The organism is Streptomyces sp. ADI95-17 (assembly GCF_003846175.1).
Taxonomy (GTDB): Bacteria; Actinomycetota; Actinomycetes; order Streptomycetales; family Streptomycetaceae; genus Streptomyces; species Streptomyces sanglieri.
Genome location: NZ_ML123044.1, coordinates 1,202,843 through 1,255,815 on the forward strand (window position 1 = coordinate 1,202,843; position 52,973 = coordinate 1,255,815).

The following is a 52,973-nucleotide window of genomic DNA, read 5'->3' on the forward strand; positions in this document are numbered from 1 at the left end:
CGGGCGCCGGCCACATCGGCGACCGCGGTCGCCATCGGCACCTGGATGCCGAAGACATTGCGCGTGGTGTGCGCGGCGCCGCCGCCGAAGCCGACGAGGACACCGGCCGCACCGGTACGCATCAGGTGCAGGGCGGCGGTGTACGTGGCGCAGCCGCCGACGATCACCGGGACGTCCAGCTCGTAGATGAACTGCTTGAGGTTGAGCGGCTCGGCCGCACCCGAGACGTGCTCGGCGGAGACCGTCGTACCGCGGATGACGAAGATGTCCACGCCCGCGTCCACGACGGCCTTGGAGAACTGCGCGGTGCGCTGCGGGGAGAGCGCGGCGGCGGTGACGACACCGGAGTCGCGCACCTCCTTGATGCGCTGCCCGATCAGCTCCTCCTGGATCGGCGCCGCGTAGATCTCCTGGAGGCGGCGGGTCGCCGACTCGACGGGCATCTCGGCGATCTCGTCGAGCAGCGGCTGCGGGTCGGCATGCCGGGTCCACAGCCCTTCCAGGTTGAGGACGCCCAGGCCGCCGAGCTCGCCGATCCGGATGGCGTGCTGCGGGGAGACCACGGAGTCCATGGGAGCGGCCAGGAACGGCAGCTCGAAACGGTAGGCGTCGATCTGCCAGGCGATCGAGACCTCCTTCGGGTCACGGGTACGGCGGCTCGGAACGACGGCGATGTCGTCGAATGCGTACGCCCGGCGGCCGCGCTTGCCGCGCCCGATCTCGATCTCAGTCACGTGTGTGGCCTTTCCCTCTGCGTTTCAGCGCCTTCCAGTATCCCCGACATATGCGCCAGGGGCGGCCCCGGGAGTCCCGGGACCGCCCCTGGCCCTGTCGGCGGCTACTTGCTGCGGCTGTAGTTCGGCGCCTCGACCGTCATCTGGATGTCGTGCGGGTGGCTCTCCTTGAGCCCCGCGGACGTGATGCGGACGAAGCGGCCCTTGGTCTCCATCTCGTCGATGGAGGCGGCACCCACGTAGCCCATGGTCTGCCGAAGACCGCCGACGAGTTGGTGCAGCACATTGCCCAGCGGGCCGCGGTAGGGCACCTGGCCCTCGATGCCCTCGGGCACGAGCTTGTCGTCCGAGGCCACGTCGGCCTGGAAGTAGCGGTCCTTGGAGTACGAGCGGCCCTGGCCGCGGGACTGCATCGCCCCGAGGGAACCCATGCCGCGGTACGACTTGAACTGCTTGCCGTTGATGAAGAGGAGCTCACCGGGAGACTCCTCGCAGCCCGCGAGGAGGCTGCCCAGCATCACCGTGTCGGCACCGGCGGCGAGCGCCTTGCCGATGTCGCCGGAGTACTGCAGACCGCCGTCCCCGATGACCGGGACACCGGCCGCGCGGGCGGCGAGGGCGGCCTCGTAGATCGCGGTGACCTGCGGGACGCCGATGCCGGCGACCACACGCGTGGTGCAGATGGAGCCGGGGCCCACACCGACCTTCACGCCGTCGACACCGGCGTCGATCAGGGCCTGCGCACCGTCACGTGTCGCGACGTTGCCGCCGATGACATCGACGCCGACGCTGGACTTGATCTTCGCCATCCAGTTCAGCGCGTTGCTGTTGTGTCCGTGCGAGGTGTCGACGATGAGGAAGTCCACGCCCGCGCCGGCCAGCGCCTGGGCGCGCTCCAGGGCCTCGGGGCTGGCGCCGACCGCCGCGCCGACGAGGAGCCGGCCCTCGGCGTCCTTCGCCGCGTTCGGGTACTGCTCGGCCTTCACGAAGTCCTTGACCGTGATGAGGCCCTTGAGGACACCCGCGTCGTCGACCAGCGGAAGCTTCTCGATCTTGTGGCGGCGCAGCAGCTCCATGGCGTCGACGCCGGAGATGCCGACCTTGCCGGTCACGAGCGGCATCGGCGTCATGACCTCGCGCACCTGACGGCTGCGGTCGGACTCGAACGCCATGTCGCGGTTGGTGACGATGCCCAGCAGCTTGCCCGCCGGGTCGGTCACCGGGACGCCACTGATGCGGAACTTGGCACACAGCGCGTCGGCCTCGGCCAGCGTCGCGTCCGGGTGCACGGTGATCGGATCGGTCACCATGCCGGACTCGGAGCGCTTCACCAGGTCGACCTGGTTGACCTGGTCCTCGATCGACAGGTTGCGGTGCAGCACACCGACGCCACCCTGCCGCGCCATGGCGATGGCCATGCGGGACTCGGTCACCTTGTCCATCGCTGCGGAGAGCAGCGGGATGTTCACGCGCACGTTGCGGGAGATACGGGACGAGGTGTCGACCGCGTTCGGCAGCACCTCGGATGCGCCGGGCAGCAGCAGCACGTCGTCGTATGTCAGCCCGAGCGTCGCGAATTTCTCGGGCACTCCGTCGACGTTTGCAGTCATGACACCTTCCCCAAATGGCCTTGATCGGTGCGGATGTCCATGCTAACGGCCTCCGGGGGTGTCTCATTCCACGAGCAAGATCACCCAGAGGTTCTGTAGCTTCGTACGGGAGCTTCGTGCTTCGTACGGAAGCTTCGTACGGAACCCCGCTCGCGGCCGCGACCGCGTCCGCTCACTGCTCCGCGAGGGCCCGCAACCTGCTCAGGGCCCGGTGCTGGGCGACCCGGACGGCGCCCGGCGACATGCCCAGCAGCTGTCCGGTCTCCTCGGCGGTGAGCCCGACGGCGACCCGCAGGACCAGCAGCTCGCGCTGGTTCTCCGGGAGGTTGGCGAGGAGCTTCTTCGCCCAGGCGGCATCGCTGCTGAGCAGGGCGCGCTCCTCGGGCCCGAGCGAATCGTCCGGCCGCTCGGGCATCTCGTCGGACGGCACGGCCGTCGATCCCGGGTGCCGCATGGCGGCGCGCTGGAGATCGGCGACCTTGTGGCCCGCAATGGCGAACACAAAGGCTTCGAAGGGCCTGCCCGTGTCCTTGTAGCGCGGCAGCGCCATCAGCACCGCGACACAGACCTCCTGCGCCAGGTCCTCCACGAAGTGGCGGGCATCACCCGGCAGCCGGTTCAGCCGGGACCTGCAGTAGCGCAGCGCGAGGGGGTGGACATGGGCCAGCAGATCATGGGTGGCCTGCGCGTCGCCCTCGACGGCACGGTGCACCAGGGCACCGATCGCCGTCGTCTCGTCGTCGCGCATCGGACCATGGTGCCTCGGAGCCGCGTCATCCGTGCTGCCGCGTCCGTAGTTGTGCACCGAAGCGTTATGAGCGGGTGCGCCGGAAGTCATGTCCTGCGCCCTCCCCTTCCGCTCGACCGAATCGTTCCCGAGGAACTCCACATCTCAAGGATGCGGCATCGGCCGGGAAGCGTCACATACCGTCGGCGCGACGGGCTCCGCCGGTGGAGCGGAGCCCGTACCGCGCATGTCGGTCACGTCGCCCCGTCCGCTGCTGCACGGACGGGGAATCGATCGACTGCCGGCCACTGCCGGCCCTCAGCGGACCAGGCCCCAGCGGAAGCCGAGCGCGACGGCGTGCGCCCGGTCCGAGGCTCCGAGTTTCTTGAACAGACGCCTGGCGTGCGTCTTCACCGTGTCCTCGGAGAGGAACAGCTCACGGCCGATCTCGGCGTTCGAACGACCGTGGCTCATTCCTTCGAGCACCTGGATCTCACGCGCGGTGAGCGTCGGCGCCGCACCCATCTCGGCCGACCGCAGCCGGCGCGGGGCGAGCCGCCACGTCGGATCGGCCAGCGCCTGGGTGACGGTGGCGCGCAACTCCGCGCGGGAGGCGTCCTTGTGCAGATAGCCGCGGGCGCCGGCGGCGACCGCGAGCGCGACACCGTCCAGGTCCTCGGCGACGGTCAGCATGATGATCCTGGCGCCGGGGTCGGCGGAGAGCAGCCGCCGGACCGTCTCCACCCCCCCGAGACCGGGCATGCGTACGTCCATCAGAATCAGATCCGAACGGTCGGCGCCCCAGCGGCGAAGGACTTCCTCGCCGTTGGCCGCCGTCGTCACCCGCTCCACGCCGGGCACGGTCGCGACCGCGCGACGAAGCGCTTCTCGGGCAAGCGGGGAGTCGTCGCAGACGAGGACGGATGTCATGACCGTCCTCCGAAGCCGATGCGCGTCACCTTGAGCCTCCAGGCTGTTACAAGTCGTCACCTGTGCGGTTGACACTCTCGGACACCTGCCCGATCGCTTTTTCCGTCAACCGCCTCCGCCCTCTCAACGACGGTCACTCGAAAGAGTTACGGGTCGGGGAACCGGGTTCGGCACTCTACGTGAGGGGGCGCACACGGAGGAGAACGACGCGGATCATCCAATCGTCAACCGAAACTTCACATGAAGGTATGCCCCATTTAGCGGGTTTTCTTCCCTTTTGCTGGTGTCTGTGGATAGATTCGCAATCAGTCATATTTACATCTACTTACACCGTAGATGTACGGTCGTGGGCACGGTCGATGACGGACGAAAACGACGTTTCCGACTCAGCATGGTTTCGAGGGGACAAGCAATGGCAGATTTCTCCCGCCTTCCCGGACCCAACGCCGATCTGTGGGACTGGCAACTGCTGGCGGCCTGCCGAGGGGTCGACAGCTCACTGTTCTTTCACCCGGAGGGTGAGCGCGGGGCAGCCCGGAGCGCCCGCGAGAACTCGGCGAAAGAGGTCTGCATGCGATGCCCGGTACGCGCCGAGTGCGCGGCACACGCCCTGGCGGTGCGCGAGCCCTACGGAGTGTGGGGCGGACTGACCGAGGACGAGCGCGAGGAGCTCATGGGACGGGCCCGCAGCCGGCTGATCGCGGCCGCGGCGCCGTCGGGTGTGCCGTCCCCGTCGGGGCACGGCTGATCCCGGCGCCACGTACACCAACAACAGAAACGTTTCCGCAGTGAAGGCGGTACGCACCCGGCCGCACCTGGGGACCGGGTCACAGGCAGGCCCTCAGCGGGCGGCTGCCAAGGACAGCCGGTCCAGGGTGGCCGCCACCGCCGGGACCTGGGCCAGGTCCGGCAGGGTCAGCGCGACGATCTCGCGCTCGATGGCCGGCTCCACCGTCACGGTGCGTGCCCCCTTGGGGCGCACCGACTCGATCGCCAGCTCCGGCAGCACGGCCACCCCGAGTCCGGCACCGACCAGGCCGACCACCGCCGGGTAGTCGTCGGTGGCGAAGTCGATCCGGGGGGTGAAGCCCGACGCCTCACAGACCTCCACGAGCTGGCGGCGGCAGCGCGGGCAGCCCGCGATCCAGGACTCCTCGGCCAGCTCGGCGATGCCCACCGCGGCGGAGTGGGACAGCCGGTGCCCCTCGGGGACCAGGCCGATCAGCCGGTCGGTGAGCAGCGGGCGTACCACCAGGTCGTCCCATTCGGTGCCGGAGGTGCCGTAACGGAACGCCAGCGCGATGTCGCAGTCGCCCTCGCGCAGCATCTCGACGGAGCGCGGCGGCTCGGCCTCCACCAGCGAGACCTGGGTGCCGGGGTGGGCCGCGCGCAGTGCGGCGAGGGCGCCGGGGACCAGCGTGGAGCTGCCGCTGGGGAACGAGACGAGCCGGACCCGGCCGGCCCGCAGCCCGGCGATGGCGGCGACCTCCTCCTCGGCGGCGGTCAGACCGGCGAGGATGCCGGAGGCGTGGCGGACCAGGGCCTCACCGGCCTGGGTGAGCCGCATCTCGCGTCCGGTGCGGATCAGCAGCGTGGTGCCCGCCGAAGCCTCCAGGGCCTTCATCTGCTGGCTGACCGCGGGCTGGGTGCAGCCCAGTTCGCGGGCGGCGGCGGAGAACGAGCCGGTGGCGGCCACGGCGCGCAGGACACGGAGATGACGGGCTTCGATCACCCTTCAACCATAAGCGACTCTTGGGTTGGTTGCGCATTATTGCCGCACATCTTTGAGGGCGGAGTGGTTAGCGTTCTCGATATGACGTCCATGGAACCGACCGGGCCGATGCGGCTGCTCACCGTGAACACGGGGCGCCCGAAGGCCGTCCCCCACACCGACGCCCCCGGGGGCGTGACCGGCATCGACAAGCGGCCTGCCGAGGGGCCGGTGCATGTCACCGATCCCGGGCCCAAGGGCGTCGGCGGCAGCGGTCTGGCCGGGGACTCGGTGTGCGATCTGCGCCATCACGGCGGCTCCGACCAGGCGGTGTACGCCTTCGCCCGCGAGGAGCTCGACGCGTGGGAGCGGGAGCTCGGCCGGCCGCTGGCCAATGGCACGTTCGGCGAGAACCTGACGACCCGTGGGGTCGACGTGAGCGGTGCGAGGATCGGTGAACGCTGGCGGATCGGCGACGGTCTGGTGCTGGAGGTGACGTCGGGCCGGATTCCGTGCCGTACGTTCGCCGGTCATGTCGGCGAGGAGCGCTGGGTCAGGAGGTTCACCCGTACGGCGGCTCCGGGCGCCTATCTGCGGGTGATCGAGCCGGGCACGGTCCGGGCCGGGAATCCGGTCGAGATCGTGTTCCGCCCGGACCACGACGTCACCGTGCGCAGGGAGTTCCTGGCCACCACCACGCGGCGGGATCTGCTGCCGGGGCTCCTCGCGGCCGGGGACGCGCTGCATCCCGAGACGCTGCGGGCCGCCCTGAAGTACGCCGGAAAGCCGGCGGCGGACGGCTGATCGCCGCGTGCCGGACAGGCACTAACGTGCCGCGTATGACGACTGCACTGATTACGGGCGCGACCGCGGGGATCGGTGCCGCCTTCGCGCGGCGGCTCGCGGCGGACGGGCACAACCTGGTGCTGGTGGCGCGCGACACCGAGCGGCTGCGCGAGCAGGCGACGGAGCTGCACGACCGGCACGGCATCGAGGCCGAGGTACTGAGGGCCGATCTCTCCGAGGACGAGGGGATCGCCTCGGTCGAGGACCGGTTGACGGACCGTCGGCATCCGGTGGACCTGCTGGTCAACAATGCCGGGTTCGGCAACAAGGGCCGCTATCTGGACGTGCCCATGGCCGACGAGCTGAAGATGCTGAAGGTGCACTGCGAGGCGGTGCTGCGGCTGACCTCGGCGGCGGCGGCCGGAATGCGGGAGCGCGGCCGGGGCGGTGTGGTCAACGTGGCCTCGGTGGCCGCGTTCGTGCCGCGCGGCACGTACGGCGCGTCCAAGGCATGGGTCGTGCAGTTCACCCAGGGCGCGGCGAAGGACATGGCCGGCACGGGTGTCCGGCTGATGGCGCTGTGCCCCGGCTTCGTACGGACGGAGTTCCACCAGCGGGCCGGGATGGGGACCGGCAACATTCCGGGCTGGATGTGGCTCGACGCGGACAAGCTGGTGGCCACGGCCCTGGCGGACCTGGCGCGCGGCAAGTCGGTCTCGGTCCCCGATCCCCGGTACAAGGCGCTGATGGGGGTCGTGAAGGTGACGCCGCGCGGCCTGCTCGGAGGGATGACCTCCAAGACAGGCCGCAAGTACGGTCCTCAGTGAGCGGTCGGTTACCGCACCCCGCGGCCCGCGTAGGCGCCGATGTTGGGGGCGCCGGGCCTGAGCCGGTTGCCGAAGTAGTCCTTGCCGCCGTTGTTGTCGATGACGGCTCCGGCGGCGAGGGCGGGCGAGCCGGCGCCGAGCCGGAAGTCGGCCCGGAGCTTCGGGTCCGCCGTGATGCCGCCGGGGTTCGGGCGGGTCATCTCGATGCCGTAGAAGGCGTTGTGGTCGAAGGAGAGCCCGGGGGTCGGGTTCTTGAAGGCGTAGCCGCCGGTGCCCTCACTCACGAATACGTTGTTGCGGATGGCCAGTTCGTGCTGGGTGGTGGCGGGGCTGCCGGCGTCGTCCTGGACGAGGTAGCCGGGGATCTGCTCCTTGTTGCGGAAGGTGTTGTTGTAGATCTCGGTGCCCAGGATCGGGCCCCAGCAGTTCTGGACGAGGCGGGCGCCGTCGTTGCTGCTGACGTTGTACCGGGCGACCGTGCCGATGGTCTTGGCGCCGCTGTACGGGCAGATCAGCAGGAAGCCGCCCTTGTTGTCGTGGCTGTAGTTGTACTGGAAGACGGTGTTCCGGGAGGCGCCGTCGGCGTCGAAGGACATTCCGTCGTGGGTGTTGCCGCCGCCGGAGACCTCGTTGTACTCGACGGTCGTGTCGTCGGTGTTGAAGGTCCAGATGCCCGCGTTGGCGGAGGGCGAGCGGAGCTGGAAGCCGTCGACCCGGTTGTGGTCGACCCGGGCGCCGCTGGTGGTGTCGAGCTTCATCCCGTCGCCGGCCAGGGACTTCAGCGTGTTGTGGTGGATGCGGACGCCGGTGCTGGGCGTCCACTCCCCCGGGTAGACGTTCGGGTCCTGCTGCTGGCCGACCAGATCGCGCTTGGAGAAGGTCGACTTGAAGTAGATGCCCTCTCGGTCGACGTCCTCGATGCGGTTGTTGCCGATGTCCAGGCCGTCGTACCAGCTGGCCTTCGCCGTGCCCTCGACGGCGATGTGGATCGCGCTGGAGCCGGACACCGTCTTGTAGTCGCCGCCGCGCACGTCGTGGATGTAGAGGCCGGAGATGTCGAAGCCGCGGGCCACGCCGTAGTCGGTGAGGCGGAGGCGGACGCCGTTGCGCTCGCTGCCGGGGTTGTCGGCGTTGGTGATCTCCAGCGCCTTGAGGTGCACGTACTGCGTGTTGGCGAGCAGGACCACGTCATGGGCGCCCGCGCCGTCGAGCCGGGCGCGGGCCGGGCCGTTGCCGTAGTCGGCGATGGTGAACGGGGCGCGGGCGGAGCCGGTGCCGGTGGGGGCGAGGGTGCCGGTGCAGGTGGCGCCGCGCTTGAACAGGAGCCGGTCGCCGGGACCGTAGGTGTGCGCGTTGGCCTCGGCGAGCGAGGTCCAGGGGTGCTGCTTGCTGCCGGTGGCGCCGGCCGGGTCCGCGGCGCAGTCGACGTGGAAGGTGCGGCCGGCCGGCGCGGCCTGCGCGGCGGTCTGGCTCGCGACGGTCAGGCCGCCTGCGGCGGTCAGGGCCGCGAGCGCCGCAGCGGTGACGCGATGTCTCACAATTCCTCCGTACGAACAGTCAGGATCGGGCGAACAGTCGGGGTCGGGACGGGGACGAGTCCGCATCGCCGGGAATCCTGGACTTGGATTGATCGAACGTCAATGGATTGCGTTTGAATGATCGAAACTCCCATCGTTCGATCACGTTGGTCTAGGGTCGGAAGAAGGGCCCCGGCGCCGGCCGGACCGGGGGCCGGCACACACACTGCGAGGGGACTGCTGCCGTGCGCGAAAGTGCTGCTGAACGTCATGACCGCCTGCTCGGGCTGGTACGGGAGCGGGGTTCGGCCCGGGTCTCGGACCTGGCCTCGCTGCTGGGGGTCTCGCCCGTCACGGCGCGCCGGGACGTGGAGGAGCTGGCCGGCCGCGGCCTGCTCGACCGGGTCCACGGTTCGGTGTCCTGGCCGCAGGACGCCGCCCCGGGCGCTGCCGCCGGTCCCGGGGCCGGTGGCGGCGGACTGGTCCTCGGCATGCTCGCGCCCTCGTCGACGTACTACTTCGCCGAGGTCATCCGCGGTGCCCACGAGGCCGCCGCGAAGGCCGGGGCCAGGCTGATACTGCGGATCTCCGACTACCGGCCGCAGGAGGACCACGCCCGCACCGAGGGCCTGCTCTCCGCGGGCGCCGAGGGGCTGCTGGTCGCGCCCGGCTGGCAGGACCCGGGCGACCCCGCCGCGTTCGGCGACTGGATCACCTCGCTGCCCGTGCCGACCGTCCTGCTGGAGCGCAGGCCCACCGCGGGCTCCCCGCTGGACGGCCTGGACCGGGTCTGCTCGGACCACGCGCACGGCGTGCTGCTGGCGGTGCGCCACCTGGTGGACCTCGAACACGGGGCGCCGCTGCTGATGGCCCGCGCGGACTCCCCGACCGCCGTCGCGGTGCGGTCCGGGTACCAGGAGGCGCTGTCCGTGCTCGGGCTGCGCGCGCCGCAGGACGTGATCGATTCCGTACCGGCCGAACTCGCCCCGGACGCCTTCGAGGAGGCCGTTCAGGCGCTGCGCGAGGCGGTCCTTTCGGGGGTGGCGACGGCGGCGCTGATCCACAACGACGTGGACGCGATCCAGGTGGTGCAGCGCCTGGCCGAACTGGGCGTGCGGGTGCCGCAGGACCTGGCCCTGATCGCCTACGACGACGAGGTGGCGGCCCTCGCGGACACCCCGCTCACCGCGGTGGCGCCGCCCAAGCGCGAGGTGGGCAGGCACGCCACGGAACTGCTGGTGGAACGGCTGGGGCAGAGCGAGGGCGCTCCCCGGCGCCATCTGACGCTGCTGCCGCAGCTGAGGGTCAGGGAATCGTGCGGGGCACGCCTCCCGTAGGCGATCGCGCCCTCCCGTAGGCGATCGCGCCCTCCCGTAGGCGATCGCGCCCTCCCGTAGGCGTTCGGGCGCCTCCCGCAGGCGGTTCGGGCGGCTTCCGTGCCCGATTCCGCAGGGTATCCCACGTACGTCCATAGATAACTTATCTGATCTTTTTTCGATCAATCGATCTTTCGCTCTTGACTTCGGTCACGACTGGTCCAAGGATCACGGCCAACGCCAATGTCGCCGCCAGTTCAGGAGCCTCGCTGTGAGCCGCAGTCCGAGCAGAACGTCCCTCGCCGTTGTCGGCACCGCCACCGCCCTCGCCCTTCTCACGGCCTGTGGCGGCAGCGGCGACGACGACTCCGCAGCCACCGGAACCGACGGCAAGCCCGTCAGCATCACCTTCTGGGGCTGGGCCAAGGGGTCCAAGGAGGTCGTTGACGCGTTCAACGCCTCGCACAAGAACATCAAGGTGGTGTACGAGGAGATCCCGTCCGGCAACGCGGGCGGCTACGCCAAGATCTCCAACGCGGTCAAGGCCGGCAACGCGCCCGACCTGGTCTCCATCGAGTACCCGCAGCTTCCGGAGTACGTCAGTCAGGGCGCGCTCCAGGACATCGGCCAGTACTTCACCGAGGACATCCGCAAGAAGCTGCTGCCGCAGGCGGTCGAACTGACGACGCTCGGCGGCAAGAACTGGGCCGTTCCGTTCGACGCCTCGCCGCAGTCCTTCTACTACCGCAAGGACCTGTTCGAGAAGTACGGCGTCGAGGTCCCCAAGACCTGGGACGAGTTCCGCAAGGCCGCCGAGAAGGTCAAGAAGGCCGACAAGAAGGCCCGGATCGGCACCTTCTTCCCTGATGACCCGACCACGTTCCAGGCGATGGCCTGGCAGGCCGGCGCCCAGTGGTACAAGCCCGAGGGCGACACCTGGAAGGTCAGCACCGCCGACGCGGCCACCAACAAGGTCGCCGACTACTGGCAGGGTCTGCTCGACGACGACCTGATCCGCGCCAACGCCTCGTTCAGCCCCGAGTGGACCAACTCCCTCAAGAACGGCGGCACGGTCGGCTACCTCGGCGCCGCCTGGGGCGCGGGTGTCCTCAAGGGAACGCTGCCCGAGCAGAGCGGCAAGTGGGCCGTCGCCCCGATGCCCAGCTGGGACGGCAAGCCCGCCAGCGGCATGCTCGGCGGCTCCACCTTCGCGGTGACCAAGACCAGCAAGAAGGCGAAGGCCGCGGTCGAGTTCGCCACCTGGATGTCGACCACCGAGGACGGCATCAAGGCCCGGATCGAGTCCGGCACTTCGAGCGCCTTCCCGGCCGCGTCGGCACTGCGCCCGGTCGCCAAGAAGGCCTTCGACGCCGGCTTCTACGGCGGCGAGGACATCTACCAGGTCTTCGAGGGCGCCGCGACGTCGATCGGCCCGAACTGGAACTGGGGCCCGACCACCGGCACCACGAACACCACCATGAAGGACCAGTTCGGCAAGGTCGCCAGCGGTGGCACCACCATCAAGGACGCCGTGAAGGCCGGGCACGACGCCACGGTCGCCGAGCTGAAGAAGCGCGGTCTGAAGGTCGAGGACGCAGGCTGATGAAGCGCGCCCGGACGACCAGAGCCGCCGCCATCCTGCTGGGGCCCTTCTTCGTACTGTTCACCGTGGCCATGCTGCTGCCGATCGGTTACGCGGTCTGGCTCAGCCTGTTCACCGAGAAGCAGTCCGGCCTGGGCTTCGGCGGCACCGAGACCGTCTTCAGCGGACTCGACAACTACACGGCGGCCCTGGGCGACCGGGCGTTCCGCGAGGGCTTCGGCGTACTCCTCGGATACTGCCTGTTCTACATTCCGCTGCTGCTCATCGGAGCCCTCGCCCTCGCCCTGCTGCTGGACTCCGCGCTGGCTCGCGCCCGCCGGTTCTTCCAGCTCGCGCTCTTCCTGCCGCACGCCGTGCCCGGCATCATCGCCGCGCTGATCTGGGTGTACCTCTACACACCGCAGCTCAGCCCGGTGGTCAGCGCCATGGAGTCGGGCGGGATCGGCTTCGACTTCTTCTCCCCCGAAGGCGCCCTTCCCTCCATCGTCAACATCGCCCTGTGGGAGTGGCTCGGCTACAACATGGTGATCTTCTATGCCGCGTTGCAGGCGATCGACCGCTCCGTACTCGAAGCGGCGACGGTCGACGGGGCCGGTGCCTGGCGCGTCGCGCTCAGCATCAAGGTTCCGCTGATCCGCGCCTCCGTCGTGATGGTCGCGCTGTTCACGGTCATCGGCTCGCTCCAGCTGTTCACCGAGCCGCTGATCCTCAACAAGGGGACCGGCTCCGCCGTCACCTCCACCTGGACGCCGAACATGTACGCGTACACCGCGGCCTTCGAGCGCAACGACTACGGTCTCGCCGCGGCCGCCTCCATCCTGCTGGCGCTCACGGCCGCGCTGCTGTCCTTCGTCGTCACCCGCTTCACCGGCCGGAAGGGCAAGAAAGCATGAACTCCCCCGCCTCCCGCAGCCGCTGGATGTCGAAGACCGCCGTCAACGGCTTTCTCGTGCTCGCCGTCGTCTACATGCTCTTCCCCCTCGTCTGGCTGGTCACCGCCGCCACGAAGGACACCGGCGGTCTGCTCGCGGGCAACGCCTTCTCCTTCGAGGGCTTCAACCTCGGCGAGAACCTGTCGAACCTGGCCTCCTACGGCGACGGCATCTACTTCCGCTGGTACCTCAACAGCCTGATGTACGCGGGCGGCGGGGCGATCGTCTGCTCGCTGATCTGCGTCGCCGCGGGATACGCCTTCGACAAGTACGAATTCCGGGGCAAGGAGAAGCTGTTCGGCCTCGTGCTGATGGGCGTGCTGGTGCCCACCACGGCGCTCGCCCTGCCGATGTATCTCCTGGCCTCCAAGACCGGCCTGGTCAACACCTACTGGTCCGTGCTGATCCCGGTGCTGGTCAACCCGTTCGGCGTGTATCTCGCCCGGGTGTTCAGCACCGGCTACATACCGAACGAGGCCCTGGAGGCCGCCCGTATCGACGGGGCCGGCGAGCTGCGCGTCTTCTGGTCCATCGGACTGCGCATGGTCATGCCGGGCTTCGTGACGGTCTTCCTCTTCCAGTTCACCGCGATCTGGAACAACTTCTTCCTCCCCCTCGTGATGCTCTCGGACCGCAAGCTCTTCCCGCTGAGCCTCGGTCTGTACTCCTGGAACACCAACACCCACGGCGAGCCGAGCTTCTACCCGCTCGTCGTCACCGGGTCGCTCCTCGCCGTCATCCCCCTGATCGTCGCCTTCGTCTCGCTGCAGCGGCACTGGAAGGCCGGACTGACCGCCGGCAGCGTCAAGTGACCTCACCGCGAGCCCTGAGGAGTACGAGTTCCACCATGCCCCACGCCACTGACAACCGGCCGACGGCCCTGCTCGCGATGGGGCCCGGCATCGCCGACCGCCTCTTCGCCGACCGCCACCGCACCAGGCTGGCCGCCCTCACCCGTACCGACCCGGCCCTCGTCGCCCACGACCTGGCCGACCCGACGCCCGAGGTGGCCGCCGCGCTCGCCGAGGCCGAGGTGCTGTTCACCTGCTGGGGCGCGACACCGCTCACCGCCGAAGTACTGGCCGCCGCACCGCGGCTGCGGGCCGTGGTGCACGCCGCGGGTTCCGTGAAGCACCACATCACCGAAGCCTGCTGGGAACGCGGCATCACCGTCACATCGGCGGCCGGGGCCAACGCCCTGCCGGTCGCCGAGTTCACCCTCGCCGCGATCCTGTTCGCCGGCAAGCGGATACTGCGCTCCGCGGACCGCTACCGCGAACTGCGCGCCGACCACGACTGGCTCGCGGAGCTCGACGGGACCGGCAACTACCGCCGTACCGTCGGCATCGTCGGCGCCTCCCGGATCGGCCGGCGCGTGATCGAGCTGCTGCGCCCCTTCGACCTGGACGTGCTGCTGTACGACCCGTACGTGGACGGCGCGGAGGCGGCCCGGCTCGGCGTCCGGCTCACCTCGCTCGACGAGCTGTGCGCGAGCAGCTCCGTCGTCTCGGTGCACGCGCCCCAGCTACCGGAGACCCACCATCTGATCGGCGCGGCGCAGCTGGCCGCGATGGCGCCCGGGACGACGCTGATCAACACGGCGCGCGGCTCGCTGATCGACGAGGACGCGCTGCTGCCCGAGCTGACGGCCGGGCGTCTCCAGGCGGTCCTGGACGTGACGGACCCCGAGCTGCCGCCCGCCGACTCGCCGTTGTACACCCTGCCGAACGTGCTGCTCACCCCGCACGTCGCGGGTTCGCTGGGCGTCGAGCTGCACCGGATGGCGGACCAGGCGCTGGACGAGCTGGAGCGGTTCGCGGCCGGTCTGCCCTTCGCGGACCCGGTGCACTCCGGGAGCCTGAGCCACTCGGCCTGAACCTCGCTCCGGACAACCGGAAGGCCCCCTGTCCCACCGCTCGGCGGTGGGGCAGGGGGCCTTCTTCGGCTGTCGGCCTTCCGAGAGCCACAAGCCCTCAGCGGCTACGCGTCAGTGCGAGTGACCGTGGCCGCCGTGGCCGGCCTCGGCCTCTTCCTCGGCCGGCTTCTCGACGACCAGGGTCTCGGTCGTGAGCAGCAGCGACGCGATGGACGCGGCGTTCTCCAGCGCGGAGCGGGTGACCTTGACCGGGTCGATGACGCCGGCCTTCACCAGGTCGCCGTACTCGCCGGTCGCGGCGTTGAAGCCCTGGCCCTTGTCGAGCTCGGAGACCTTCGAGGTGATGACGTAGCCCTCAAGGCCGGCGTTCTCGGCGATCCAGCGCAGCGGCTCGACGGCGGCGCGGCGCACGACCGCGACACCGGTGGCCTCGTCGCCGGTCTTGTCGAGGTTGCCCTCAAGGACCTTGACGGCGTGGACCAGAGCGGAGCCACCACCGGAGACGATGCCCTCCTCGACCGCGGCGCGGGTCGCGGAGATGGCGTCCTCCAGACGGTGCTTCTTCTCCTTGAGCTCCACCTCGGTGGCGGCACCGACGCGGATCACGCACACGCCGCCGGCCAGCTTCGCGAGGCGCTCCTGGAGCTTCTCGCGGTCCCAGTCGGAGTCGGTGGCGTCGATCTCGGCCTTGATCTGGTTGACCCGGCCCTTGACGTCGCCGGGCTCGCCGCCGCCGTCCACGATCGTGGTGTCGTCCTTGGAGACGGTGACGCGGCGGGCGGTGCCCAGCACGTCCAGACCGGCCTGGTCGAGCTTGAGGCCGACCTCCTCGGCGATGACGGTCGCACCGGTGAGGGTGGCGATGTCGCCGAGCATGGCCTTGCGGCGGTCACCGAAGCCCGGGGCCTTCACCGCGACGGCGTTGAAGGTGCCACGGATCTTGTTGACGACGAGGGTCGACAGCGCCTCGCCCTCGACGTCCTCGGCGATGATCAGCAGCGGCTTGGAGCCACCGGCCTGGATGACCTTCTCCAGCAGCGGGAGCAGCTCCTGGATCGAGCCGATCTTGCCCTGGTGGATCAGGATGTACGGGTCGTCGAGGACGGCCTCCATACGCTCCTGGTCGGTCACCATGTACGGGGACAGGTAGCCCTTGTCGAAGGCCATGCCCTCGGTGAAGTCGAGGTCCAGACCGAAGGTGTTGGACTCCTCGACGGTGATGACACCGTCCTTGCCGACCTTGTCCATCGCGTCCGCGATGAGCTCGCCGACCTGCGGGTCCTGCGCGGAGAGCGCGGCCACGGCGGCGATGTCGGTCTTGTCGTCGATCGGTCGGGCGGTCGCGAGGAGCTCCTCGGACACGGCCTTGACCGCGGCGTCGATGCCCTTCTTCAGGGCGGCCGGGGAAGCACCGGCGGCGACGTTGCGCAGACCCTCGCGGACGAGCGCCTGGGCCAGCACGGTCGCGGTGGTCGTACCGTCACCCGCGACGTCGTTGGTCTTGGTCGCCACCTCCTTCACCAGCTGGGCACCGAGGTTCTCGTACGGGTCGTCGAGCTCGACCTCGCGCGCGATGGTGACACCGTCGTTGGTGATGGTGGGAGCGCCGAACTTCTTGTCGATGACGACGTTGCGGCCCTTGGGGCCGATCGTCACCTTGACCGTGTCGGCAAGCTTGTTGACGCCGCGCTCAAGGGCGCGACGGGCGTCCTCGTCGAACTTCAGGATCTTCGCCATGGGAGCTGAGCTTTCCTCTCGAACGAACTGCGCCCCCGACCGCCCGGCTGGTTATTCGCAGGGGGCCAGGGGCGCAGAACAGAAGCAAACGTGGGTGAATTACTTCTCGACGATCGCGAGCACGTCGCGGGCCGAGAGGACGAGGTACTCCTCGCCGTTGTACTTCACCTCGGTGCCGCCGTACTTGCTGTACAGCACGACGTCGCCGGTCTTGACGTCGAGCGGAAGGCGCTCGCCGTTCTCGAAGCGGCCCGGGCCCACGGCCAGGACGACGCCCTCCTGGGGCTTCTCCTTGGCGGTGTCCGGAATGACCAGGCCGGAGGCCGTGGTCTGCTCGGCGTCGAGCGGCTGGACCACAATGCGGTCCTCGAGCGGCTTGATCGCAACCTTGGTGCTGGCGGTCGACACGATCCGGTCTCCCCCTTCGGAGATCTCACGGGGTAACAGTCTTGGGTGGCGACCAGGTCGATCCGTCGTCGCGGGTGCCGGACCTGCCAGTCGCGCAGTACTGCTGGCACTCTCCAGTGGTGAGTGCCAGCACCGAGACTATGACCGGGATTAGCACTCGGTCAAGCGGAGTGCCAATTCAGACGGTCGTGGCGTCACCGCCGGGGCACGGTCCGGACAACAGTCCGGACAACACGGAGGCAACGTACGGGCGGGCCGGACCGTTCCGCACGGCAGCGCGGGCGGGCCCGCCGCCGGCGTCGGCGACGGATGGTTCACCTTCTGCGCGGCCTTGCGGCCCAGCCGTTCGATCGGATCCACCGACTGCGCGCAGCCGCCGGTGGTGGCGAGGAGCGCACCGGCCGCGAGCAGTCCGGCCAGCAGCCGGCGCGCCCTTCTCATACGTAGTCCTCCAGCCGGGCCACGGCGTATCCCCGGTCCGTGACGGTCTTCATGACCGCCCGGACCAGGTCGGTCATGCTGCCGTCCCATTCACCGCGGCCCCGGAAGTGGGTGAGGATGATGTCGCCCGGGTGCAGGTCCTCGTCCTCCTCGCGCCACTCCATGTGGTCCGGGAACGCCTCGGCGTTCCAGAGGGGCACGGCCTTGATCCCGCAGGACTTCGCGATGCGCAGGGTGTCCCCGTTGTAGTTGCCGTACGGCGGGCGGAAGAGGGTGGGCCGCTTGCCGAACCGCTTCTCGATGATCTCCTGCTCGCCGCAGATCTCGCGCTCCTGCCCGGCGTAGGAGAGTCCGGGCAGATAGGGGTGGTTGAGCGTGTGGTTGTTGATGCCGACGCCCAGCCGCTGCGCCTCGCCGAAGTACCCGTAGTTGTCGCTCACCTCGTAGTCGCTGAGGAAGGCGCTGTACGGGATGTCCAGCTCGTCCATCATCTGCAGCAGCTCGGGGTCCTTCTCGGAGCCGTCGTCCATCGTCAGGAAGACGACCCGGTCCTTGGTCGGGACGGTGGTGAAGACCGGCGGCAGCGAGTCGTCGCCACCCTCCACCTCGAACCCCTCGCGGGTGGTGACGCGCGGCTTCACGGCGGGCGGTCGCGGCGCGATCAGCGGCGGCTTGTCGAGCCCCCACTTCTTGGCGAGCTTCGCCCGTACGGCCGGGCTGAGCTGCGCGTTCTCATGGGCCCCGCCGGGCACCCGGCCCCGGCCGGCGTGCTGTCCGGGGCCGCCCGGGTGCCCGGCGGCGGGGTTCGTGCCGGGGGTCGCGGCGGGGTTCAGCTCCGGGTTCGAGCCCGGGTTCCCGGCCAGGGGCCGGTCCCGGTGCTCGGTGTCGCCCGGCTGCCCGCCGGACCCGGAGACGCAGCCGGAGCCGACCGCGGCGACCAGGAGTGCGGCCAGGACGGCGCAGACGGGCCGGTGCGCGCCCGAGCCCCGGCCGCGCCCGGACCGGGGCATGACCGATCCGCGCCGCTTCATGATGTTATTTTCGTTTTGTCGTACAAGCTGCATGGCGCCGCATACTGCCAGTACGGGAACGGCCTCCCGGCCCGACACCGCCGCCCGGCCCGGCGGTCTACCCGGCTGGCTCACAATGGGGCAGGTGAACGCTCTCGCCCCGAACGACCCGCCCGCCGACGACCGGTCCGACGCCCCCGATCCCCTCGCCGCCTTCCTCGCCCTGCGCACCCCCGAGGGCGCCGCGCTGCTGGCCGAGCTGCGGTCGTACGACCCCTCCCGGGAACTCGCCACCGCCACCCGGCTGCGCCGCTCCCACCCGGCCCCGCTGGTCTCGGCGGCACTTGGTCAGGCGCGGCTGCGGCAGCGGGCGGTGGCGAAGTTCGGCGCCGAGGACGCGTACCGGATGTTCTTCACACCGAACGGCGTCGAGCAGGCGACCCGCACGTCGGTGGCGACCCATCGCGCGCGGCGGTTCGCGGCGGGCGGGGTGCGGAGCCTCGCCGACCTGTGCTGCGGGATCGGGGGCGACGCGATCGCGCTCGCGCGGGCGGGCGTGTCCGTCCTCGCCGTCGACCGCGACCCGCTGACCGCCGAGGTGGCCCGCGCCAACGCCGCCGCGCTGGGCCTGGACGGTCTGATCGAGGTGCGGTGCGCCGATGTCGCCGACATCGACACCTCGCCGTACGACGCGGTCTTCGTCGACCCGGCCCGGCGCGGCGGCAGAGGCCGGATCTTCGACCCCGAGGCGTACTCCCCGCCGCTCTCCTGGGCGACCGGTGCCGCGCTCGCGGCCCCCCGCGCGGCCCTGAAGATCGCCCCGGGCATCCCGCACGAGGCGATCCCGGCGCAGGCGGAGGCCGAGTGGATCTCGGACGGCGGCGACGTGAAGGAGGCGGTGCTCTGGTTCGGCGAGGGCTTCGCGGCCGGTTCGTTCCGCGCCACCGTACTCCCGGCCGGGGCCGGTCTGTGGGCCGCGGCCCCGCTGCCCGCCCCGCCGGTCGGCCCGGTCGGCCGCTATCTGTACGAGCCGGACGGCGCCGTCATCCGCGCCCATCTGGTCGCCGACCTCGTGGCCCGGTGCGACGGCCGGCTGATCGACGAGACGATCGCGTACATCACCGGCGACGAGCCGTACGAGTCCCCGTACACCTCCGGGTACGAGATCACCGACCAGCTGCCCTTCAACATGAAGAAGCTGAAGGCGCTGCTGCGCGAGCGGAAGGTGGGCGTGCTGACCGTCAAGAAGCGCGGCTCGGCGGTCGAACCGGAGGAGCTGCGCCGCAGGATGAAGCTCCAGGGGCCCAACTCCGCGACGGTCTTCCTGACCCGGGTGGCCGGCGCACCGACGATGCTGATCGGCCACCCGCTCGCCGGCCCGGCCTGACCGGCGGGCCTCAGGCGAGGTCGGTCAGGTCCGGGGCGTACACCTGCGAAAGCGGCTCAGGACCCACGTACTGCTGGCAGTTGCACTGCCCGGACTCGAAGCGGACCGGCTTCTTGGTCTCGTCCCAGGCCGTCGGCACCTCGACCCGCTCGTGGCACTTGCCCTGCTTGTCGTGCTTGGCGAGGTGGTGCGTGCAGCCGCAGACGGGCTCCGGCGGCTGGTTGGCCGATTCGAGGGCCAGCCGCTCCTGGCGGGCCGCCTCGATCAGTTCCAGCTTGCGGGTGTGCCGATTGCGCAGCGCCGTACGGGCGTTGTCGACGGCCCATCCGAAGCCGCCCGTCCAGAAGATGATGAGCACCCACCAGTACCACTCCATGTCGGCCTCCCCCTGTTCCCCCTGTGTGACTCACCGGTCCCGTCAGGATAGGTCCGCGGTCAGCGGTGGGCACCGCCCCCGACGGAGATCAGCGGCTCCGGGGCGGGCGCCCCGATCAGTACCCGCCGCACCCAGCGACGGTGGGCGAACGCCTTGACGACGCCGATCAGTCCGACGAGCCAGGCGACCAGCCCGAGCCCCATGGTCAGGGCGACCAGGCTGTAGGTGTCCCTTTCCGCGGTGGCGGCCGCCGGGACGACGAAGCAGGTGACCAGCCCGACCGCGCACAGCACGGAGGACATCACCAGCCAGGCGGTGCCGGCGCCCGGCATCCGCAGCGCCGCGTCGCGTGCCGGATCGCGGTCCAGCCCGCCCCAGGCGTCGAGCAGTCGGCGGATCCTGAGGTCGCGGCGCAGGCCGACGACGACGAGGACGACCGCCGGCACCATGCAGCCGACGCCCATGACGGCGATGATCACGCCGACCCCGACGCTGATGACGTCGTACGACTCCTCGAAGGTCATGAGCGCGGTGCCCACCAGGAGCCAGCCGAGCGCGCAGATCGAGCCCCACAGCCACAGCATCGCCAGCCGTCCCGGCGCGACATGGGCCCTCACCAGCGCCCCGAGCACCGCGGCCCGGTCGGTGAGCATGGCTTCCCGGTCGGGCCAGGAACGTATTTCCACGGGCGGTGGTGGCGGCGGCAGTTGCGCTCGGCGAGACATGTGCATGACCCTACCGACCGCGCGCGGGGGCCGGTTCAGGCGTTGCGCAGTGCCTCGATGTCCAGCTTCCGCATGCCCATCATCGCCTTCATGGCCCGCTCCGCCTTGGCCGGGTCCGGGTCGGACAGCGCCTCCTCGAAGCCGTGGGGAACGAGCTGCCAGGACAGGCCGTACTTGTCCTTGAGCCAGCCGCACTGCCCCTCCTCGCCCTCGGCGGTGAACTCGGCCCACAGGGTGTCCAGCTCCTCCTGCGTGGCGCAGTCCACGGAGAGCGAGATCGCCTCGGTGAAGGGGAACTGCGGCCCGCCGTTGAGCGCGACGTACTCCTGTCCGGCCAGCCGGAACTGAACGGTCATCACCGATCCCGTCCGCCCCGGCGCGGCGTCGTTGTAGTACGTCGTCCGGAGCACCTGCGAGTCGCCGCCGAAGACGGACACGTAGTAGTTCGCGGCTTCCTCGGCCTGGGTGTCGAACCAGAGGAAGGTGGTGATCTTCTGCATGGTCTGCTCCTGTCGGGTGGTGCGGGAGGCCGTGGAGGGTAGACCCGTGCGGTGGCCGGAACTCATCGGCCGTCGCGGGCCGGATGCTCCGCGCGGTCCAGGAGCATCGCCCGTTCCCGTTCGTTGCGGGTCAGCCCGGCCGCCCGCAGGAACTCCGCCCGGGCCTCGTCCGTACGCCCCGACCTGGCCAGCAGGTCCCCGCGCACGCTGGGCAGCAGGTGGTAGTCCCTGAGCGCCGGTTCGCCGGCCAGGGCGTCGACCAGGGCGAGGCCGGCGGCCGGGCCGCGCGCCATCGAGACGGCCACGGCCCGGTTCAGCTCGACCACCGGGGACGGCGCGATCGCGGCGAGGCGGTCGTAGAGGGCGGCGATGGTGGTCCAGTCGGTGTCCTGGTACGTCGCGGCGCGCGCGTGACAGGCGGCGATCGCGGCCTGCACGGTGTACGGGCCGAGCCCGGCCCCCTCCTCGGTCGCCGCCACGGCCCGCTCCAGGGCCGCGACCCCGCGCCGGATCAGCAGGCGGTCCCAGCGGGCCCGGTTCTGGTCGGCGAGCAGCACCGGCGCACCGTCCGGCCCGGTCCTGGCGACGGTGCGCGAGGCCTGGAGCTCCAGCAGCGCCGCCAGGCCGTGGACCTCGGGCTCCCGCTCCATCAGCCCGGCCAGCACCCGGGCCAGCCGCAGCGCGTCCTCGCAGAGCGCCGGGCGCAGCCAGTCGTCACCCGCGGTGGCCGCGTAGCCCTCGTTGAAGATCAGGTAGATGACTTCGAGCACGGAGCCGAGGCGGGCGGCGCGCTCCGGCCCGGAGGGCACCTCGAAGGGGATGCCCTCGCGGCCCAGGGTCCGTTTCGCCCGGACGATGCGCTGGGCGACGGTCGGCTCCGGGGCCAGGAAGGCGCGGGCGATCTCCTCGGTGGTGAGGCCGCCGAGCAGCCGCAGGGTGAGGGCGATCCGGGCCTCGGTGGAGATCACCGGGTGGCAGGCGGTGAAGATCAGCCGGAGCAGATCGTCGTCGATGGCGTCCGGCTCGGCGGGCTCGGGCGGCGGCACGTCCGCCAGGGACCGCCCCACCTCGGCGAGCTTGCGCGCGTACGTCTCCCTGCGGCGTACGAGGTCGATCGCGCGGTGTCCGGCGGTGGCCATGAGCCAGGCGCCCGGCCGGTCCGGGACACCTGACTCCGGCCACTGTTCCAGTGCGGCCACCAGGGCGTCCTGCGCGAGTTCCTCGGCGATGCCGACGTCCCGCACGATGCGGGTGACACCTGCGATGATCCGCGCCGACTCGATCCTGAAGACCGCTTCGACCGCCGCTGCCGGGCTTGCTGCCGTCATGATCACTCATCACAGCAGCCGTGCCGGGTGGCGGCAAGCGCGCCGGTCAGGCGCCCATGGTGGCCTCGTCGATCTGGCGGACCTCGGAGGTCACGGTCCAGTTCTCCGGGTGGGTCCGCAGGAAGCGCCGGGTCCATTCCAGGGCCTCCTCCATGTCCTTGGCCTGGAGGATGGCGTAGCCGCCGACGACCTCCTTGGTCTCGGTGAAGGGCCCGTCGGTCTGGCTGAGCTTTCCGCCGGACCAGGTGACCCTGGACCCCTGGGAGGTCGGGGTGAGCCCGGCCGTCTCCAGCATGACGCCGGCCTTGGTGATCTCCTCGAACAGGGCACCCATACGGGCCTCGAACCCGGGGTCCGGCTCGTCGTAGGGGTTCTGCTCGTCGATGCGGATCAGCGACATGAAGCGCGGCATGGTGACTCCTCGGTCGGGAGGGCGGGGGCTCTCCCCGTCTCTCACCCTTGCGTCGAACGGGCCCGGTCCGGATCGACAGGTTCCTGGAAATTCTTCTGAGGATTCTCCGGACCGGCCACCGGACCAGCCATCGGAGCGGCATCCGGGGCGGCCTTCGCGGCTGCCCCGGGGGTGGCCTCCGCAGCCGCCCCGGCGCCCCGCGCCGAGGTCTTCGGGAGCAGCAGCAGGGCCGCGCACGCCGCGACCACGAGCAGTGCGGCACAGGCCCAGAACGCCGCCGAGTACCCGGCCGCCAGATCGGCCGGGCGGTGTCCGTCGCCGGTGACCCGGGCGGCGACGGTGACCAGCATCGCCAGCCCCAGCGAGCCGCCCACCTGGCGGGCGCTGTTCAGCAGCCCGGAGGCCATGCCCGTCTCGTCGGGCGCCACATCGGTCGTGGCCGCCGTGCCGAGCGGTACGAAGCACATCCCGACGCCGACACTGCAGACCAGTGACGGGCCGAGGATCGAGTACAGGAAGCTGCCGTCGGCCTGGGCGGTCGCGGCGAATCCGGCGAGGCCGAGCGCGGCCAGGACGCCGCCGAGCGCCAGCAGCCGTCCGGTGCCGAACGCCGCGACCGTACGGGTGGCGATGACCGAGCCGGCCACCACGCCCGCCGTGAACGGCAGGAAGGAGACACCGGCGGCGGTCGGCCCGTAGCCGAGCACCTGCTGCATGTAGAGCGAGACGAAGTAGAACGAGGCGAACTGCCCGGAGCTGAGCAGCAGGCAGAAGAGATTCGCGGCCAGGACCGGCCGCCCCTTCAGCAGCCCGGGGCGGAGCAGCGGAGCACTGGTGCGCAGTTCGACGGCGACGAAGGCGATCAGCAGCAGCACGGCCGCGCCGAGGGTGCCGAGCGTCCGGGAAGATCCCCAGGCGTCGGTCGAGGTGCGGACCAGCCCGAGGACCAGCAGCGTCATACCGGCGGTGGCCAGCAGCGCTCCCGCCACGTCGAGCCGGGCGCCGGTCCGGCCCCGGTCGCCCGGCAGTCCGGCGCGCACGGCGCCCACCAGCGCGAAGGCCACGATCGGCACGTTCACCAGCATCACCGCGCGCCAGCCCGCCGCGTCGGTGAGCACCCCGCCCGCGAGCACGCCGACCGCGCCGCCCGCCGCGCCCGCCATGCCCCACAGCCCAAGGGCCCGGGAGCGGGCCGGCCCGGCCGGGAAGGCCAGGGCGATCAGCGCGAAGGCGACCGGTGCGAGCGCCGCGGCGCCGGCCCCCTGCACCGCCCGCGCGGCGATCAGCATGCTGGGCGAACCGGCGAACCCGCCGACCAGGCTCGCCACGCCGAAGAGCACCAGGCCCACCATCAGGACCCGGCGGCTGCCGAGCAGATCGGCGAGCCGCCCGCCGAGCATCAGCAGCCCGCCGAAGGCCAGTGCGTAGGCGTTCACCACCCAGAGCAGCCCCTGGGGCGTGAAGCCCAGATCGCTGCGCATGTCCGGCAGCGCGACGTTCACCACCGACATGTCCAACGCCACCATGAACTGCACGGCGAGAGCCACCACCAGCAGCCAACGCGTGTCCCGTGACTGTTCGTCCACGACTTTCCCTTCCTCCGCGGTCACCCGATCGCGAATTATTGTACGCATATAGAAATTAGCGGCGGGAGGGCCGGGGAAGGCGCGGGGAGGCGGCCCCGGAAGGCACGGGGACGGCGGCGGGGGAGACAATGCCCAGGTGTCAGGTACAGAGAAGAAGCAGGCGCCGGCTGCGAACCGGGCTCCTGCGAAACGATCCGTGGGGCGGCCGCGCAGGCTCGACCCGGACGCGATGGTCGCCATCGCGCGCCGCATCATCGAGGAAGAGGGTGTGGACGCCCTGAGCATGCGGCGGGTGGCGAAGGAGCTCGGCTCCACGCCGATGGCGCTCTACCACTACGTGCAGGACAAGGACGAGCTGCTGATGCTCACCCTGTCGGGCACCGCCGCCGCCTTCCCCCGTCCCGAACTGCCCGAGGACCCGCGCGAGCGGCTGCTGGCCGTGGCCGTGCACATGCACGGCATCCTGGAGCGGATCCCGTGGGTGCTGGACATCCTGGCGCTGGGCGAGCTGACTGACAAGAACGCGCTGTGGATGGTCGAGGAGATCATCGACTCGGCGCTCGCCTGCGGCCTCTCCCCCGCCCAGGCGGTACGCGCGTACCGGACGATCTGGAGTTACGTCTACGGCGACCTGATATTCCGCCGGGCCGCCGAACGCCGCGCGCAGACCCCGCCGAGCAGACGCTTCTTCCCCGAGATGGTGACCGACCAGGACACGGCGGCGCTGCCCCGGCTCGCCGCGATCAAGGACGACTGGCGCGCGTACGCCGCCGACTACGACGTGGCGGACGAACTCGACGCGATCATCCGGGGCCTGCTGGGCCGGGGGTCCGCCGCCGGCCGGTGAACCGGTCAGCCCCCGGCGGGTCCGGTGTCCCCCAGCGACTCGAAGCGCCAGCGGTGCACCGGACGGGTGATCAGCCCGGCGTCCGGCTCGGGGAGTTCGGGCAGCTCATCGCCGTAGGCGCCCTCCCACCAGGTGATGACCAGGACCCGGTCCTGCGGGGCGCGCAGCAGCTCGCGGCGGAGCGGCTCGCGGGCCAGCTCCGCCGAACGGGCCCGCGCCCACTCCAGGAGTTCGGCGCCCCGGCCGTCGGTGGCCCGGGCCTCCCACATCAGCGCGACGGTCGTACCGCTCATGAGTAGAGGTTGTCCTTGCTGATCTCGTGCACGTGGTCGTGATCGTGGGTGTACGGGTGGGCGCCCGGTACGTGGGTGTCGGTGACCGGCAGCGAGGAGTCCGCGGACAGCTCCAGGTCGGAGGCCGGCCGGTTGCGGGCGACCATCTCCGCGCCCAGCGCCGCGACCATCGCGCCGTTGTCGGTGCACAGCCCGGGGCGCGGCACCCGCAGCCGGATGCCGGCCCGCTCGCACCGCTCCTCGGCCAGCGCCCGCAGCCGCGAGTTGGCCGCGACCCCGCCGCCGATCATCAGGTGGTCGACGCCCTCGTCCTTGCAGGCCCGGACGGCCTTGCGGGTGAGCACGTCGACCACGGCCTCCTGGAAGGACGCCGCCACGTCCCGTACCGGCACCTCCTCGCCCGCCGCGCGCTTGGCCTCGATCCAGCGGGCCACCGAGGTCTTCAGGCCGGAGAAGGAGAAGTCGTAGGCGGGGTCGCGCGAACCGGTGAGCCCGCGCGGGAACGCGATCGCGGCCGGGTCGCCCTCCTTCGCCAGCCGGTCGATGACCGGGCCGCCGGGGAAGCCCAGGTTCAGCACCCGGGCGATCTTGTCGAAGGCCTCGCCGGCCGCGTCGTCGATGGTCGCGCCCAGCGGCCGTACGTCGTTGGTGATGTCCGGCGCGAGCAGCAGCGAGGAGTGGCCGCCGCTGACCAGCAGCGCCATCGTCGGCTCGGGCAGCGGGCCGTGCTCCAGCTGGTCCACGCAGATGTGCGAGGCGAGGTGGTTCACCCCGTAGAGCGGCTTGTTCAGCGCGTACGCGTACGCCTTCGCCGCCGACACACCGACCAGCAGCGCGCCCGCGAGGCCGGGGCCCGCGGTGACGGAGATGCCGTCGAGGTCGCGGGCGCTGATCCCGGCCTCCTTCAGGGCACGCTCGATGGTGGGGACCATCGCCTCCAGATGGGCGCGGGAGGCGATCTCCGGGACGACGCCGCCGAAGCGGGCGTGGGTGTCGACGCTGGAGGCGACGGCGTCGGCGAGCAGGGTGGTGCCCCGGACGATGCCGACGCCGGTCTCGTCGCAGGAGGTCTCGATGCCGAGTACGAGCGGTTCGTCAGCCATCAGTCAGTCTCTGTTCCCTGTACGTGCTCTCGCACGTGTTCCTGTGCGTGGAGGCGCATGACGAGTGCGTCGATGTTGCCCGGCTGGTAGTAGCCGCGCCGGAAGCCGATCGGTTCGAAGCCGAAGCGTTCGTACAGCTTCTGGGCCCGGGTGTTGTCGACGCGGACTTCGAGGAGCACCTCGGCGCACTCGAAGGCCGTGGCGTGCTTCAGCAGATCGGTCAGGAGCACCGAGCCGAGACCGCCGCCCCAGTGGTCGCGGGTGACCCCGATCGTCTGTACGTCGGCGAGGTCGCCGGCCGCGGCGAGCCCCGCGTAGCCGACGATCCGGCCGGTGACGGGGTCCTCGGCGACGACATAGCGGCGGGTGGCCCGGGGGCCGCGGGAGTGCGCCAGCTCGGACCAGAACATGCCGGCCGACCAGGCGTCGTCCGGGAACAGCTCGTGTTCGAGCTCCAGCACCGGATCGATGTCCCACCAGCGCATCTCGCGCAGAACGGCAGTCGTGCTCGTCACTTCGGGGTGACCACCTTGTAGTTCTTCGGCACCTGGGCGTCGGGCCTGCGCAGGTAGAGCGGCTGCGGGGGCAGCAGCTCCGCGCCCGCGGCGAGCCGCTCGGCGGCGAGGGCGGCCAGTGCTCCGGCGCTGACGTGCTCGGGCTCCCGGGCGTCCGGGAACGCCTCGGGGTAGAGCACCGCGCCCGCGCCGACGACGGGCAGTCCGGCGAGCTGCCCGGCGATGTCGGCGGGCCGGTCGACGGCGGGCCCGGTGACCCGGGTGCGCGCGTCGTCGTATCTCGCCCAGTAGACCTCCTTGCGGCGGGCGTCCGTCGCAACGGCGAACGGCCCCTCCAGCCCGGCCAGGCCCGCGGCGTACGCGAGACCGTCCAGGGTGCACAGCCCGTGCACCGGCACGGAGAGGGCGGAGCCGAAGGTCGCGGCGGTGACCAGACCGACCCGGAGCCCGGTGTACGGTCCGGGGCCGACGCCGACGACCACGTCCGTCACGGCGTCGAGTTTCACCCCGGCCCGGGCCAGGACCCGGTCGACGGCGGGCAGCAGCAGCTCCCCGTGCCTTCGGGCGTCGACCTGTCCGGACTCGGCGACGACGGAGGTCCCGTCGTGCAGGGCGACGGTGACGGCGGGGGTGGCGGTATCCACGGCGAGCAAGAGCACGCAAACAGCCTACGGCTCCGCCGACGGAGGCACGGCGCCCCGTACGGCGTCCCGGCACGCCCGGCCCCGGCTGCTACCGTCACCGTGCACACACGGGTACGACGTAAACGCTAAACGCTTGTACGACATACGGAAGCGAAAGGGGCGCGCACGGTGTCTAGGGGCAGCTCGGGAATCGTGGCCGGGCTCACTGCGGCGGCGCTGGTCGCCGTCGGCGTCCTGGCCTTCCAGGCATCGGCGAACGCCCCCGACAGCCTCGCGGCCCCCAAACCGAAGGCCTCAGCCACCGCCACCGCCACCGAGCACGCGAAGCCGAAGGAGAAGTCGCGCCCGGCCGCGCTCCCCAAGGGCTCCGGCACCGGGAAGCGGGTCGTGTACGCCCTGGCGGACCGCCGGGTCTGGCTCGTCGACGCGGACGGGAAGGCGACCCGGAACTTCGAGGTCATGCCGAGCGCGCTGAACCCGCTGCCCGGGACCTACAAGGTGGGCACCCGCCAGGGCACCCCCACCAAGGGCTCGGACGGCGTGATGATCGAGCACGTGGTGCGGTTCGCGATGGTGGACGACGCGTCCGTCGGGTTCAGCGCGGCGGTGGACGGCTCGATGGAGAGCCCGGACCCGACGCTGAAGACGGGTGGCGTGCGGATGTCCCGGGAGGACGGGGACGCCATGTGGGGCTTCGCGATGGTGGGCACGAAGGTGGTCGTCCTCCCGTAGGACGCCCGGCCCGGCGGCTCGTCCGGCCCGCCGGGTCACCCCGCCCGTCGTTCGAGGCCGGACCCCGAACGGGGTACGGGAGCGGCGGCCGGGGCTTCGTCGTCCCGGTCCGCGGACGGTGGCGGCGTGGAGACCGCCGTGGCCGCGGCGCAGGCCGCCAGCAGGTCTCTCATCGATGGCGGCGGCGGCACTTCACGTTCGGCGGACGTCGTCATGGATGCCTCCTGAGGCTCCGGTGGAAGGCGTGGTTAGGCAGACCTAACCCGCTCTCGCCATCCATGTGACCACGCCCGTGCCGCCCGGCGCAACAATTTGCCGACAGCCTGTCGGAATCAGGCCCCGGCCAGGATCCGCCGGAAACGACCTGGAACTCGCGCAGCCCCGGCCAGGATCCGCCGGACCCGGCCTAGAACTCGCGCAGCCCCGCCCAGCGCGCGCCGATCCCGATCAGCGTCACCTCGCGCCGCTCGTCGTCCGTGTCGCCGACCGCGCGGTCGATCACCACCTGGAGCCGGTCCTCGGACAGCTCCTCGACCTTGCCGTCGCCCCACTCCACGACCACCACCGACTCCGGCAGCGACACATCGAGGTCCAGGTCCTCCATCTCGTCGAGCCCGCCGCCCAGGCGGTACGCGTCCACGTGGACCAGGGCCGGGCCACCGGTCAGCGACGGGTGGACACGGGCGATCACGAAGGTGGGAGAGGTGACCGCGCCGCGCACGCCGAGGCCCTCGCCGAGGCCCCGGGTCAGTGTCGTCTTCCCGGCGCCCAGCTCCCCGGTGAGCATCACGAGGTCGCCGGGGAGCAGGATCCCGGCGATCCGGCGGCCGAGCGCCTGCATCTGTTCGGGGGACTCGACGGCCAGGTTCAGGGTGACGGCGGCGGACGCGGCGCCCTCGGCGAGCTCAGTCGCCGGGCTGTTGTGCGGTGCTTCCATGTCCGCCAACGTTAGCCGCTGCCGGCACGGCGCCGACGCGTACCAGCAGGTCCGCCAGCCGGTCCGTGACCGTCTCGGGGTGCTCCAGCATCACCAGATGACCGGCGTCCGGGACGATGACCAGTTCCGCGTCCGGGAGCTGGTCCGCGATGGCCTCGCTGTGCGAGCTGGGCGTCACCAGGTCCTTGTCGCCCGCCAGGATCAGCACCGGGGCGTCGCGGAAGGCGGGCAGCGCGCCGCTCTTGTCGTGTTCGGTGAAGGCCGGGTAGAACTCGGCGACCACATCGATCGGGGTGGACTCGATGAGCCGCTCGGCGAACCGCTCGACCGCCGGATCGACGTCCCGCGAACCGAACGAGTACCGCTTGATCAGCCCGGCGAACAGATCGGCGGTCGCCCGGCGGCCCCGTTCCACCAGCTCGGCCTGGGAGCCGAGCGCCCTGAGCACCCCGGGCAGCACCCGCCGCACCGCGTTCACGCCCGCGACCGGCAGCCCGAAGTCGACCTCGCCGAGCTTCCCGCTCGATGTGCCGACGAAGGCGACGGCGGCGACCCGGTCCCGGATCAGCGCGGGGAACTGGTCGGCCAGCGCCATCATCGTCATGCCGCCCATCGAGTGCCCGACCAGCACCAGCCTGCCCTCGGGCGCCGCCGCGTCGATCACCGCCTTCAGATCGCGGCCGAGCTGGTCGATGCCGACCGTCACGCCCTCCGCCTGGGCCCGGCCCCGCTCGGAGCGGCCATGGCTGCGCTGGTCCCAGTGGACGGTGCGGACCAGGCCGCGCAGCGCCGCCCGCTGGAAGTGCCAGGAGTCCTGGCTGAGGCAGTAGCCGTGGCTGAAGACCACGGTGACCGGCGCGGGGGCCTTGCGGCCGAAGAGCCTGCGGCGGCGGGTGCCGGGGGCGGCTGCGTCGCCCCCGCCGCCCGGTCCGGTGTCCGCGGCGCCGTCCGGTTCGACCTCGTCGACCTCGTAGTACAGCTCGGTGCCGTCGTCCGCCGTGGCCCGGCCCGGCAGTCCGCGCAGCGAGCCGTACGGCCCGGTGGCGTCCAGCGCCAGCCTGGCCCTTCTGCGCATGCCCCGGCCGACGGTGAGCCGCTCGACCGCGACACCGGCCGCCGCCCCCGCCGCGATCACGCCTATGGCGGCGCCGGCGATACCTGCCCGGCGCCAGCCGACCGCCGCAGCAGCCGTCGTCACAGCGTCCCCCGCACCGATCTCGCTCACCGTGCCGCGCTCCTCGTCGGTCGTATCCGTCAGGTCAGGGCCGGTCCGTTCCGGTCGTGATCCGATCGTGCCTGGTCAGCGGCGCTCGATCGGTCAGGACTCGGCCGGGGTGGCGTGCAGATGCAGGCGCGGTACGCGGGTGCCGATCCGGGTGACGATCTCGTACGCGATCGTGTCGGCGGCCTGCGCCCAGTCCTCGGCGGTCGGCTCGCCCCGGTCCCCCGGGCCGAAGAGCACCGCCTCGCTGCCCACCTCGATCTCGTCGCCGCCGAGATCGACGACGAACTGGTCCATGGCCACCCGGCCGGCGATCCGCCGGACGACGCCGCCGACCAGGACCGGCGCCCGGCCGGAGGCGTGGCGCGGGATGCCGTCCGCGTAGCCGACCGGCACCAGGCCCAGAGTGGTCTCGGCGGAGGTCGTGTAGTGGTGTCCGTAGCTGATCCCGTGACCGGCCGGCACCTGCTTGACCAGGGCGACCGACGCGACGAGCCGCATGACCGGGCGGAGCCCGAAGTCGGCCGGGGTGCCCAGCTCGGGGCTGGGCGAGATGCCGTACATCGCGATCCCGGTACGCACCAGGTCGAAGTGGGCCTCGGGGATCGTCAGCGTCGCCGGGGAGTTGGCCATGTGGCGCACCTCGGGCTCGACGCCCGCCTTCTCGGCGTGCTCCACCATGTCCCGGAACACGGCCAGCTGGGCGGCGATGGAGGGGTGGCCGGGCTCGTCGGCGCAGGCGAAGTGGGACCACAGGCCGGTGATCCGGACGGTGCCCGCGTCCTCGGCGGCGCGGGCGGCGGCGACCAGCTCCGGCCAGTCGGCGGGCTGGCAGCCGTTGCGCCCGAGGCCGGTGTCGGCCTTGAGCTGGATCCGGGCCGGGACGCCCGCCTCCGCGGCCGCGGCGACGACCTCGCGCAGCGCCCACATCCCGCTCACCGACACATCGATGTCGGCCTCGATCGCCTCGCGCCAGGGACCGCCCGGGGTCCACAGCCAGCACATCACCCGGCCGCCGAGTCCGGCGGCCCGCAGGGCGAGCGCCTCCTGCGGGGTCGCGGTGCCCAGCCAGGTCGCCCCGGCCTCCAGCGCGGCGCGGGCGCAGGGCACCGCCCCGTGCCCGTACGCGTCGGACTTGACGACGGCCATGAGTTGCGCACCCGCCGCCCGCGCGCGCAGTACACGCACGTTGGCGCGCAGCGCGGCGAGGTCGATCTCGGCACGGGCTCTCAAGGACGCTGTCTCGTTCATCGCGCCCAGTCTCTCAGAGGCGCACGGCAGGGCCCTCGGGCGGCAGGTCACCCGGCCGTCCCTCAGTGATGGCGCAGCTCGTGTTCCAGGTGGTCGACGATGACCGGGACATGGCTGTGGGGTACGTCCTTGACCGCCGTGATCAACGTCACCGGGCCGCCCTCCCGGACCAGTTCGACCAGTTCGTGGACGGCCGCCGCGTGGACGGGGTCGGCCAGTTCGGCGCGGTAGCGGTCGACGAACTCGTCGTAGCGGGTGGCGGTGCGGTCCTCGTGGTACCAGTCGCGGAGCTCGTTCGACGGGGTGATGTCCTTGAGCCACTTGTCGATCGCGGCCTTCTCCTTGGACTCGCCGCGCGGCCAGAGCCGGTCGACCAGGACACGGGTGCCGTCGGTGTCCTCCTTCGGCTCGTACACCCGGCGTACGCGTACGTCGCTGCTGCCCACGGTCGGCCCTCCTGTCGGCTGCGGTCGGTGCTGACTGCGCCCAGGATCACTCAGGCCCGCACGTCCCGCCACGCCGCCGGGATCGCCTCCGCGACGTCCTGCGCGGCGACGGGCGAGCCGTCGGAGGCGTGGCGGGCGGCGAGTCCGTGCAGATGGGCACCGGCCGACGCGGCGTCGCGCGGGGCGAGGCCCGCGGCGAGCAGGGAGCCGGTCAGTCCGGAGAGGACGTCGCCGCTGCCTGCCGTGGCCAGCCAGGAGGTGCCGGTCGGATTGACCCGTACGGGGGTGTCCGGGTCGTCGGTGGCGATCAGGGTCGTCGACCCCTTGAGCAGCACGGTGGCCCGGTAGCGGGCGGCCAGCTCCCGTACGGCGGCGAGCCGCCCCGCCTCGACCTCCTCGCGCGGGACGCCGAGCAGCGCGGCGGCCTCACCGGCGTGCGGGGTGAGGACCGTCGGCGCGGTGCGCTCGCGCACGGCGCCGGCGTCCAGCAGCCGCAGCCCGTCCGCGTCCACCAGCACCGCGACGTCCGCCGCCAGCACGTCGCGGACCGCGTCGGCGGCCTCCGCGCCGTCACCGAGTCCGGGGCCGACGACCCACGCCTGCACCCGCCCCGCCTTCGACGGCGGCCCCGCGTGGACCAGCGTCTCCGGATGCCGGGCGATCACCGCACCGGCGCCCGGTCCGACGTACCGCACGGCCCCCGCGCCGCCCCGCAGCGCCCCGGAGACGGCCAGCACCGCCGCCCCCGGGTAGCGCGCGGACCCGGCGACGATGCCGACGACCCCGCGCCGGTACTTGTCGCTCTCCGCTGCGGGGACCGGCAGCAGCGCGGCGACGTCCGCGTACTGGAGCACCTCCAGCTCGGGCACGCCGGGCAGTTCGGGTCCGAGCCCGATGTCGACGAGGTACAGCGCGCCCGCCCGTTCGGCGGCCGGGTCGATGAGCAGGCCCGGCTTGTACGTGCCGAAGGTCACGGTCGCGTCGGCGCGCACCGCCTCGCCGAGCACCTCGCCGGTGTCGGCCTCGACCCCGCTGGGCAGGTCGACGGCGATCAGCGGCGCACCGGTCGCCGCGAAGGCCCGCACCAGCTCGACGGCGTCCGGCCGCAGCCCGCCGCGGCCGCCGATTCCGGTGATCCCGTCGACGACGAGATCGATGTGGCCGCCCCAGGCGTCGGCGCCCCGCGACCCCTCCACGCCGTCCGCGATCCGCCCGCCGGCCGCGAGCAGGGCCGCCAGGCCGCCCTCGTGGGCGCGGCCCGGCGCGGTGAGCACGGCGCGCACTCCGGCGCCGCGACGGGCGAGCCGGGCGCCCGCGTACAGCGCGTCGCCCCCGTTGTCGCCGCTGCCGACGAGGAGGACGACCCGTGACCCGTAGACCCGGCCGTGCCGCCGCAGCACGTCGGCGCAGGCCGCCGCGAGTCCGGCGGCGGCGCGCTGCATCAGCGCGCCCTCGGGGAGCCGGGCCATCAGGGCCCGTTCGGCGGCCCGTACGGTCCGGACGCTGTAGGCGGTACGCATGTGCTCAACCCTCCGCGATCACCACGGCCGACGCCACCCCCGCGTCATGGCTGAGCGACACGTGCCAGTGCCGTACGCCCAGCCCGGCGGCGCGTGCGGCGACGGTGCCGCGGACCCGCAGCCGGGGCTGCCCGCTGTCCTCGACGTACACCTCGGCGTCCGTCCAGAGCAGTCCGCCGGGCGCGCCGAGCGCCTTCGCGAGGGCCTCCTTCGCGGCGAACCTGGCGGCGAGCGAGGCGGTGCCCCGCCGCTCACCGCTGGGCAGCAGCAACTCCCGTTCCACGAAGAGCCGTTCGGCCAGCTGCGGCGTACGCTCCAGCGCCGCGTCGAACCGTTCGATCTCGGCCACGTCGATCCCGACCCCGATGATCACGCGCGTTCCCTCATCCCTCGCTACTCCACGGTCACGGACTTCGCCAGATTGCGCGGCTGGTCCACGTCGTTGCCGCGGGCCGTGGCCAGTTCGCAGGCGAAGACCTGGAGCGGCACCGTCGACACCAGCGGCTGGAGCAGCGTAGGCGTAATGGGGATCCGGATCAGGTGGTCGGCGTACGGGACGACCGCCTCGTCGCCCTCCTCGGCGATGACGATGGTGCGGGCGCCGCGGGCCCTGATCTCCTGGATGTTCGACACGATCTTGTCGTGCAGCAGCGACCGTCCGCGCGGCGACGGGACCACCACGACGACCGGGAGGCCGTCCTCGATGAGCGCGATCGGGCCGTGCTTGAGTTCACCGGCGGCGAAGCCCTCGGCGTGCATGTACGCGAGTTCCTTGAGCTTCAACGCGCCTTCCAGGGCCACGGGGTAGCCGACATGGCGGCCCAGGAAGAGCACGGTGTCGTGACCGGCGAGGGAGCGGGCGAGCTCGCGCACCGGCTCCATGGTCTCCAGGACCTGTTCGACCGCGCCGGAGATCTCGGAGAGCTGGCGGATGACGGTGCGGATCTCGTCGCCCCACTTCGTGCCCCGGATCTGCCCGAGGTACAGGGCGACGAGGTAGCAGGCGACCAGCTGGGTGAGGAAGGCCTTGGTGGAGGCGACCGCGACCTCGGGCCCGGCGTGCGTGTAGAGCACGGCGTCGGACTCCCGGGGGATGGTGGAGCCGTTGGTGTTGCAGATGGCGAGGACCTTCGCGCCCTGATCGCGGGCGTGCCGCAGGGCCATCAGGGTGTCCATCGTCTCGCCGGACTGCGAGATCGCGACGACCAGGGTGCGGTGGTCGAGGATCGGGTCGCGGTAGCGGAACTCGCTGGCCAGCTCGGTCTCGCAAGGGATGCGGGTCCAGTGCTCGATGGCGTACTTGGCGATCATCCCGGAGTGGAACGCGGTGCCGCAGGCCACGATGACGACCTTGTCGACCTCCCGCAGCTCGTGCGGCGGGATGCGGACCTCGTCGAGTCGGAGCGAGCCCGCGCCGTCGATCCGTCCGAGGAGGGTGTCGGCGACGGCCTTCGGCTGCTCGGCGATCTCCTTGAGCATGAAGTAGTCGTGGCCGCCCTTCTCGGCGGCGGAGACGTCCCAGTCCACGTGGTACTTGCGGACCTCGGCGGGCCGTCCGTCGAAGTCGGTGACGGTGACGCCCTCCCGGCGCAGCTCGACCACCTGGTCCTGGCCCAGTTCGATCGCGGCGCGGGTGTGCGCGATGAACGCGGCGACGTCGGAGGCCAGGAACGACTCGTCCTCCCCCACCCCCACCACGAGCGGTGAGTTGCGCCGGGCGCCGACCACCGTGCCGGGCGCGTCCGCGTGCACGGCGACGAGGGTGAAGGCGCCCTCCAGCCGGCGGCAGACCTGCCGCATCGCCTCCGCCGGGTCGGCGCAGGCGGAGAACGCCTCGGCGAGCAGATGGGCGACGACCTCGGTGTCGGTCTCGGAGGCCAGGTCGTGGCCGCGCTCGGCGAGTTCGGCGCGCAGCGCGGCGAAGTTCTCGATGATCCCGTTGTGCACGACGGCGACCCGGCCCGCGTTGTCCAGGTGCGGGTGGGCGTTGGAGTCGGTGGGGGCGCCGTGGGTGGCCCAGCGGGTGTGCCCGATCCCGGTGGTCCCGGCCGGGAGCGGCGCCTCGACCAGCGCCTTCTCCAGATTGACGAGCTTGCCGGCCCGTTTCGTCGCGGCGAGGCCGCCGTCCGCGAGGACCGCGATGCCCGCCGAGTCGTAACCCCGGTACTCAAGTCGCTTGAGCCCCGCGACGACGACGTCCTGCGCCGACTGCCCACCGACGTAACCGACGATTCCGCACATACCGTTCCCTTCGTGGTCACTCCCCCTTCTTCTCCGCATCGTCGCAGAAGGCGAACAGGGCGGCAGGGAGGACGGCGTGATGCGTGCGGCGGGCGGCCGGGCCCGGGGCCCAGCCGCCCGATGGGGTCCACAGGCCCTGTCTCCGGTCCGTACCCGTTCCTACGCTCGAAAGCTCGCGGGAGAAGCACGGGGGCTGACCGAAGGGCGGGGCGGCATGACGGGAAGCGGCGGCCGGATGCGGTGGCGGACGGGCCGGTTCGGGAGGGGCGGGGGATGCGAGGGCCAGACCGCGATCGAGTACGTGGGCATCGGCGCCGTCGTCCTCGCCCTGATCCTGGCGATGCTGGTGGCGGGCCAGGCGTCCGGCGCGGGCGTCGCCGTCGGCGGGCGGCTCTGCGAGGCGGTCGCCACGATCGGCGCGGGCGAGGCGGGCGACTGCGCCGGGTCCGGCGCGGATGACAACGGTCCGGGCGACGGCGGCGACGGCTCTTCTGACAACGATGTCGACGAGGCGGACGAATCGACTCCGGCCGCGAGCGACTCGTCGGGCGACGATGCCGGGGACGACGAGGAGGACCCCTTCGAGCCGGACAAGTGCCTGCTGTCCTCGGACGACCGCAAGACGACCACCCGGATCCAGATCCTCTTCTTCAAGATCTCCAGCTCGGAGCAGGTGACGATCGAGCAGTGGTCGGACGGTTCGGTCACCCTCTCCCGGAACGTGGACGTCGGCGCCGGCGTCGAGGGCGGCGTCAGCGCCAGCATCGGCAAGCTCGGCGACTGGAGCGGTCAGGCGGAGCTCAGCGGGGGCTACAACTGGAGCTCCGGCAGCGGCGGCCAGTGGGTGTTCAACGCCCACAAGGAGGGCGCCTCGCTCCAGGAGGACCTGGAGCACAACGTCGAGGACGCCAAGAAGTACGCCAAGCTCCTCGCCAAGAACGACGAGTGCGCCACCGACCCCGACCCCGAGGGGCAGATAGCCTGCTCGGCCGCGGCGAGCTGGTTCGTACCGGACCAGGACCCGGAGAAGGCGCCGGACGTGGACATCAGCAGGACCACCACGGAGGCGTCCGGCGAGGTGGGCTTCGGGCTCTCCACCCACAAGGGCTCCGACGAGGACGACAACGTTGCCAACGTGGGCGCCTCCGGGTCGATGAGCGATGACGTGACCGTGCTGCGCGCCCAGTCGGGCGAGGACGCCGGGAAGATCACCTTCGTCTACACCTTCACGATGAGCGGGAAGCTGGAGGCGGACGCGGCGGGCAAGGTGGGCGCGTCCGGCGAGGGCACCCACATGCAGCAGGTGGCCGTCACCTACGACGCGGAGAAGTACGACAAGGAGAAGGACGACGACGAGCCGCACCACCCGGAGAAGCTGGAGATCACCACGAGCCAGCAGGACGGTGTCGCCGGCAAGGGCAACGGCTCCACGGAGGTCGAGGTCTCCGGAGGAAGCGGACTGACCCTCGGCGTGGAGGGCGGCGCGGGCAGTTCGACGTCCACCCTGCACACCGAGTCCGCCTCGGTGGACCTGGACACGGACGAGAAGAGCGCCGCCGTCGAGGACTGGCTGCGCGGTCGCGGCAAGCAGCCGGCGAAGGGCACGCTCCCGTCGCCGCGCGACGCCGCGGATCCGCTCGCAGCCGACGCGAGCCCCGTACAGAAGCTGCTCCACGACAACGCCGAGGTCACCAGCCTCGACTACGACGTCAACAAGGACTGGTGGGACGTCTCGCTCGCGATCGGCATCGGCGTCGCCGCCGGCTCGGTGAACCTCGGCTTCAAGCTGTTCGGCCTGTCGGTGGAGCACGAGGAGACCGAGCAGACGATCACCGGGAACCCGACGTACGCCGGGAAGCCCGAGGACGACGGCACGCGCCCCTGGAAACCGTTCACCAAGTGCACGGACGTGAAGCCCGTGGAGAGCTGAGCGGTCCGGCCGCCACACCGGCGTCAGGGGCACGTCCCGGTCGGGGGCGTGCCCCTGTGGCGTGCTCCTGTGGCGTACGAGCCCACCGCGGATCCGGGCACACGCACCGCTCCGCCTACCCTGTGAACCTTTCCGGCCCCTGCGGGGAACAAGGGGTGACACGCCCGCCCGACGAGCCCCAGGAGCCGATGTGACCGGACCGCCGGCCAGCCCCGACGACGATGCCGAGGTCATCGCGCAGTCGCTGGAGGAACCCGAGATCTTCGCCGGGCTCTACGACCGTCACGCCCCGGACATCCACCGCTATGCCGCCCGCCGCCTCGGGGAGGGCGCGGCGGACGACATCACGGCGGACACCTTCCTCATCGCCTTCCGCTCCCGGCGCCGCTTCGACCGCTCCCGGAGCAGCGCCCGCCCCTGGCTGTACGGGATCGCGGCGAACCTCATCGGCAAGCACCGGCGCAGCGAGGAGCGCGGGCTGCGGGCCCTGGCCCGTACCGGGCAGGACCCGGTGGCCGCGTCCTGGAGCGACCGTTGCGACGACCGGATCGCCGCCCAGGCACCGCTGGCGGCGGCGCTCGCCGCGCTCTCGCCCGGCGACCGCCATGTACTGCTGCTCGTCGCCTGGGCCGATCTCGGGTACCAGGAGGTCGCCCAGGCGCTGGGCATCCCGCTCGGCACCGTACGGTCCCGGCTCAACCGGGCCCGGCGCAAGGTCCGCGAGGCCCTCTGCACGGACCCCTCGTTCACGCCCGCCGACGCGATGGAGCTGACCCCGTCATGGACGAAATGACCCAGCTGCGCGAACTCCGCGCGGACGCACCCGTTCCTGACCGCGGCACGCTCGCCCCCGGCCGGCAGCGGCTCACCGAGGCCGCGGCCTCGGGCCGCCGGGCCCGCCGGCTGCGGGCCGACTGGCGGCTCGCCGCGGTCGGCGCGGCCGCGGCGATCACCGTGGCGGCGGTGCTCGGCACCCAGCTCGGGGACGCCGCCGCGCCCTCCCGCTCCGGGCCCGCGTCGACCACCGGAACCCTGCGGCTGGACAGCCCGGCCGAGGTGCTGAACCAGGCCGCCGACGCGCTGGAGAAGCAGTCGGCCGGGCCGGAGCCGCGCGACGACCAGTGGATCTACACCAGGACGGCGCAGCGGGCCTCGCAGGGCGACCAGAACGGCGCGTCCCTCGGCCCCGCGACGTACGACCCCGACAGCTGGGTTCCGTACGACAACTCCGCCGCGGCCGAGAAGGGCAAGGACCCCGACTACCGCACGGCGCGCCAGGTCTACCGGGCCGCGAACGCCCTGCCCGACGACCCGGCGCGGCTGCTGGCGGAGATCCGCTCCTTCTACCCGACCGGGAACACGGCCGAGGACCCTCCCGAGCGCGAGGCCCAGCACAGCTTCCGCGCGATCGGACTGATGGCCGAGGCGTACCCGGTCGCACCGGCCGCCCTCGCCCGGATCTACCGCGCCATGGCCACCATCCCCGGGGTGCGCGTCACCGGCCATCTGGTGAAGGACGCGGCCGGGCGCGAGGCCATCGCCATCACCCGGAAGGAGGACGGCAGCCATGAGCAGCGGGAGATCCTGATCGACCCGCACGACTTCGGCTACGCCGGTCAGCGCTTCGTGGTCGCCGAGGACTACGCGCAGACACTCTCCGACGGCAAGGTGGAGCGCCAGACATTCAGGTTCGAGGCCGGGCAGGTCCTCACGAGCGAGGCCCGGACCGAGGCCGCCGTCGTCGACGCCAAGGGCGAGAAGCCCTGACCTCGCGGGGCGGCGAACCGGGGCCGGTGTCCGCTACAGGGGTGTGGACACCGGCCCCCGCCGGCAACTGCCGGTGACCCCGGGTGCAGAAGGCGGGCACCCGTCCGTGACCAAGGACGGCGGTACCCCTGTCCCCCTCCCCACGTGACCGAGCCCACCCCCCACTGCGGCAGAACTCCCGCGACAATGAACCCGTGATCACTTCGCCGCCACGGAGCACCCACCGACGCGCCGAGCACGCGGCGACGCCGTACGTCGATCTGTCCCGCGCCGAGTGGAGCGCGCTGCGCGACAAGACTCCGCTGCCGCTGACCGCCGACGAGGTGGAGCGGCTGCGCGGACTCGGGGACGTCATCGACCTCGACGAGGTGCGGGACGTCTACCTCCCGCTGTCCCGGCTCCTCAACCTCTACGTCCAGGCCACCTCGGGCCTGCGCGGCGCCCTGAACACCTTCCTCGGGGACGCGGGCAACGGCCACGGCGCGCAGCGCGGCACCCCGTTCGTCATAGGCGTCGCGGGCAGTGTCGCGGTCGGCAAGTCCACCACCGCGCGCATCCTCCAGGCCCTGCTGGCCCGCTGGCCCGAGCATCCGCGCGTCGAGCTGGTGACCACGGACGGGTTCCTGCTGCCGATGAAGGAGCTCCGGGCCCGCGGGCTGATGTCGCGCAAGGGGTTCCCCGAGTCGTACGACCGGCGCGCCCTGACCCGGTTCGTCGCCGACATCAAGGCCGGCAAGGACGAGGTGACCGCACCCGTCTACTCGCACCTGATCTACGACATCGTGCCGGACCAGCGGCTCACCGTACGCCGCCCCGACATCCTGATCGTCGAGGGGCTGAACGTGCTCCAGCCCGCGATGCCCGGCAGCGACGGCCGGACCAGGGTCGGTCTCGCCGACTACTTCGACTTCAGCGTGTACGTGGACGCGCGCACCGAGGACATCGAGACCTGGTACCTCAACCGCTTCCGCAAGCTGCGCGACACCGCGTTCCAGGACCCGTCCTCGTACTTCCGCAAGTACACCCAGGTCTCCGAGGAGGAGGCCATGGCGTACGCGGCGACGATGTGGCGGACCATCAACAAGCCCAATCTGGTGGAGAACGTCGCACCCACCCGGGGCCGTGCCACCCTGGTGCTGCGCAAGGGCCCGGACCACAAGGTCCAGCGGCTGTCCCTGCGCAAACTCTGAGCCTCCCGGGAGTGGCCACGTGCTGCATCTGCGCCTGATCGTCCCCGCCGACCGTACGGACGAGGTGCTGCGCCTGGTGGAGGACACCCTCGGTACGACACATCTCGTCGTGCTGACCGGGGCCGCCCGCGATCCGGCGGGCGACATGATCCTGTGCGATGTGGCCCGTGAGGCGGGCGACGGGCTGATCTCCGCGCTGCGCCGCCTCGGGATCGACAAGTCCGGTTCGATCACCGTCGAGAACATGGACCTGACGCTCTCCGCGCACGCCGACAGGGCAGAGGAGGCCGCGCCGGGCGAGGGCGCGGACGCGGTGCTGTGGGAGGAGCTGACGGAGGCGACCCACGAGGAGTCGACGTTCAGCGTCACGTACGTGGCGTTCCTCACCGTCGCGACGATGCTCGCCGCCTGCGGTGTGATGCTCGACAACGCGATCCTGATCGTGGGCGCGATGGCGGTCGGCCCGGAGTTCGGCCCGCTGGCCGGGATCTCCACGGCCCTGGTGCAGCGCGCGCCACGACTGGCGCTGCGTTCCCTGTACGCCCTGATCGGCGGCTTCGCCGTGGCGATGGTGCTGACCGCCGGGTTCGCCTGGCTGATGGACGCCGCCGGGCTGTTCACCCGCTCGATGATCGAGGCCGACCGCCCCAACACGGCGTTCATCTGGAAGCCGGACGCGATGTCGTTCGTGGTGGCGTTCCTGGCCGGGATCGCCGGAACGCTCTCGCTCACCTCGGCGAAGTCCGGGGCGCTGATCGGCGTCGCCATCTCGGTGACGACCGTGCCGGCCGCGGCCAACGCGGCGGTGGCGTTCAGCTACAGCGACTACCACCAGATGTCCGGCTCCACGACCCAGCTGCTGGCGAACCTGGGCGGAATCGTGGTCGCGGGAACCCTGACCCTGCTGGTCCAGAAGGCCCTGTGGGCCGCCCACCGCCGCCGGACGGCCCTCGCCACGGGCCCGTCCGGCGATCAGGGGTCTTCAAAGCAGGCGGGCTAGCCCAGCGCGGACTTCACCACGTCGGCCAGCCGCTCGGCGATCGCCCGGGCCTGCTCGATGTCGGCCGCCTCGACCATGACCCGCACCAGCGGCTCGGTGCCCGACTTGCGCAGCAGTACGCGTCCGGTGGAGCCCAGCTCGTGCTCGGCCTCGGCCACGGCCGCGGCGACCTCCGGGGAGGTGGCGACCCGGGACTTGTCGACGTCGCGGACATTGATCAGCAGCTGCGGCAGCCGCTGCATGACCCCGGCCAGATCGGCGAGCGTACGGCCGGTGGCGGCGACCCGGGCCGCCAGCAGCAGGCCGGTCAGCGTGCCGTCGCCGGTCGTGGCGTGGTCCAGGACGATGACATGGCCGGACTGCTCGCCGCCCAGTGCGTAGCCCTCGGCCTTCATCGACTCCAGTACGTAGCGGTCGCCGACGGCGGTCTGGACGAGCTGGATGCCCTCCCGCTCCATCGCGATCTTGAACCCGAGGTTGGACATGACGGTGCCGACCACGGTGTCCTTGCGCAGCTGTCCGGCCTCGCGCATGGCGAGGGCCAGGACGGCCAGGATCTGGTCGCCGTCGACCTCCTCGCCGGTGGAGTCCACGGCCAGGCAGCGGTCGGCGTCGCCGTCGTGCGCGATGCCGAAGTGGGCGCCGTGCTCGACGACGGCGGCCTTCAGCGGCTCCAGGTGGGTGGAACCGCAGCCGTCGTTGATGTTCAGGCCGTTCGGGTCCGCGCCGATCGTGATGACCTCGGCGCCGGCCCGCGCGAAGGCCTCGGGTGAGACCCGGGAGGCCGCGCCGTGCGCCTCGTCGAGCACGACCTTCAGCCCGTCGAGCCGGTTCGGCAGGACCGCGACGAGGTGGGCCACGTAACGGTCGAAGCCCTCCGCGTACTCGGTGACGCGCCCCACACCGGCACCGGTCGGGCGCTCCCACGGCTCGCCGGCGCGGTGCTGCTGGTAGATCGACTCGATGCGGTCCTCCAGCTCGTCGGAGAGCTTGTGACCGCCGCGCGCGATGAACTTGACACCGTTGTCCGGCATCGAGTTGTGGCTCGCGGAGAGCATCACACCGAGGTCGGCGCCCAGCGCACCGGTGAGATACGCCACCGCCGGGGTGGGCAGCACACCGACGCGCAGGACATCCACGCCGGCGCTGGCGAGACCGGCCACGACGGCGGCCTCCAGGAACTCTCCGGACGCACGTGGGTCACGGCCCACCACGGCTGTCGGCCGGGTCCCGTCGAGGGTGCTCCCCTCGGCGAGAACATGCGCCGCCGCGACCGAGAGACCGAGCGCCAGCTCGGCCGTCAGATCCGCATTGGCGACACCGCGCACACCGTCCGTGCCGAAGAGTCGTCCCACTGGTGTCCTCCGAAGATGCTCCGAAACCGCAAAACCAAATCAACCAAAGCAAAGCAACACAGCAACAGGATGCGCGGAACACCGCGCACCGACCGCCGGGCAACACAAAGCCATCACAAACAAGCCTATGAACGTCTTATGCCGTTATACGCCCGAGGGTTCCGATAAACGAACGCCCCGGCAGCACGAGAAGTGCCGCCGGGGCGAACGTGTAAAGCAGATGAGCAGGCGGTTTAGCGCTTGCTGTACTGCGGGGCCTTGCGGGCCTTCTTGAGACCGGCCTTCTTGCGCTCGACCGCACGGTCGTCACGGGAGAGGAAGCCGGCCTTCTTCAGCGGGGCGCGGTTGTTGTCCACGTCCGCCTCGTTCAGCGCACGGGCCACGCCGAGACGCAGGGCGCCGGCCTGACCCGAGACGCCGCCACCCGAGATGCGGGCGATGACGTCGTAGCGGTTGTCGAGCTCAAGCACCTTGAAGGGCTCGTTGACTTCCTGCTGGTGCACCTTGTTGGGGAAGTAGTCCTCAAGGGTGCGACCGTTGATCTTCCACTTGCCGGTGCCCGGAACGATCCGGACGCGGGCGATGGCGTTCTTCCGACGGCCAAGGCCGGCGGCGGGCTGCGGGTCGCCGAAGCGGGACGCCAGCGACTCGCTGGTGTACTCGCCCTCGACGGGAACCTCGGACTCGAAGGTGGTCACCTCGGCGAAGACCTCTTCGCCCTCGGTGCCCTCGATGGGGTTCTCAACAGTGGTCTCGGCCACGATTCTCCTCAGATCTTTCTTTTGGTCTTAGGGGGAGGCCGGAACTACTGCGCGACCTGGGTGATCTCGAACGGGACCGGCTGCTGAGCAGCGTGCGGGTGCTGGTCGCCCGCGTAGACCTTGAGCTTCGAGAGCATCTGACGGCCCAGGCTGTTCTTGGGGATCATGCCCTTGATGGCCTTCTCGACGGCCTTCTCGGGGCTCTTGGCGAGCAGCTCGTCGTAACGGACGGAGCGGAGACCACCCGGGAACCCGGAGTGGCGGTACGCCATCTTCTGGGTCTTCTTGTTGCCGGAGAGGTGAACCTTCTCGGCGTTGATGATGATGACGAAGTCGCCCATGTCCATGTGGGGGGCGTAGATCGCCTTGTGCTTGCCGCGGAGGAGGTTCGCAGCCGTGGTGGCGAGACGACCCAGGACGATGTCCTGCGCGTCAATGATGTGCCACTGGCGCGTCACATCGCCGGGCTTGGGGCTGTACGTACGCACTTCGTAGCCTTCGCTTCTTCAGTGGATGGGGTCCAGACACATGGCACCTCTGAAGCGATCATGCAGCTGGGGCTCACAATGCCGGGGACGCTGCCCGTATGCGAGCCACTGGTAACTGCTCCAGAGAACCTACGTAAGGGCCCTACGCGTGAGAACGACGAAGCCAATACGCATAACAATCGACGAGACTACCCGCCCCGCCCCGGACGGGTCAAAACGCGTGGCCCCCGGGCGGGCGGCAGCGGGGTTCCCCGGCCTGGCCGGCCCCGCTGCCGGGGGCTCCGTCCGAACGCTCCGCCGTGACGCGGCCGCACCCGGATGTCCGCTCGTCGTCCTGCGGGACTCCCCTGCACGCCCCCGAACCCGGCCGCCGCGCGTCTGCGACAGCGGATGTGCCGGCGTGGAGACGCAGGACGGCCCGAGTGGGGACCCGCAGGGGAGTCCCCGCAGGAAATGGCGTACGACCCGGGCCCCTCACGTACCCGGGTGAACACGCCGTTTCCGAGGAGTCTCCCCGGAGGGTCACCACCCCACCCACCCGGGCAAGGCGCACCCCGGACCGTGGAGCAACCGCGTCACCGGGCCCGTTCCACCCGCCGCTCGTCCCACACCGGCTCCGTCGTCTCGCGTACGACCCCGTCGGAGCCGAACACCAGGTAGCGGTCGAAGGACTTCGCGAACCAGCGGTCGTGGGTGACCGCCAGCACCGTTCCCTCGTAGGCCTCAAGACCGTCCTGGAGGGCCTCCGCCGACTCCAGGTCCAGGTTGTCCGTCGGCTCGTCGAGCAGCAGCGCGGTCGTGCCGGCCAGCTCCAGGAGCAGGATCTGGAACCGTGCCTGCTGGCCGCCGGACAGCTTCTCGAAGGGCTGGTCGCCCTGCCGTTCCAGCTCGTAGCGGCGCAGCACGGACATCGCCCCGCCGCGGTCCTTGGCGTGCTCGGTCCACAGGATCTCGACGAGGGAGTGCCCGAGCAGCTCGGGATGGGCGTGGGTCTGTGCGAAGTGGCCCGGTACGACCCGGGCGCCGAGCTTCCACTCCCCGGTGTGCGCGACCTGCTCGCCCGCGAGGAGCCGCAGGAAGTGCGACTTGCCCGATCCGTTCGAGCCGAGGACGGCGACCCGCTCCCCGTAGAAGATCTCCAGGTCGAACGGCTTCATCAGGCCGGACAGCTCAAGGTTCTTGCAGGTCACCGCGCGTACCCCGGTCCGGCCGCCGCGCAGCCGCATCTTGATGTCCTGCTCGCGCGGCGGCTCCGGCGGCGGGCCCGCGTCCTCGAACTTCTTGAAGCGGGTCTGCATCGCCCGGTAGCGGGACGCCATGTCGGGGCTGATCGCCGCCTGCTGCCGCAGCCGGTGGACCAGCGCCTTCAGCCGGGCGTGCTCCTCCTCCCAGCGCCGCAGCAGCTCCTCGAACCGGGCGAACCGGTCCTTGCGCGCCTGGTGGTACGTGTCGAAGCCGGCGCCGTGCACCCACACGTCGCTGCCCGCCGGGCTCGGCTCCACGCTGACGATCTTCTCGGCGGCCCTGGAGAGCAGCTCCCGGTCGTGCGAGACGAACAGGACCGTCTTACGGGTCTCCTTGAGCCGGTCCTCCAGCCATCGCTTGCCGGGCACGTCGAGATAGTTGTCCGGCTCGTCGAGCAGCAGCACCTCGTCGGGGCCGCGCAGCAGCGCCTCCAGCACCAGACGCTTCTGCTCACCGCCGGAGAGCGTGCGCACCTCGCGCCACTGCGCCTTCTCGTACGGGACGCCGAGCGCTGCCATGGTGCACATGTCCCAGACGGTCTCGGCCTCGTACCCGCGCGCCTCCGCCCAGTCGCTCAGGGCCTGCGCGTACTTCATCTGCGCGGCCTCGTCGTCGACGGTGAGGATCAGCTCCTCGGCCCGGTCGACCGCGAGGGCCGCCTCCCTGATGCGCGGCTGGGAGACGGAGACGAGCAGGTCCCGGACCGTGCGTTCGTCCCGCACCGAGCCCACGAACTGCTGCATCACGCCGAGCCCGCCGCTCACCGAGACGGAGCCGCCGTGCGGCTGGAGGTCCCCGGCGAGCAGCCTGAGCAGTGTCGTCTTGCCGGCCCCGTTGGCCCCCACCAGGGCGACCACGGCCCCGTCCGCCACCCGGAACGAAGCATCGCCGAGCAGCACCCGCCCGTCCGGTAGGTAGTACTCCAGATGGCCCGCTTCAAGATGTCCCATACACAGCATTGTCACGGCCCGCGAAGCACTGGCCCAACCGGTTTACGTCTCCTCTAGGATCGCGGCATGAGCTTTGGGCAAGGGGGGCCCTCCTGGGGGCCCGGGGGCACACAGACTCCGGACTGGGCAGCGCTGGCCGACGAGTCCGCCGCGCGCAAACGGCGCAAGAGGTGGCTGCTGATCGGCGGCGGCGTGCTCGCCACCGCGGCGATCGGCGCGATCGTGGCCACCGCCGTCATCTCGGCCAACAAGAACAACAGTCCCACCGGCTCCGGCAAGAACGCGAGCGAACTGCCCGCGCCGAGCGACCTGCCGAGCGAGACCGCCGAGCCCGGACCCTCCTTCTCCTCGGTGGCGCCGCCGCCCCCGCCGAACCCGAAGGACTACATCTCCGACGCCAAGAAGGACCGGGCGCCGATCACCGTCGACGCCTTCTTCCCCGGCAAGAAGCTGACAATGGGCGACCGCGTCTACGCCAAGGGCGCGACGCAGCAGACGAAGAACTGCGCCGCGACCACGAAGGGCGCGCTCGGCTCCGTCCTAGTGAACAACGGCTGCGACCAGGTGATCCGGGCCACCTACAGCAAGGACGGCGTCGCCGTCACCGTCGGCCTCGCGGTCTTCCCGACGGAGGCCCAGGCCAAGAAGGCGGCCCGGCAGGCGAGCGGCAGCGTCGCCACGCTGAGCGGCTCGGGCGTGCCGGCCTTCTGCCCCGCCGGTTCGGTCTGCCGCCGCACCGCCAACTCCTACGGCCGTTACGCCTACTTCGCCATCAGCGGGTTCACCAGCGGCAAGAGCGTCACCACGGCCGACAAGAACGTCTACACCACCGGCAACGACCTGACGAACTTCACGTTCCGGCAGATCCACCGCCGCGGCGAACTCCAGGCCTCGGCGGCCGCCACCGCCCCCGCTTCCTGACCCAGGCCGGGGATCCCGTCCGACTTCCGTTCCTCCTCACTCTTCCCCGCGTGCTGCGCCACGGTGACTTCGTGGCGACCCCTCCGAGCCCACCTGTGTAGGGTCTGCGGGTCCGAAGTGACGGTCCTGTGTAGCTGAAGGCGTGGGGTGGGATGGCGGTCAAGGTCACGGTGGTGGTCCCGACGTACAACTCGGGGAGCCACATCGAAGCACTGGTCGATTCGATGCTGCGGCAGACGCTGCCCGCGGACGAGTTCGAGGTGCTCTTCGTCGACGACGGTTCGACCGACGACACACCCGCGCGGCTGGAGGCCCTGGTCGGCGAGCACGACCACTTCCGAATGACCCGCATCCCGAACTCCGGGTGGCCGGGCAGGCCCCGCAACATCGGCGTCGAGCAGGCCAACGGTGAGTACGTGCAGTTCGCCGACCACGACGACCGCATGGCACCCGAAGCACTTGAGCGGCTCTACGCCATGGGACAGCGCAACGGTTCCGACATCGTCATCGGGAAGGTCGCGAGCAACTTCCGCAGCCGCGGGGTTCCCTACGGCCTGATGAGCCGGACCCGCGAGTCCTGCACCGTCCGGAACGCGCCGCTGATCGACAGCCTGACGCCGCACAAGATGTTCCGCACCGCATTCCTGCGCAAGCAGGGCATCGTACACCCCGAGGGTCCTTGGATCCTGGAGGACCAGCTCTTCATGGTCCGCTGCTATCTCAAGGCGTCCGTCGTCTCGGTGGTGGGCGACTACGTCACGTACTCGTACTGGGCGCGCGAGGACGAGGAGAACGCCGGCACCGCGCTCATGGACCCGCGCTGGTACTACGGAAATCTGCGCCAGATCATGGCGACCGTGGTCGCGGGCACCGAACCCGGGGCCGATCGCGACCGCCTTCTCCGCCGTTTCTACCGGGTGGAGATGCTGTCCAGGCTCGGCGTACCGGCGCGTGGCGCTCTCATGGACCCCCGGTTCGACGGCGACCCGTTCGAGGCGGTGCGCGAGCTGGCCGAGGAATTCGTCACCGACGCAATGCACGACGGCCTGGCCCCGCTCCTGCGGGTCCGTTCCACGCTGCTGCGGCAGAACCGGCCCGGAGAACTCGATGAGTTCACCCTCCGCCAGACGGACCTCAAGGCCCGGTGCACGGCGGAGTCCGCGACCTGGAACCGCGACCGGCTCAAGGTCGCGTTCACCGCGCGCTTCGAAGAGAGACCCGACGGCTCCGGGCTCGTACTCTCCCGCGACGGCGACCGGCACTTCCTCGCGCCGTACCTGACGGACGGCATCGTCGACGAACCCGTCGACGTGACACCCGAGTTGAAGACCTTCAAGGTCGATGTGCTGCTGCGCCACACGGAGACCGCACATGTGTGGGTCCTCCCGCACCGGACGTCCCTCGTCCTTGAGGAAGAACGCGGCGCCGACGGCAACATCCTCGTACGCCCCCTCGTCACCGGGACCGTGACGATCGACCCGCGGCGTGCCGCGGGTGGCGGACCGCTCGGGGAGGGCCGGTGGCAGGTCCAGGTCCGGCTGTCCGGAGCCGGCCTCGACCGGTACGCGGAACTCGGCGAAGCCACCCCGGCCGCCGGCCTCCCGGTCCCCGCCCCGCAGATCCTCGCCGGTCACAGGATCACCCCCGCCCACACCGACACCGGCCTCACCCTCGTCGTACGCGCCACCGACGACACCCCCGCGCTCCGCCCGCCCAAGGTCAGCGTCGTCGTCCCCACCCATGAGGCCGCGCCGGAGTCCCTCCGGGAAACGCTCGACTCGCTCACCGCCCAGACGCTGCCCGCCCACGACATCGACGTCGTCCTCGTCGGAGACGGCGACGGAGAGGTGCTCCCCACGAGCGACGCCGCGTCCCGCAACACCGGAATCGACGCGGCCACCGGCCAGTACGTGCTGTTCATGGAGCCCGGCGACCGTCTCGCCCCCGAGGCGCTGCGGCGGATGTACGACTACGGCTTGGAGCACGACGCCGACATCGTCGTCGGCAAGCTCGCCGGCAAGGACCGTGCCCTGCCGCGCGAACTCTTCGTACGGGACCGGCCCCGGGCAACGCTCGCCAAGGACCCCCTCGCCGACAGCCTCACCGCCAACAAGCTCTTCGACCGGGCCTTCCTCACCGAGCACGCCCTCCGTTTCCCGGAGGACCGACACCCGCTGTCCGAGCAGCTGTTCACCGCACAGGCGTATCTGCGGGCGGGCCACGCCTCCGTACTCGGCAGCCAGGTCTGCTACCACTACGGCCCGAAGCGGCCCGCCGCCCCCGTGCCGGCCGCCGAGTTCTACGCGGCGCTGCCCGCACTCCTGGAGACCGCCGACACCCTGGCCGGTCCCGGAGCGGCACGCGACCGGCTGCACCGGCGATGGCTGCGCGTCGAGGTGCTCGACCGGATCGGCGGCAAACAGTTCCTGGAACTGGACGAGGAGGCCCGCACCGAGGTCCTCCACGAGATCCGCGAGGCACTGAGCGGCCGGGTGTCCGAGACCGCGGTGGCGGGCCTTCCGGTCTCCCGCCGCGTGGCCGTCGGCCTGATCGAGGACGGGGACCAGGACTCCCTGGTGCGGCTCATCGAGTGGGAGAACTCCATCGCCTGCCGCCCCACCCTCACCGAGCTGTCGTGGCAGGACGACGGCACGATGCACATCGCCTTCGGCGCCCAGCTGCACGCCGCCGACGGCCCGGTCGGAGTCACCACCGACGACGGCGACGACGGGGACCGGCACGTCCTCACCCCGACGGGCCTCCCCCGGCCCCTCCTCGATCGCTTCGCGGCCGAACCGCTCACCGGCGGCGCCTCCCCGGACAAGGCGTCCGTGGTCCTGGTCCTGCGAGAGCGCGGCAGCGGCGCCGAGTACCGCCTGGTCACGGAGAGCACCGTCGTCCGCGGCAACGGCGGCCTGGAGGTGACCGGCTCCACCGGACTGGATCCCGCCCGCGCGGTCGCCGGTTCACCGCTCGGCCGAGGCGTCTGGGACCTGTCCGTACGCCTCAACGCGCTCGGCTGGACCAAGTCCAGCCGCCTGGGCAAGGTACGCGCACCCGAGGTCCCCGCACAGCTCACCGCCGTGGCGCACCCCACCGAGCAGGCCCTCCGCATCACCCCGTACTGGACCAATCCGCACCGCGACCTGTCGCTGCGCGTCGAAGTCCCCGAGCCGCCGAAGCCGGCCGCCGCCGCGCCCCGGCCCCGCGGGTCGCGCCTGCTCGGCCGGGTCGCCCGGATCGTACGCAAGCGCTGACGGCCGCGCCGCGGCCCTCAGCAGCATCCGCCCCCGGGAAGCGTCCGCACATTGCGCGCCTCCCGGGCGCGGGCGGCCAGCAACTCGTCGGCGGGGTAGGCCACTTCCTCCAGTGTCAGTCCGTGCGGACGCACCACGTGGACGCCGGGGTCGCGGACGCGGGCCGCGAGCACCTGGGCGGGCCACTCGGCGGGGCGGCGCCCGTCGCCCACGAAGAGCGCGGCGCCGATCAGCGCGCGGACCATGTTGTGGCAGAACGCGTCCGCCTGCACGGTCGCCGTCATGATGCCGCTCGCCCCGTCCCGGACCCAGCTCAGCTTCTGCAGCGTACGGATGGTCGTCGCACCCTCGCGCTTCTTGCAGTACGCGGCGAAGTCGTGCTCGCCGACCATCCGGGCGGCCGCCTCGTTCATGGCGTCCACGTCCAACGGCCGGTCGTGCCACAGCACATGACCGCGCAACAGCGGATCCACCCCGCCGGGACGGTCGGCGACGCGGTAGGCGTAGCGACGCCACAGCGCCGAGAACCGCGCGTTGAAGCCCTCGGGGGCCGGTGCGATCCGCCAGATCCGCACGTCCGGCGCCATCCGTCCGGCCATCCGCCGCAGCAGTTTGTCGCCGTGCTCGGCCCACACCTCGTCGGGCAGGTCCACGTGCGCGACCTGGCCCCGGGCGTGCACCCCGGCATCGGTCCGGCCGGCGACGGTCAGGTCGTACGTCCGCGAGGAGCGCGTCACGGTCCGCAGCGCGTCCTCGATCTCGCCCTGGACGGTCCGCCTGGCGGTCTGCTTCGCCCAGCCCGAGAAGTCCTTGCCGTCGTACGCCAGGTCCAGCCGCACCCGTACGAAGCCGGGCTCCACCTCGTCACTCACCCATGGGTCCTTTTCTACCGGTGCACGCGGCACACGCGGGTACATGCGGAACGGGCCCGCACCGCCCCGAAGGGTGGTGCGGGCCCGTCCAGTGGTCTCAGAACGCTCAGGCGTCCTTCGACTCGGCGTCGTCGGCCGGCTTGGCGTCCTCGACGGCCTCGGCCGGAGCCTCGTCCTTCTTGAGGGCGTCTTCCTTGACCGCACGCTTCGTCGCGGCCTCGGCCTCACCGGTGGCCTGCTGGGCCACGGTCAGCGCCTCGACCAGCTCGATGACCGCCATCGGGGCGTTGTCGCCACGACGGTTGCCGATCTTGGTGATGCGGGTGTAACCACCGGGGCGGTTCTCGTACCGCGGGGCGATCTCGGTGAAGAGCGTGTGGACGACGCCCTTGTCCGTGATCGACTGCAGCACCAGGCGACGGTTGTGGATGTCGCCCTTCTTCGCCTTGGTGATGAAACGCTCGGCGACCGGACGCAGGCGGCGGGCCTTGGCCTCGGTCGTGGTGATGCGGCCGTGCTCGAACAGCGACTTCGCGAGGTTGTTGAGAAGAAGCTTCTCGTGCGCAGCGCTGCCGCCCAGACGGGCACCCTTGGCGGGCTGAGGCATGGTTTTTCTCCTTGTGTGCTGCACCGGCCGTATCAGGTACCGGTGTCAGTTCCCGTGCGACGGTCGCCGCCCGGAAGTCTTCGTCAGCCGCACGCACTCGACATCGAGCCCCAGCCCGAAAATCAAGCCCGTCCGGCGATTGAGGACAGAGCCTCACCCCGGTCCGGGGCGCCCAGGAGAACCCAGGCACCCCGGCCGGAGGCGAATCAGTACTGCTCGGTCTCCACGAAACCGGCGTCCGCGTCGTCGTCGGCGCCGAAGGCGTCGGCGGCGGCGGTCGGGTCGAAGCCGGGAGGCGAGTCCTTCAGCGCGAGGCCCATACCGGCCAGCTTCGCCTTGACCTCGTCGATCGACTTCGCACCGAAGTTGCGGATGTCGAGCAGGTCGGCCTCGGAACGGG

52 protein-coding genes and 1 pseudogene are annotated in these 52,973 nt (G+C 71.3%); 18 read left to right on the forward strand and 35 right to left on the reverse strand.

What is annotated here, in order from left to right; translation table 11 throughout:
• From EES42_RS05230 to EES42_RS05245, 4 genes are all read right to left on the reverse strand, one after another.
• Positions 1–674: GuaB3 family IMP dehydrogenase-related protein (locus EES42_RS05230; RefSeq protein WP_241196289.1), on the reverse strand; the 674-nt coding region annotated here is incomplete at its 3' end.
• A gap of 164 nt (positions 675–838) precedes the next feature.
• Positions 839–2,344 carry an IMP dehydrogenase gene (gene guaB, locus EES42_RS05235; protein WP_124716890.1) on the reverse strand — a complete coding sequence of 502 codons (1,506 nt, stop codon included), beginning with the start codon at positions 2,342–2,344 and terminating at the stop codon, positions 839–841.
• Between the two features lie 172 nt (positions 2,345–2,516).
• Positions 2,517–3,092: a sigma-70 family RNA polymerase sigma factor gene (locus EES42_RS05240; RefSeq protein WP_124716891.1), complete on the reverse strand. Its 576-nt coding sequence runs from the start codon at positions 3,090–3,092 to the stop codon at positions 2,517–2,519.
• A gap of 297 nt (positions 3,093–3,389) precedes the next feature.
• Positions 3,390–4,001 (reverse strand): response regulator transcription factor, encoded by a 612-nt coding sequence (locus tag EES42_RS05245; RefSeq protein WP_003948568.1) that lies wholly within the window; start codon positions 3,999–4,001, stop codon positions 3,390–3,392.
• A 412-nt stretch (positions 4,002–4,413) separates the two neighbouring features.
• Between EES42_RS05245 and EES42_RS05250 the strand changes: the two genes are divergently transcribed.
• Positions 4,414–4,749 carry a WhiB family transcriptional regulator gene (locus EES42_RS05250; RefSeq protein ID WP_124716892.1) on the forward strand — a complete coding sequence of 112 codons (336 nt, stop codon included), beginning with the start codon at positions 4,414–4,416 and terminating at the stop codon, positions 4,747–4,749.
• A gap of 93 nt (positions 4,750–4,842) precedes the next feature.
• Here the strand turns inward: EES42_RS05250 and EES42_RS05255 are convergent, their stop codons facing one another.
• Positions 4,843–5,733, reverse strand: a complete 891-nt coding sequence (locus EES42_RS05255) for a LysR family transcriptional regulator (protein WP_124716893.1) — start codon at positions 5,731–5,733, stop codon at positions 4,843–4,845.
• 108 nt (positions 5,734–5,841) lie between these two features.
• Between EES42_RS05255 and EES42_RS05260 the strand changes: the two genes are divergently transcribed.
• Together EES42_RS05260 and EES42_RS05265 are read left to right on the forward strand one after the other, a co-directional pair.
• A complete protein-coding gene (locus EES42_RS05260) occupies positions 5,842–6,516 on the forward strand; it encodes an MOSC domain-containing protein (RefSeq protein WP_124717427.1) in 675 nt (224 codons plus the stop codon).
• Positions 6,517–6,551: 35 nt separating this feature from the next.
• Positions 6,552–7,325, forward strand: coding sequence for an SDR family NAD(P)-dependent oxidoreductase (locus EES42_RS05265; protein ID WP_124716894.1), 774 nt, complete (start codon positions 6,552–6,554; stop codon positions 7,323–7,325).
• Positions 7,326–7,333: 8 nt separating this feature from the next.
• Here the strand turns inward: EES42_RS05265 and EES42_RS05270 are convergent, their stop codons facing one another.
• Complete coding sequence (locus tag EES42_RS05270) at positions 7,334–8,863, reverse strand: right-handed parallel beta-helix repeat-containing protein (protein ID WP_164495167.1); 1,530 nt, start codon at positions 8,861–8,863, stop codon at positions 7,334–7,336.
• Positions 8,864–9,087: 224 nt separating this feature from the next.
• Between EES42_RS05270 and EES42_RS05275 the strand changes: the two genes are divergently transcribed.
• The 5 genes from EES42_RS05275 (at position 9,088) to EES42_RS05295 (ending at position 14,569) form a co-directional block, all read left to right on the forward strand.
• Complete coding sequence (locus tag EES42_RS05275; protein WP_124716896.1) at positions 9,088–10,179, forward strand: substrate-binding domain-containing protein; 1,092 nt, start codon at positions 9,088–9,090, stop codon at positions 10,177–10,179.
• Between the two features lie 250 nt (positions 10,180–10,429).
• Positions 10,430–11,761, forward strand: coding sequence for an ABC transporter substrate-binding protein (locus tag EES42_RS05280; protein WP_124716897.1), 1,332 nt, complete (start codon positions 10,430–10,432; stop codon positions 11,759–11,761).
• Positions 11,761–12,654: a carbohydrate ABC transporter permease gene (locus EES42_RS05285; RefSeq protein ID WP_124716898.1), complete on the forward strand. Its 894-nt coding sequence runs from the start codon at positions 11,761–11,763 to the stop codon at positions 12,652–12,654. The genes EES42_RS05280 and EES42_RS05285 overlap by 1 nt, the downstream gene beginning before the upstream one ends.
• Positions 12,651–13,505: a carbohydrate ABC transporter permease gene (locus EES42_RS05290; protein WP_124716899.1), complete on the forward strand. Its 855-nt coding sequence runs from the start codon at positions 12,651–12,653 to the stop codon at positions 13,503–13,505. The genes EES42_RS05285 and EES42_RS05290 overlap by 4 nt, the downstream gene beginning before the upstream one ends.
• Positions 13,506–13,540: 35 nt before the next feature.
• Complete coding sequence (locus EES42_RS05295; RefSeq protein WP_124716900.1) at positions 13,541–14,569, forward strand: hydroxyacid dehydrogenase; 1,029 nt, start codon at positions 13,541–13,543, stop codon at positions 14,567–14,569.
• A 111-nt stretch (positions 14,570–14,680) separates the two neighbouring features.
• Here the strand turns inward: EES42_RS05295 and groL are convergent, their stop codons facing one another.
• The 4 genes and pseudogenes from groL to EES42_RS05315 all read right to left on the reverse strand — a co-directional run bounded on the left by groL (position 14,681) and on the right by EES42_RS05315 (position 18,165).
• Positions 14,681–16,306 (reverse strand): chaperonin GroEL, encoded by a 1,626-nt coding sequence (gene groL, locus EES42_RS05300; protein ID WP_124716901.1) that lies wholly within the window; start codon positions 16,304–16,306, stop codon positions 14,681–14,683.
• A 99-nt stretch (positions 16,307–16,405) separates the two neighbouring features.
• Positions 16,406–16,714: a co-chaperone GroES gene (groES, locus tag EES42_RS05305; RefSeq protein WP_124716902.1), complete on the reverse strand. Its 309-nt coding sequence runs from the start codon at positions 16,712–16,714 to the stop codon at positions 16,406–16,408.
• A 315-nt stretch (positions 16,715–17,029) separates the two neighbouring features.
• A pseudogene (locus EES42_RS45995) lies at positions 17,030–17,155 on the reverse strand (polysaccharide deacetylase family protein); the annotation flags it as partial.
• Positions 17,152–18,165 carry a polysaccharide deacetylase family protein gene (locus tag EES42_RS05315; protein ID WP_241196290.1) on the reverse strand — a complete coding sequence of 338 codons (1,014 nt, stop codon included), beginning with the start codon at positions 18,163–18,165 and terminating at the stop codon, positions 17,152–17,154. The gene EES42_RS05315 and the pseudogene EES42_RS45995, both read right to left, overlap by 4 nt.
• A 136-nt stretch (positions 18,166–18,301) precedes the next feature.
• Between EES42_RS05315 and EES42_RS05320 the strand changes: the two genes are divergently transcribed.
• A complete protein-coding gene (locus EES42_RS05320; protein ID WP_124716904.1) occupies positions 18,302–19,552 on the forward strand; it encodes a class I SAM-dependent methyltransferase in 1,251 nt (416 codons plus the stop codon).
• Between the two features lie 10 nt (positions 19,553–19,562).
• Here EES42_RS05320 and EES42_RS05325 read toward each other — a convergent pair whose 3' ends face one another.
• The 6 genes from EES42_RS05325 to EES42_RS05350 all read right to left on the reverse strand — a co-directional run bounded on the left by EES42_RS05325 (position 19,563) and on the right by EES42_RS05350 (position 24,479).
• Complete coding sequence (locus EES42_RS05325; protein WP_124716905.1) at positions 19,563–19,928, reverse strand: hypothetical protein; 366 nt, start codon at positions 19,926–19,928, stop codon at positions 19,563–19,565.
• 59 nt (positions 19,929–19,987) lie between these two features.
• Positions 19,988–20,653 (reverse strand): hypothetical protein, encoded by a 666-nt coding sequence (locus tag EES42_RS05330; protein WP_124716906.1) that lies wholly within the window; start codon positions 20,651–20,653, stop codon positions 19,988–19,990.
• Between the two features lie 35 nt (positions 20,654–20,688).
• On the reverse strand, positions 20,689–21,153 hold the full coding sequence (locus EES42_RS05335) for a VOC family protein (protein ID WP_124716907.1): 465 nt from the start codon (positions 21,151–21,153) through the stop codon (positions 20,689–20,691).
• A 62-nt stretch (positions 21,154–21,215) separates the two neighbouring features.
• On the reverse strand, positions 21,216–22,481 hold the full coding sequence (locus EES42_RS05340; RefSeq protein WP_124716908.1) for an RNA polymerase sigma factor: 1,266 nt from the start codon (positions 22,479–22,481) through the stop codon (positions 21,216–21,218).
• 46 nt (positions 22,482–22,527) lie between these two features.
• Positions 22,528–22,893: a YciI family protein gene (locus tag EES42_RS05345; protein ID WP_124716909.1), complete on the reverse strand. Its 366-nt coding sequence runs from the start codon at positions 22,891–22,893 to the stop codon at positions 22,528–22,530.
• 41 nt (positions 22,894–22,934) lie between these two features.
• On the reverse strand, positions 22,935–24,479 hold the full coding sequence (locus tag EES42_RS05350) for a DHA2 family efflux MFS transporter permease subunit (RefSeq protein ID WP_124716910.1): 1,545 nt from the start codon (positions 24,477–24,479) through the stop codon (positions 22,935–22,937).
• Between the two features lie 136 nt (positions 24,480–24,615).
• Here EES42_RS05350 and EES42_RS05355 point away from each other — a divergent pair, with 136 nt between their 5' ends.
• The gene (locus EES42_RS05355; RefSeq protein WP_241196244.1) at positions 24,616–25,326 is read left to right on the forward strand and encodes a TetR/AcrR family transcriptional regulator; all 711 of its coding nucleotides are present in this window, start codon (positions 24,616–24,618) and stop codon (positions 25,324–25,326) included.
• A 5-nt stretch (positions 25,327–25,331) separates the two neighbouring features.
• Here EES42_RS05355 and EES42_RS05360 read toward each other — a convergent pair whose 3' ends face one another.
• The 4 genes from EES42_RS05360 to tsaB are packed head-to-tail and all read right to left on the reverse strand — an operon-like array spanning position 25,332 to position 27,896.
• Entirely contained in the window at positions 25,332–25,619 is a 288-nt protein-coding gene (locus EES42_RS05360; RefSeq protein ID WP_124716911.1) for a hypothetical protein, read from the reverse strand.
• Complete coding sequence (gene tsaD / locus EES42_RS05365) at positions 25,616–26,722, reverse strand: tRNA (adenosine(37)-N6)-threonylcarbamoyltransferase complex transferase subunit TsaD (RefSeq protein ID WP_124716912.1); 1,107 nt, start codon at positions 26,720–26,722, stop codon at positions 25,616–25,618. The genes EES42_RS05360 and tsaD overlap by 4 nt, the downstream gene beginning before the upstream one ends.
• Positions 26,722–27,237 carry a ribosomal protein S18-alanine N-acetyltransferase gene (gene rimI / locus EES42_RS05370; protein WP_124716913.1) on the reverse strand — a complete coding sequence of 172 codons (516 nt, stop codon included), beginning with the start codon at positions 27,235–27,237 and terminating at the stop codon, positions 26,722–26,724. The genes tsaD and rimI overlap by 1 nt, the downstream gene beginning before the upstream one ends.
• Entirely contained in the window at positions 27,234–27,896 is a 663-nt protein-coding gene (gene tsaB / locus EES42_RS05375; RefSeq protein ID WP_241196245.1) for a tRNA (adenosine(37)-N6)-threonylcarbamoyltransferase complex dimerization subunit type 1 TsaB, read from the reverse strand. The genes rimI and tsaB overlap by 4 nt, the downstream gene beginning before the upstream one ends.
• Before the next feature lie 153 nt (positions 27,897–28,049).
• On the opposite strand from tsaB, the gene EES42_RS05380 reads away from it, so the two are divergent.
• Complete coding sequence (locus EES42_RS05380) at positions 28,050–28,613, forward strand: hypothetical protein (protein WP_241196246.1); 564 nt, start codon at positions 28,050–28,052, stop codon at positions 28,611–28,613.
• A gap of 35 nt (positions 28,614–28,648) precedes the next feature.
• On the opposite strand, the gene EES42_RS05385 is transcribed toward EES42_RS05380, so the two are convergent.
• The 8 genes from EES42_RS05385 to glmS form a co-directional block, all read right to left on the reverse strand.
• Positions 28,649–28,828, reverse strand: coding sequence for a hypothetical protein (locus EES42_RS05385; RefSeq protein ID WP_124716914.1), 180 nt, complete (start codon positions 28,826–28,828; stop codon positions 28,649–28,651).
• A gap of 191 nt (positions 28,829–29,019) precedes the next feature.
• Positions 29,020–29,550, reverse strand: a complete 531-nt coding sequence (tsaE, locus tag EES42_RS05390) for a tRNA (adenosine(37)-N6)-threonylcarbamoyltransferase complex ATPase subunit type 1 TsaE (protein WP_124716915.1) — start codon at positions 29,548–29,550, stop codon at positions 29,020–29,022.
• A complete protein-coding gene (locus EES42_RS05395) occupies positions 29,519–30,775 on the reverse strand; it encodes an alpha/beta fold hydrolase (protein ID WP_124716916.1) in 1,257 nt (418 codons plus the stop codon). Before EES42_RS05395 ends, tsaE begins: the two co-directional genes overlap by 32 nt.
• 93 nt (positions 30,776–30,868) lie before the next feature.
• The gene (alr, locus tag EES42_RS05400; protein WP_124716917.1) at positions 30,869–32,023 is read right to left on the reverse strand and encodes an alanine racemase; all 1,155 of its coding nucleotides are present in this window, start codon (positions 32,021–32,023) and stop codon (positions 30,869–30,871) included.
• Positions 32,024–32,085: 62 nt separating this feature from the next.
• Positions 32,086–32,469: a DUF488 domain-containing protein gene (locus EES42_RS05405; RefSeq protein ID WP_124716918.1), complete on the reverse strand. Its 384-nt coding sequence runs from the start codon at positions 32,467–32,469 to the stop codon at positions 32,086–32,088.
• Positions 32,470–32,519: 50 nt separating this feature from the next.
• On the reverse strand, positions 32,520–33,989 hold the full coding sequence (locus EES42_RS05410; RefSeq protein ID WP_124716919.1) for an NAD(P)H-hydrate dehydratase: 1,470 nt from the start codon (positions 33,987–33,989) through the stop codon (positions 32,520–32,522).
• A 4-nt stretch (positions 33,990–33,993) separates the two neighbouring features.
• On the reverse strand, positions 33,994–34,362 hold the full coding sequence (locus tag EES42_RS05415) for a holo-ACP synthase (RefSeq protein WP_124716920.1): 369 nt from the start codon (positions 34,360–34,362) through the stop codon (positions 33,994–33,996).
• 20 nt (positions 34,363–34,382) lie between these two features.
• A complete protein-coding gene (gene glmS, locus EES42_RS05420; RefSeq protein ID WP_124716921.1) occupies positions 34,383–36,230 on the reverse strand; it encodes a glutamine--fructose-6-phosphate transaminase (isomerizing) in 1,848 nt (615 codons plus the stop codon).
• Positions 36,231–36,444: 214 nt separating this feature from the next.
• Here glmS and EES42_RS05425 point away from each other — a divergent pair, with 214 nt between their 5' ends.
• The 5 genes from EES42_RS05425 (at position 36,445) to EES42_RS05445 (ending at position 42,117) form a co-directional block, all read left to right on the forward strand.
• The gene (locus tag EES42_RS05425) at positions 36,445–38,160 is read left to right on the forward strand and encodes a hypothetical protein (protein ID WP_124716922.1); all 1,716 of its coding nucleotides are present in this window, start codon (positions 36,445–36,447) and stop codon (positions 38,158–38,160) included.
• A 190-nt stretch (positions 38,161–38,350) separates the two neighbouring features.
• Positions 38,351–38,953 carry an RNA polymerase sigma factor gene (locus tag EES42_RS05430; RefSeq protein ID WP_124716923.1) on the forward strand — a complete coding sequence of 201 codons (603 nt, stop codon included), beginning with the start codon at positions 38,351–38,353 and terminating at the stop codon, positions 38,951–38,953.
• Positions 38,941–39,927, forward strand: a complete 987-nt coding sequence (locus EES42_RS05435) for a CU044_5270 family protein (RefSeq protein ID WP_124716924.1) — start codon at positions 38,941–38,943, stop codon at positions 39,925–39,927. Before EES42_RS05430 ends, EES42_RS05435 begins: the two co-directional genes overlap by 13 nt.
• A gap of 194 nt (positions 39,928–40,121) precedes the next feature.
• Entirely contained in the window at positions 40,122–41,117 is a 996-nt protein-coding gene (gene coaA, locus EES42_RS05440; RefSeq protein WP_124716925.1) for a type I pantothenate kinase, read from the forward strand.
• Positions 41,118–41,136: 19 nt separating this feature from the next.
• Positions 41,137–42,117 carry a DUF389 domain-containing protein gene (locus EES42_RS05445; RefSeq protein WP_124716926.1) on the forward strand — a complete coding sequence of 327 codons (981 nt, stop codon included), beginning with the start codon at positions 41,137–41,139 and terminating at the stop codon, positions 42,115–42,117.
• On the opposite strand, the gene glmM is transcribed toward EES42_RS05445, so the two are convergent.
• The 4 genes from glmM to EES42_RS05465 form a co-directional block, all read right to left on the reverse strand.
• Positions 42,114–43,472, reverse strand: coding sequence for a phosphoglucosamine mutase (gene glmM, locus EES42_RS05450; protein WP_124716927.1), 1,359 nt, complete (start codon positions 43,470–43,472; stop codon positions 42,114–42,116). The two genes, EES42_RS05445 and glmM, sit on opposite strands and share 4 nt — an antisense overlap.
• A 233-nt stretch (positions 43,473–43,705) precedes the next feature.
• Positions 43,706–44,233, reverse strand: coding sequence for a 30S ribosomal protein S9 (gene rpsI, locus EES42_RS05455; RefSeq protein ID WP_030979658.1), 528 nt, complete (start codon positions 44,231–44,233; stop codon positions 43,706–43,708).
• A gap of 44 nt (positions 44,234–44,277) precedes the next feature.
• Positions 44,278–44,721 (reverse strand): 50S ribosomal protein L13, encoded by a 444-nt coding sequence (gene rplM / locus EES42_RS05460; protein ID WP_072486702.1) that lies wholly within the window; start codon positions 44,719–44,721, stop codon positions 44,278–44,280.
• Positions 44,722–45,296: 575 nt separating this feature from the next.
• On the reverse strand, positions 45,297–46,925 hold the full coding sequence (locus tag EES42_RS05465) for an ABC-F family ATP-binding cassette domain-containing protein (protein ID WP_206433405.1): 1,629 nt from the start codon (positions 46,923–46,925) through the stop codon (positions 45,297–45,299).
• Positions 46,926–46,982: 57 nt separating this feature from the next.
• Here EES42_RS05465 and EES42_RS05470 point away from each other — a divergent pair, with 57 nt between their 5' ends.
• On the forward strand, positions 46,983–47,837 hold the full coding sequence (locus EES42_RS05470) for a hypothetical protein (RefSeq protein ID WP_124716929.1): 855 nt from the start codon (positions 46,983–46,985) through the stop codon (positions 47,835–47,837).
• Between the two features lie 152 nt (positions 47,838–47,989).
• Positions 47,990–51,094 (forward strand): glycosyltransferase family 2 protein, encoded by a 3,105-nt coding sequence (locus tag EES42_RS05475; protein WP_124716930.1) that lies wholly within the window; start codon positions 47,990–47,992, stop codon positions 51,092–51,094.
• 17 nt (positions 51,095–51,111) lie between these two features.
• Here the strand turns inward: EES42_RS05475 and truA are convergent, their stop codons facing one another.
• The 3 genes from truA to EES42_RS05490 all read right to left on the reverse strand — a co-directional run.
• Entirely contained in the window at positions 51,112–51,966 is an 855-nt protein-coding gene (gene truA, locus EES42_RS05480) for a tRNA pseudouridine(38-40) synthase TruA (RefSeq protein WP_124716931.1), read from the reverse strand.
• A gap of 106 nt (positions 51,967–52,072) precedes the next feature.
• A complete protein-coding gene (gene rplQ, locus EES42_RS05485) occupies positions 52,073–52,573 on the reverse strand; it encodes a 50S ribosomal protein L17 (RefSeq protein ID WP_124716932.1) in 501 nt (166 codons plus the stop codon).
• A 206-nt stretch (positions 52,574–52,779) separates the two neighbouring features.
• The coding region (locus EES42_RS05490; protein ID WP_277426102.1) for a DNA-directed RNA polymerase subunit alpha C-terminal domain-containing protein at positions 52,780–52,973 on the reverse strand (194 nt) is incomplete at its 5' end.

Coding starts and splice junctions, on each gene's coding strand:
- guaB (WP_124716890.1), bottom strand. CDS start 2,344: ATGACTGCAAACGTCGACGGAGTGCCCGAGAAATTCGCGACGCTCGGG.
- EES42_RS05240 (WP_124716891.1), bottom strand. CDS start 3,092: ATGCGCGACGACGAGACGACGGCGATCGGTGCCCTGGTGCACCGTGCC.
- EES42_RS05245 (WP_003948568.1), bottom strand. CDS start 4,001: ATGACATCCGTCCTCGTCTGCGACGACTCCCCGCTTGCCCGAGAAGCG.
- EES42_RS05250 (WP_124716892.1), top strand. CDS start 4,414: ATGGCAGATTTCTCCCGCCTTCCCGGACCCAACGCCGATCTGTGGGAC.
- EES42_RS05260 (WP_124717427.1), top strand. CDS start 5,842: ATGCGGCTGCTCACCGTGAACACGGGGCGCCCGAAGGCCGTCCCCCAC.
- EES42_RS05265 (WP_124716894.1), top strand. CDS start 6,552: ATGACGACTGCACTGATTACGGGCGCGACCGCGGGGATCGGTGCCGCC.
- EES42_RS05285 (WP_124716898.1), top strand. CDS start 11,761: ATGAAGCGCGCCCGGACGACCAGAGCCGCCGCCATCCTGCTGGGGCCC.
- EES42_RS05290 (WP_124716899.1), top strand. CDS start 12,651: ATGAACTCCCCCGCCTCCCGCAGCCGCTGGATGTCGAAGACCGCCGTC.
- EES42_RS05295 (WP_124716900.1), top strand. CDS start 13,541: ATGCCCCACGCCACTGACAACCGGCCGACGGCCCTGCTCGCGATGGGG.
- groL (WP_124716901.1), bottom strand. CDS start 16,306: ATGGCGAAGATCCTGAAGTTCGACGAGGACGCCCGTCGCGCCCTTGAG.
- EES42_RS05315 (WP_241196290.1), bottom strand. CDS start 18,165: ATGCCCCGGTCCGGGCGCGGCCGGGGCTCGGGCGCGCACCGGCCCGTC.
- EES42_RS05320 (WP_124716904.1), top strand. CDS start 18,302: ATGGGGCAGGTGAACGCTCTCGCCCCGAACGACCCGCCCGCCGACGAC.
- EES42_RS05325 (WP_124716905.1), bottom strand. CDS start 19,928: ATGGAGTGGTACTGGTGGGTGCTCATCATCTTCTGGACGGGCGGCTTC.
- EES42_RS05330 (WP_124716906.1), bottom strand. CDS start 20,653: ATGTCTCGCCGAGCGCAACTGCCGCCGCCACCACCGCCCGTGGAAATA.
- EES42_RS05335 (WP_124716907.1), bottom strand. CDS start 21,153: ATGCAGAAGATCACCACCTTCCTCTGGTTCGACACCCAGGCCGAGGAA.
- EES42_RS05340 (WP_124716908.1), bottom strand. CDS start 22,481: ATGACGGCAGCAAGCCCGGCAGCGGCGGTCGAAGCGGTCTTCAGGATC.
- EES42_RS05345 (WP_124716909.1), bottom strand. CDS start 22,893: ATGCCGCGCTTCATGTCGCTGATCCGCATCGACGAGCAGAACCCCTAC.
- EES42_RS05360 (WP_124716911.1), bottom strand. CDS start 25,619: ATGAGCGGTACGACCGTCGCGCTGATGTGGGAGGCCCGGGCCACCGAC.
- tsaD (WP_124716912.1), bottom strand. CDS start 26,722: ATGGCTGACGAACCGCTCGTACTCGGCATCGAGACCTCCTGCGACGAG.
- EES42_RS05385 (WP_124716914.1), bottom strand. CDS start 28,828: ATGACGACGTCCGCCGAACGTGAAGTGCCGCCGCCGCCATCGATGAGA.
- tsaE (WP_124716915.1), bottom strand. CDS start 29,550: ATGGAAGCACCGCACAACAGCCCGGCGACTGAGCTCGCCGAGGGCGCC.
- alr (WP_124716917.1), bottom strand. CDS start 32,023: ATGAACGAGACAGCGTCCTTGAGAGCCCGTGCCGAGATCGACCTCGCC.
- EES42_RS05410 (WP_124716919.1), bottom strand. CDS start 33,989: ATGCGTACCGCCTACAGCGTCCGGACCGTACGGGCCGCCGAACGGGCC.
- glmS (WP_124716921.1), bottom strand. CDS start 36,230: ATGTGCGGAATCGTCGGTTACGTCGGTGGGCAGTCGGCGCAGGACGTC.
- EES42_RS05425 (WP_124716922.1), top strand. CDS start 36,445: ATGACGGGAAGCGGCGGCCGGATGCGGTGGCGGACGGGCCGGTTCGGG.
- EES42_RS05435 (WP_124716924.1), top strand. CDS start 38,941: ATGGACGAAATGACCCAGCTGCGCGAACTCCGCGCGGACGCACCCGTT.
- EES42_RS05465 (WP_206433405.1), bottom strand. CDS start 46,925: ATGCTGTGTATGGGACATCTTGAAGCGGGCCATCTGGAGTACTACCTA.
- EES42_RS05470 (WP_124716929.1), top strand. CDS start 46,983: ATGAGCTTTGGGCAAGGGGGGCCCTCCTGGGGGCCCGGGGGCACACAG.
- EES42_RS05475 (WP_124716930.1), top strand. CDS start 47,990: ATGGCGGTCAAGGTCACGGTGGTGGTCCCGACGTACAACTCGGGGAGC.
- rplQ (WP_124716932.1), bottom strand. CDS start 52,573: ATGCCTCAGCCCGCCAAGGGTGCCCGTCTGGGCGGCAGCGCTGCGCAC.